A 55,175-nucleotide genomic window follows, 5' to 3' on the forward strand; every position below is an offset into this window, starting at 1 on the left:
GCGGTGGTGCTTGTTTTTTTTTTTTGTTTTATAACACCAAAAAAAAACCACCCCCACCCCCCGCGGCAGGCTGCTGAGCGGGGATAGGTCGGATGTCTCTGCCGCTTTCCGGGTGAACTCCTCTGGTCTTTTGGGCACTACTCTGCAAGTATGGCCGCACGCCGCCGCATGATCTCGCCGAAACGTAGTATGAATTCGGAGGATGCTTCATGGACGCAGTGTCCCGGCGGACGGTGCTCCGCTCGGCCTCGGTCCTGGCCGGGGCGGCGGCTTTCGGGGGTCTGTGGGCCCGGGCTGCCCCGCCCGCGCTCGCCGTCGGCGGCAACCCGCACTCCGACGTCGCCGCCGATGCGCGGATGCTCTGGCGGCGGCTGCCGAAGAACTGGCAGGAAGGCCCGTTCCTCGCCAACGGCTACCTCGGCGCCCTGGTCTACGCCGGCGCCACGCCGCAGGTCCTCAAGGTGATGCTGAGCCACACCCAGGTGCAGGACCAGCGCATCCAGTGGGAAGCCGGCATCGGGTTGTCCCGCCTGCCGATCGGCTACCTCACGCTCACCCTGGCCGGCGCGATCACCGCCGTCGACTGGACGCTCGACCTCTACAACGCCGAACTCGGCGGCACCATCACCACGACGCAGGGCTCGGTCGCCTTCTCCGCCGTCGTGCACAACGACCTCGGCGTGCTGCTCGTCTCGCTGACGCCGAGCGCCGGCGAGACGGGGGCCGCCTGGGCGTTCCAGCCCCTGGAGTCGGCCACCACCCGGACCGTCCGCAAGCCGCCCGAATACGTCGCCAACCCGGCACCCGAGCTGGGCGACGGCTACTGCGCGCAGCCGATGCTCGCCGGGGGCGGGTACACCACGGCGTGGCAGGAACGCGCGATCGGCACGCGACGGCTGTTCGCCGCCGCCGTCGCCTACAGCTTCCCGGGCACCACGCACACCGCGGACGCGCGCAACGCCGTCCGGAAAGCGCTTGCCGTGCGTCCGGACGCGCTGCTCGCCCGGCACCGCCGCTGGTGGAACGACTACCACCGGCGCAGCTTCGTTTCGGTGCCCGACAAGCAGGTCCAGCGGTTCTACTGGATCCAGCTGTACAAGATCGCCGCCGCCACGCGCGCGGACGGGCCGGTCGTGTCCGAATGGGGGCCGTGGTTCCCCGAAGTGGGCAACAGCTGGACCGCCGTCTGGTGGAACCTCAACGTCCAGGTCACCTACCCGATCGTCAACAGCACCAACCATCCCGAACTCGACGCCGTCACCGAGACCTTCCGGCGCGACCACGCGAACCTCGAGGTGTCGGTTCCCCCCGCGTACCGCGACGGTGACACCTACGCCCTTTCGCACCCCGGTGACTGGCGGCTGCGCCCCGGCGGCACGCGCTCGGTGGGCGTCCCCGGGACGACGTCCAAGACCGACCAGACCGGGAACCTGCTGTGGGGCCTGCACAACGTCTGGCTGGCCTACCGGCACCACATGGACCGGCGCGTGCTGCGTGACGTCTTGTACCCGACGCTGGCGAAGGCGCTGAACTTCTACCGGCACTTCCTGTTCACCGGCCCGGACGGGTTGCTGCACCTGCCGCTGACCCGGTCGCCGGAGTACGCCGACGCGCCCGACTGCACCTACGACCTGTCGCTCATCCGCTGGGCGGCGCGCACGCTCGTCGACTCCGCCCGGATCCTGTGCCTGGACGAGCCGCGCGTGCCGGTCTGGCGGGAGATCGGCACGAAACTGGTGCCTTACCACGAGGACCCCGCGAACGGCGTGCTGATCGGCGACGGCGTTCCGCTCGCCGCGTCGCACCGGCACTTCTCGCACCTGCTGTGGCTCTACCCGCTGCGGGAGAAGGTCTGGGACACCCCGGGCGACCGCGGCATCATGACGCGGACGTTCGACCACTGGGCCGCCGACCAGTCCGCCTGGCACGGCTACAGCTACGCGGCCGCGTCCTCGATGAAGTCGGTGATGGACGCGCCCGAGGAAGCGTTGCGGTACCTGAAGTTCTTCCTCGACCGGAACGTCGTGGCCGACACCGAGCTGACCGCGAACACGATGTACCGCGAGGGGTCGAACTTCGCCATCGAGAGCCCGATCACCGCCGCCCAGTCCGTTGTGGACATGGTGATGCAGGGCTCCGGCGGCGTGCTCAAGGTGTTCCCGTCGGTGTCGGCGACCTGGCGGGACGCCTCGATCTCCGGGCTGCGTGCGGAAGGTGCGTTCCTGGTGGACGCCTCCCGCCGCGACGGCCGGACGGAGTTCGTCCGCGTGCACAGCGAAGCCGGCGAGCCCCTGGTCCTCCAGCACGGCGTCACCGGGGACGTCGACGTCCGCGACGAGCACGGACGGCGGCTGCCGTGGCGCGCGGCCGGGCCCGGGCGGATCGCGATCGGGCTGCGGCGCGGCGGCACCGCCGTCGTCACCCCGAGCGGCCGGCGGCCGGACTTCGCCCCGTGGGACGTTCCCGCGCTCGGCCCGGCGCCGGCGTGGGGCCTGCCGAGCTGACTGCCGCTTTCGACAAGGAGGTCGGAATGGACATCACCCGCAGAACCGTGCTCGGCGGGGCCGTCGCCGGGCTGGCCGCGGCCGGCTTGGCCCCCGCGTCCGCCGGAGCGGCACCCGGTGGTGACGACTTCGGCTGGGCCGGGTTCCTGGGCGCCGCGGACCTGTACTGGCGGCGGCTGCCGAAGACCTGGTACGAGGGCCCGTTCCTGGGCAACGGGTTCCTCGGCTCCGGCATCTACGCCGAGCCCGGGCAGAACGCGATCCGGTTCAACGTCCAGCACAGCCAGGTGCAGGACCACCGCCCGGAGTTCGGCTCGCTGTTCGGCCTGGCCCGGCTCCCGATCGGGTACTTCACGCTCGAACCGGCCGGCGCGATCACCGCGATCGACTGGCGGATGGACCTGTGGAACGCCGAGCTGACCGGCACGATCACGACCACGGCGGGGAGCCTGAGCCTGCGCGCGATCGTCCACACCGGACAGCCGCTGCTGGCCGTCGAAATCCGGCCGTCCGAAGGGGAACGCGGGTTCAAGTGGGTGTTCCACCCGGCGGTCGCGATCAGCCCGCGTGCCGATCCGGTGTGGAACAAGCCACCGCCCGCCGGGTACACCGCGAACCCGCCGGTCCAGCTGTCGGCCAGTGGTGACGCGCAGCTGGCCGTGCAGCCGCTGCTGGCCGGTGGCGAGCACGTGACCGCCTGGCGCGAGGTGGCCCGCGGCGGCGCGCGGACGCTGTACACGTCGGTGGCGTGGTCGCACCCCGAAAAGACGTCGGCCGCGCGGGCGCTGGGCACGGTCCGGCGGGCGGGGGAATTCGGCGCGCTCACCCAGGACCACCGGCGCTGGTGGCACGACTACTACCGGCGCAGCTTCCTGTCCATTCCGGACACCCGGCTGCAGAGCTTCTACTGGATCCAGCTGTACAAGGTCGCTTCGGCGGCCCGGCGCGAGGCGCCGGTGATGGCGACGTCCGGGCCGTGGCTGGAGAACACGCCGTGGCCGGCGACCTGGTGGAACCTCAACGTCCAGCTCGAATACTGGCTGATCCACGGCTCGAACCACCTGGAGCTGGACGCGGTCAGCTACGCGCTGGAAAAGTACCGGGGCAATCTGGTCAGCCAGGTCGCGCAGCCGTACCAGGCCGATTCGGCGGGGATCCCGCGCACGACCGACATGACGCTGCTCAACGGCGTCTCGAACACCACCAGCGGGTTCCCCGTCGGGATCCCGGGACAGGACACGCCGACGCCGGAGGTCGGCAACCTGACCTGGGCACTGCACAACGTCTGGCTGTCCTACCGGCACACGATGGATCGTCCACTGCTCCGCGACACGCTGTTCCCCCTGCTGCGCCGGGCGATCAACTACTACCTGCACTTCCTCGCGGCGGGTCCCGACGGCAAGCTGCACCTGCCGCCGACGTTCTCGCCCGAGTACGGCGTCAACGCCCCGGACTGCAACTACGACCTCTCGCTGATCCGCTGGGGCTGCAAGACGTTGCTGCAGACCGCGCCGCGTGATCCGCTGGCGCCTCGCTGGCAGAACGTGCTCGCGAACCTCGTCGGCTACCCGGCCGACGTCAACGGCTACATGATCGGGGCCGGCGTGCCGTTCGCGAAGTCGCACCGGCACTATTCGCACCTGCTGCAGATCTACCCGCTCTACGACGTCACCTGGGAGCAGCCGGAGCACCGGCAGATCATCGAGACGTCGCTGAACCACTGGGTCGGCTTCGAAGGTGCCTTGCAGGGCTACACGTTCACCGGGGCCGCGTCGATTTCGGCGCAGATGCTGCGCGGCGACCAGGCCGCGTTCTACCTCGGCGAGCTGCAGCGGCGGTACATCCAGCCGAACACGATGTACAAGGAGTCCGGGCCGGTCATCGAGACGCCGTTGTCGGCGGCGAAGTCCCTGCAGGACATGCTGGTGCAGAGCTGGGGCGGCGTGCTGCGGCTGTTCCCCGCGGTGCCGGCGGCCTGGGGCGACGTCGCGCTGCGGGACTTCCGGACCGAGGGCGCGTTCCTGCTCAGCGCGTCCCGCGCCGGCGGGCGGACGCGCTGGCTGAAGGTGCACAGCGAGGCCGGGGCGCCGTGCGTGCTGCGGCCGGGCATCGACGGTGAACTCGCGGTGACCGACGCGCGCGGCCGGGCCCGGCGCTGGCAGCGGCTGGCCAACGGGGACGTCCAGGTCGAACTCGGGTGCGGCGAGGACGCGTTCGTGTACCGGAAGGGGGATCGGCCCGACTTCGGCGTCCGGCCGGTGACGCCGGGCGGGGCGAGCGCGCCCTGGGGCCTGCCGTGATCCGCGTTTCCGCCCCGGAGCGGCGGTCCTGACGGCAGTATGGTGCTCTCCGACGAGGGGAGCGTGGATGAGCGAGCCGGACGGCAGACCCGGGCCTGGCCAGCAGCCGTACCAGTATTCGCCGTGGCAGCCGCCGGTGCCGCCGAAGCGGTCGTCGGCGACGGCGACCGGGCTGATCGCCGGGTCGGTGGTGGTCGTCGTGGTGATGACGCTGGCCTTCCTGGCCTGGGGCTACCCCGGGTTCCTGCGCACGCCGGACGTCGACGCCGGCGGCGCGTTCTGGCCGGCGCAGACGTCGTCGCGCCCACCGGCGTCCAGCTCGCCGGCGTCGAGCTCGCCGGTGTCGGCCGCGCCCGGCACCGCTTCGGCGATCCCGGGCGAGCGGGCCCCGATGCCGAAGCGGCCGAGGCCGCTGGCCGACCCGGTGACGTGCGCGTTCACCCCCGACCCGGGCTCGCCGGCGCCGAAGAAGGCCACGCTGCCGCCCGACGGCCCGGCGCCGTCGACCGGCACGGTCGGCGCGCAGCTGGCGACGACCGCGGGGGACATCGGGCTGACTCTGGACCGCTCGCTGGCGCCGTGCACCGTGGTCAACTTCCTGAGCCTGGCTCGGCAGGGCTTCTACGACGGCACGTCGTGCCACCGGCTGTCGGTGCTCACCGGCCTGCAGATGTTCCAGTGCGGCGACCCGGTCGGCGACGGCACCGGCGGCCCGGGCTACACGATCCGCGACGAGGTGTTCCCCGAGCTGACCTACGGCCGCGGCGTCCTCGCGATGGCGAAGACGAACGCCCCGGACTCCGGCGGCTCCCAGTTCTTCCTGGTGTTCGGCGAGACGAACATCCCGCCGGAGTACACGGTCTTCGGCAGCATCGACGACCCCGGCCTCGACGTCCTGGACAAGGTCGCCCGCGGCGGAATCGACCCGGCCAAACCAGGCATCGGCGACGGCAGCGGCCCCCCGAAGGTCCCGGTCACCCTCACCCACGTCACCTCTTGACCGTGCGGCAAGGGGCATCACGGTGCAGGTGAGCGACCGGCGGCTTCGCTCAGAGGTCCAGCACCAGGCGGGGTGACCGGGAACGCGACACGCACGGGTACATGCGGCCCGGGGCGGCGCCGATGTCGTCGCGGTGCTCGGGTTCGCCCGCCACGACCAGCACCTCGCAACTGCCGCACACGCCTTCCCGGCACGCCGACGGCACCGGGCGTCCCGCGTGGTCGAGCGCGTCCAGCAGCGACTCGTCCGCCGGGACCTGGATCGTGCCACCGGAGCGGGCGCACACCACCTCGAACGGCGTGTCCGGCCCGAACGTCCGCCGGGTCGGCTCGAAGCGTTCGGTGTGCACCCGCGGGAACACCGCCTCGGCCGCGTCCACCATGGACGCCGGGCCGCAGCAGTAGACCTCCGCGGCCGGGAACTCGCGGGCGAGCGCCGCGAGGTCCGGGCGGCCGAGCCGCACCCGGTCCCCGTACTCCGAAGCCAGTTTCGCGGCGAACGGACGGCCCGCGTACGCCAGCGTCGCCGCCGCCCCGGCCGCGACGGCGGAACGCAGCATCGGCATGATCGGCGTGATCCCGATCCCGCCCGCGACGAACAGGTACTCCGGCGCCGGAACCAGCGGGAAGTGGTTGCGGGGCAGCGAAACCGACAGCGTCCGGCCCGGCCGCAGGAACAGGTGGACGTACTCGGACCCGCCGCGGCTGAGCGGGTCGTGGCGAACCGCGATCCGGTAGGCCGACAGGTCGCCGGGGTCGCCGCACAGCGAATACTGGCGCGTCAGCCAGTTCGGCAGCTCGAGGTCGATGTGCGCGCCCGGCTCCCACGGCGCCAAGGGCCCTTCGTCGCCGCGCAGGACCAGCGAGACGACGTCGTCGGTCACCCGCGAGATGCGCTCCAGGATCGTCTTCTGCATGTCAGTACAGCTTCCGGTAGCCGTCTTCGAGGAGCTGGTCGAGCAGCGCCGGGTCGATGTTCATCTTCTCGGCGGCGATCTCGCCGGCCGAGGGCAGCTCGGCCGCGAGCGCCTGGCTCGCCGGATCCCACAGGCGCGACCGGATCAGCGCGCGGCCGCAGTGGAAGTACACCTCGGCGACGTCGACGACGATCGCCAGCACCGGCGCCTTCGCCTCGGTGCGCATCCGGGCGAGCACGTCCGGATCGTCGGTGACGTAGGCGCTCCCGTTGACCCGCAACGTTTCCCGCATGCCGGGGACGAAGAACAGCAGGCCGACGCCGTCGTTCTCGCCGATGTTGCGGAAGGAGTCGGCGATCTTGTTGCCGGGCCGGTCGGGCAGCGCGAGCGTGCGTTCGTCGAGGACCTTGACGAAGCCGGGGTAGTCGCCGCGGGGCGAGCAGTCGGCGCGGCCCGCCGCGTCCGCGGTCGCCAGCGTCAGGAACGGCGAGTGCGCGATGAAGCGGCGGGCGTGGGTGTCGATGCGGTCGCCGAGCTTGGCCTTGATCATCGCTTCCGGCTCGCCCACCCGGGCCCGCACCTCGGCCGCGGAGACGCGGTTCAGCGTGTTTGTGCTGGTCATGGCACAATTATGAGCAAATACTCAGATCCTGACTACTCGCTTTCCGGGAGGGTGCCGTGACGCCGGACGAGCGCCGCATCCAGCCACGTAAACAGCCGCGCCAGGTCCGCGCCGAGCTGACCCGGCAGCGGATCCTGACCGCGGCTGCTCACGTTTTCGCCGCCCACGGCTACGCCGCCGGCACCACCAACCGCATCGCCGAGCAGGCCGGCGTCTCGATCGGCTCGCTGTACCAGTACTTCCCGAACAAGGACGCGATCCTCGCCGAGCTGCTGACCCGCCACCTCGACGACGGCGCGGCGGCCGCGGCCAAGATCCGGATCGGGGACCTGCCCGGCCCGATCGAGGACATCCTGCGGCTGCTCGTCCGCAGCGCGATCGACTCCCACCTGGACGACCCGCAGCTGCTGCGGCTGCTCAACGAACAGGCGCCGCGGCCGGCCGAGCTGCTGCAGAACGTCGAACGGCTCAAGCGGTACTGGTACGGCTACCTGCAGGAGATCCTCGACGGGCACCCCGAGGTGCGGCTGACCGACACGGCAACGGCGGCCCGGCTCATCTTCACCACCATCGAGCTGGTCGTCCACCAGCTCGCGGCCGAGCACGAGCCGGTGGACAGCGGCAAGCTGGAGCACGAAATGGTCGCGATGCTGACGCGGTACGTCAAGGGGTGAACCGGTAGGTGCCAGTGCATAAGGCCCGGCTCCGCCTCACTGCACCGCTTGTGTGACCAGCGCGGCGATTCTCTTCTCGGCCGCGGGCGTCACCTCGGTGAGCGCGAAGCCGGCCGCCCACATCGTTCCGTCGTCCAGGTTGCCGTGCACGCGCTCGGCCAGGACCCGGTCCGCGGGTGCCATTTCGGAAATCTTCGCGAGCACGTCCTGCTCGGCCTGGACCGCCTTGTCCGCCTGGGAAGCCCGGCGCGCCGCAGTCTTCAGTTCCTTGGCGTGCTCGCGCTGCTCGACGCGGCGCTCGAGCTCGCCGGTGAGGTCGGCTACGCGGGGTTGAACGTCGAGGCCGTCGCCCGGCGCGCCGGGGTCGGGAAGCACACGATCCACCGGCGCTGGCCGTCCATGGCGGCGCTCCTGCTGGACGCGCTCAACCGCGTCTGGACCACCGGCCTCGACTACCACGACACCGGCGACGTCCGGGCGGACCTGCGCGAGCAGTTCCTGCGCTCGGCCCCCCGCGCTCGCCACCCCGCCGATCGGGCCGGTCTACCGGGCGGTGATCGCCGAGGCGCAGGCCGACGAAACCCTGCGCGCCACGCTGCACGACCGGTTCCTGCGGACCGTCGAGCAGCGCACCCTCGACCGGATCAGCCGCGCCCAGGAGGCGGGCGAGCTCGTCGAGGGCGTCGACCTGACCTTCCCGGCCGAGGTGCTGTGCGGCACCCTCTACTACCGCCACCTGCTCTCGACCCGCGCCGTGGACGAGAAAGTGGTCGACGACCTGCTCGACATGTTCATGGCCGCGTACGGCCGCTAGGAGCCGGCCGGTAAGTCAGCGGAGCCGGCGCACGATGGCGGCGATGGTGAGCTCTGCCCGGAACCAGTCCGCTCAGCGGTCCCTGGCCACGAGCGCCGCCTGGGTGCGGCTGGTCACGCCGAGCTTGGCCAGCACGTTGCCGACGTGCACCTTCACCGTCCGCTCGGCCAGCCGCAGCCGGGTCGCTATGTCCTTGTTGGACAGACCTTCGCCGAGCAGCTCCAGCACGTCCCGCTCCCGCGGAGTGAGCGCACCACCGCCGCTCAGTGCCGAGGCCGCCGCCGGGCTCAACGCCGTCACACCCTGGTGCGCCGCCCGGACGGCCGCCGCGAGCTCGTCGCCCGAAGCGTCCTTCAGCACGAACCCCGCCGCGCCCGAGCCGAGCGCTTCGCGGATCTCCCGCGGCCGGCCGACCGTCGTCAGCACCAGTACCCGAGGCGACGAGGGACCGAGCCGGCGCAGGACTTCGAGGCCGTCCATTCCGGGCAGGTACAGGTCGAGCAGCACGACGTCGGCTTCGACCGCCGAAGAAAGCAGCTCCGGGCCGCTCGCGTACTGCGCGACCACGTCGAGATCCGGCTGGGCGCCCAGGATCAGCGCGATCCCCTCGCGCACCAAGGCGTGGTCGTCGACGACCTGAACCCGGATCATGCCCGCACTCTACTGTCGGCCCATGCGTCAGTCTCTCGGCACGACGGCGGCCGTCGCCGCGGTGTTCTTCGCCAGCGGGGCGTGGACGCCGCAGCAGGGGTGGCCGGCGGCCGTGGTCAGCGCGGCCCAGCTCGTCCCGCTGCTGTGGGCCCGCCGCGCGCCGGCTCTCGTGCTCGTGGTGGTGACCCTCGCGACCGCCTGGCACCTGCTGCTCGCCCAGCCGCGCAACACGATGTACGTGCCGGTGCTGCTCGCCCTCCACAGCACGCCCCAGCGGTGGCTCGCGGCCGCGGCGGCGCTCGCCACCGGCGCGGCGGTGTACCCGGCGAAGGGCCCGGTCGACGGCACCCTCCTCGTCGTCACGGTCAGCGCGGTCGCCTGGCTGCTCGGCGCCGAACGCCGTCGCGCGCTCGCCGAGCGGGCCGAGCGCGCGGCGCGGCGGCTGCACGACACGCTCGCCCAGACCACCGCCGTCATGCTCGTGCAGGCCGAGACGCTGCGCGCGGTCGGCGATCTGACCGATGCCGACCGCGAACGCCTCGACACGCTCCTGGCCGCCGGCCGAGGCGCGCTCACCCTCGTCCGCCGCACGCTGGACGACCTGCGCGACGACGTCGAACGCGCTCCCGGCCTCGCCGAGGTGCTGGCCCGGCTCCGCACCGCGGGCCTGGTCCTCGACCGCGACCCGGTGCTGCCCGCGCTGCCGCGCCCGGTGCGCGAGCTGGCCGAGCGGTTCATCGCCGAAACGGCGGTGAACGCCTTGCGCCACAACGGTCCCGGCGTCCGGCTGCGGCTCGACGTCGAAGCGGGCGACCGGGTGACGATCACCGCGCGGAACACGCTCAAGGGAACGTCGCACGGAAGCGGCGGCTACGGGCTGGCCGGGCTCGCGGAGCAGGCCGCGGCGGCCGGGGGAGTGGTGACCCACGGGCCGCGGGACGGCGAGTGGGTCGCCGCCCTCGAACTGCCGGCCGTCCGGGTCGCGCACTGACCGCGGTCAGGGGATCGTGGCCTCGATGTCGGCGAGGTGGGCGGCGATGATCTCTTCGAACGCCGCGCGGCGGTCGGCCCCGAGCGGGCGGACTTCGCGGGCGAAGTGGGCCAATGCGGGGAAGCGTTCGGGGTCGGCGCCCAGCACCGCGACGCGGAACAGCTCCATGCCCTGCTCGTGTTCCTCCGCGGTGACGGTGCTGACGCCGGCCTCGGACGCGATCAGCGCGGCGAAGAGGATCGCGATCCGGTGGTAGCGCGCCGGAATCCGCTCGTCGGGCAGGCCTGACGAGCGCAGGGCCTGCAGCACCTCCTCCATCACCAGCCGGGACCCCGCGCCGGAGGAGGCGTAGCGCCCCCAGACGACGGCGATCTGCGGCTGCTCGCCGAACGCCTCCCGCAGGCGCAGGGCCAACGCGGTCAGGCGCTGCTGCCAGTCGCCTTCGGGGTGGTACCCGGCCATGGCGCCCACGAGGATCCGGTCGGCGAGCGCGCGCAGCAGCTCGGTCTTGGTGCGGAAGTGCCGGTAGAGGCTCGAAGAGTCGGTCCCCAGCTCCGCGGCGAGCTTGCGCACGCTGAACGACTCCGCGTCGCCGCGGCGCAGCAGCTCCGCCGCCGTGTCCAGGATTTCCTCGGTCGTCCAACGCCTTCGGTTCGCCATCTCGTCCCTTCGCCGACCGTCAGCATAGCTTATGCACTTGCTGTTGCACGCACCGCGTGCATAATGAGGACACTTCGTTCCCCGAGAGGAGTTCCCATGGATTTCGCGCAGCTGGACGCCGCCGTCGACGCCGTCCACCGGGCCGGCGTGCCGGGCGTGTTCGCCGAGGTGCGGGCCGGCGACCGGACTTGGCGCGGCGCCGCCGGGCGGGCCGACATCGACACCGGCCTCCCCGTCGCCGCGAGCATGCGTCACCGCGTCGGCAGTGTCACCAAGACGTTCACCGCCGCGGCAGTGCTGCGCCAGGTCGAGGCCGGTCGCATCGGGCTCGACACTCCGATCGGCCACTACCTGCCGCGGCTCGTGCCGGGCGACCGCGGGCGGGCGATCACGGTCCGGATGCTGCTCGGCCACACCAGCGGGCTCGCCGAGTACCTGCCGTACGCCTACCCGAGCCTCAAGGCGTTCCCGGACCTGGCGAACACCCGGCCGGACAGCCTCGACGACCACCGGTTCACGCGGTTCGACCCGGTCGAGCTGATCGAGCTCGGCGTGGGCGCGCCTCCGGTCGGTACCCCCGGCGGCACGCCCGGCGTGTACTCGAACACCAATTACCTGCTGCTCGGCCGGCTCCTGGCGCACGTGACCGGGGGCAGCGCGGAAGCGTGCATCACCCGGGACGTCGTCGACCGCGCCGAGCTGCGGGACACCGGCTTCCCCACCGGGACGCACGTCGAGGGGCCGCATGCGAAGCTTTACGAGTCCTGGTTCGGGATGATCGACCCGCCGCGCGACTACAGCGTCTTCGACATGTCCTGGGTGGGGCCGTCGGCGTCGCTGATCTCGACGGTCGCGGACCTCAACCGGTTCTTCGGGCTGTTGCTGGCCGGCGAAATCGTCTCACCGGCTTCGCTGGCCGAGATGCAGCGCACGGCCCGGATCATTTCCCAGGAAGGCAAGCCGATCGACTACGGGCTCGGCTTGCACCCGGTGGAATCGACGGGCTTTTGGGGGCACGGCGGCACGGTCTGGGGCGGCGGCACGCTGGCGGCGATCCGCGCGGACGGCGGGCGGCGACTGGCGATCGCGGTGAACCTCCAGCGCTGGAACCGGCTCGACGCATCGGGCCGCCCCCAGCCGCATCCCATCGACCAGGCGCTCGCGGCCTTCACCCGGCTGGCGATGGGCGGCTGAGCAGCTGTGACACGGTCACGAACCGGAAGCCGCGCTGTTTGAGCGTGTCGAGGATCGGCCCGATCGCCCGGCGGCTCTGTTCGCGCGAGGCGTACATCGCGTGCAGCACCACGATCGAGCCCGGCCGGACCTGGTCGACGACGACCCGTTCGACGGTGGCGGCGTCCGGGATGCCGTCGGAATCCGGCGCGACATCCCAGGTGATCGTCGTGCGGTGGTGCTGGGCCAGGTAGTGGGGGAGGGCGAAGAGCTTCTTGCCGTTCGGGGGCCGGAAGAGGATTTCGCCGGTGTAGCCGGTGGTCCGGATCAGCGCGTCGGTGGCTTCGACCTCGTCGGCGACCCATGCCGGGGTCACCCCGATCATCCGGTCGTGGGAGAAGCTGTGGTTGCCGATCTCGTGCCCTGCGGCGGCGATGCCGCGGGCGAGGTCCGGGTGTGCGGCGATCTCCCGGCCGATGAGGAAGAAGGTCGCGGGCACCTGACGGCTCTTCAGCGTGTCCAGGATCGCCTGGGTACCGGCGGGATCGGGCCCGTCGTCGAAGGTGAGGGCGACGATCTTCTCGGTGGTGTCGACGCGGTCCACGAGGGTGCCGAAGAACTGGAAGGTCGGCGACTTCGCCACCTCGAACAGCGTGACCGCGCCGGCGAGCACGACCACCAGCGTGCTCGCCACGACGATCGTCCGCTTCCGGGCGCGGCGGGATTTCAGGATCATGGCCGCCACCCTTGGCGGTGGGGCAGGGGCGGGGGAAGCCGCAAAGGTACTAGTACCCGTCAGCATATGTTGACGACCCCTGTGTGTCAGCATATGCTGACGCGGTGAGCCTGACGACCGATCTCGACCACGCCGTGCGCAGTGCCGACCCGGACGTCGCGCTGCGGGCCGTCGCACGGCTGCGGCGGCTCACCGAGCAGCTCGAGGCCGACCAGGTGGCGGCCGCGCGGCGGGCCGGCTGGTCGTGGCAGGACATCGCCGAGCGGCTCGGCGTCACCAAGCAGACGGTGCACCGCAAGCACCGCAGCCGGGAGGGCTGATGTTCCAGGGAGACCACCCCGCGGTGGGGCGGGCGATGAGCCGGGCGTGCGAGCTGGCGCGGGACTTCGGCCACGCGCGGGTCGGCAGCGAACACCTGCTGCTCGCGCTCACCGAAGGGCCGCTGTCGGGGCTCGGCGACGTCGAGCAGGCCGTGCGCCGGGCCGCCCCGGACGGCGCGGGCGCGGCCGCCGACCGGGAAGCACTGGCGGTGCTCGGCGTCGACCTCGGGCCGCTGCCGGGTGTCCTCGCGGACCGGCCGCCTGCCAAGGAGTTCCTGTTTCCGCTGGGCGCGGGCAACGCCCGGCGGCGGTGTGCGCGGGCGGTGTCACGGATCGGCCTGGACGTCCAGGCCGCCTATGGCGCGTCTCTGCGGCTGGCGCTCGCTCGCCGCGAACGCCGGCACCGCGTCGAACACCTCGCCTTGGCACTCGTCGCGCTCGATCCGGGTGCCGAGTGGGTGCTGCGCGCCGCCGGCGCCGACCGTGGGGAGTGGCTCGCGCGACTCGCTTCGGCCTTCCCACCGCCTCGGCGCAACCGGCTGTTGCGGGCCGAACGGCGGGTGGGGTGCCGGTCCCGGTGCCGCGACATCGTGCGCCGCTACCAGCACACGACGGGCCGGGCACCGGTCGCGCCGTCGGCCTTGGCCACGCTGGTGCGCTGACGGCCGCCCCGGGTCGCCAGCGCACCACGGCGGCTCAGAGCGGGTTGAACACCCCCAGGGGTGCGGTGCAGAACGGGCCGCCGACGTACTCGGCCGCCGCTCCCGTCGGGGCGGGCTTCGAGGCCAGCTGGTCCGCGTACACCTCCGCGTCGTCCAGTGACTTGTAGCCCAGTGCCTCCGCCTCGGTCAGCGAGTAGATCCGGCGCGTGTTGTCCGAGACGCCCCAGATCAGCCGGTAGCCCGGCGAGGGCGCCGAAAGGCACGCCTCGAACAGGCGCGCGCCGTCGTCGGGGGAGAGCCACGTCGTCAGGCCGCGGGGGCCCAGCGGCAACGGCGTCTCGAAGCACGAGCCGATGCGGATCACGATGACGTCCATGCCGAAGCGGGAGTGGTACAGGCTTCCCAGCGCCTCGATCGCCGCCTTCGAGACGCCGTAGTACGTGTCCGGGCGCGGTGACGAGTCCGCCGGGAGGTCGGAGTCGATGCGGCGGAAGCCGACCGCGTGGTTGCTCGAGGCCAGGATCACCCGCCGGATTCCCGCCGTCCGGGCCGCCTCCAGGACCGTCTGCGTCCCGTTGATGTTGACGTCGAGAGTGGCTTCCCACGTGTTCTCGCGGCTGTGCCCGCCCAGGTGGATCAGCGCGTCGACGCCTTCGCACGCTTCCGCCATCGCCGCGGCGTCTGTCACCGACGCCGTCACGATCTCTTCCGAGGCGTCCGACGCCGTCTGCGGGGCGACGTCGAGCAGGCGCAGCACGCGGCCTTCACGCCTCAGGCGGGGGCGCATCAGGGTGCCGACGACACCCGCCGACCCGGTGATGAGCACACGCTGGTCCGTCATGGGTTTCCTTTCACTGAGGGCGGCGGCTAGCGGATGCCGGCCCGGCGCAGCTGCTGCCCGAGCTCGGCGGTGGTTTCGGCGAGCAGCTCGCCGACGCGGCGGGCGTCGTCGTCACTCACCTGGGTGATCGGCATCGAGCAGCTGATCGCGTCGGTGCCCGGGATGCGGTAGGGGATCACCGCGGCGACGCACCGCACGCCCAGCGTGCCTTCCTCGACCTCGGCGGCGTACCCGCGCTCGCGCGTCGCGGCGCACTCGGCGTGCAGGCCTTCGAGCGTGGTGATGGTGTTCGGCGTCAGCGCGGTCAGCGTCGCCGGCAGCATCAGCGCCTCGATCTCGTCGTGCGTCAGCTCGGCCAGCAGCGCCTTGCCCAGCGCCGTCGCGTGCGCGGGCAGCGTGCGCCCGACGCGGGAGACGAGGTGCGTCGACCGCTGCGACTCCCGCGTCTCCAGGTAGACGACCTCGGTGCCGTTGCGCCGCGCGAAGTGCGCGGTGAAGCCGGTCTTCTCCCGGATGCGTTCCAGGGCTTCGGTGGCGAACGGGACGACGGCGTCGCGGTCCAGGTACGCCGTGCCGCAGATCAGCGCGCGGACGCCGAGGCGGTAGCGAGCGGTGTTGGTGTCCGCCTCCAGCCAGCCCGCCTCCAGCAGCGTCCGCAGCAGGCCGTGCAGCGACGAGCGCGGGAAGCCGGTGCGCGCATGCAGGTCCGACAGGGACAACCAGACGTCGTTCGCCGCGAAGGTCTCGATGAGGTCGACGGCCCGGCGCGCGGACTTGACGCCCGAGGACTCGGCGGGAGCCCCGTCGGCCACTGCCGGGTTGTCCACCTTCTGCGGCATTTGTGTGCCTCCGTCCGGCCGTTGACTTGTGACTCCGGCCATATTAGCGTCCCGAACAACGTTCTTATGGATGAACATAATCACTATAACAGACTCCGTTCATAGATGTGAACAGTGGCACCACATCGTCGTGGACGCGGAAAGGAGCCTGCGGTGCACGCACTCGACTGGACGATGGTCTGCGCGTACTTCGCGCTGATGGTCGTGATCGGCTGGTGGTCGCACAAACGGGTCAGCGACGTGAAGGACTTCTTCACGGCCGGCGGCAAGATGCCGTGGTGGCTGGCCGGCATCTCGCACCACATGTCCGGTTACAGCGCCGTGCTCTTCGTCGCCTACGCCGGTGTCGCGTACACCAGCGGCATCACCGTGTACTTCTGGGGCTTCGCCAGCATCGGCATCGGGGTGGGCATCGGCAGCTGGCTGTTCGCCGCCCGCTGGAACCGGTTGCGCTCCAAACTCGGCGTCGCCTCGCCGCTGGAGTACCTCGCGAAGCGGTACAACGTGCCGACGCAGCAGGCGCTCGCCTGGAGCGGCAGCCTGCTGAAGATCTTCGACATCGCGGCCAAGTGGTTCGCCGTCGCGACGCTGCTGCACGTCTTCGCCGGCCTGGACTACAACCTCGGCATCCTCATCACCGGCGCGGTCACCCTGGTCTACTGCACCATCGGCGGCCTGTGGGCCGACGCGCTCACCGACTTCGGCCAGTTCGTCATCCAGGCCATCGCCGCGATCGTGATGATCGTCGTCGTCCTCGGCAAGCTGGGCGGGATCTCCGCGCTCTGGACGATGTGGGACAAGCTGCCCGAAAACCACGTGAACCCGGTGACGGCCAAGTACACCACCATCTTCCTGCTCGTCTACGTGCTGGTGAAGACGCTGGAGTACAACGGAGGCATGTGGAACCTGGCGCAGCGGTACATGGCCGCGCCGAACACCCGAGAGGCCAAGCGGGGTGCGCGGCTTTCTTCGGCGCTGTACCTCGTGTGGCCCCTGGTGCTGATGTTCCCGATGTTCGCGGCGCCGCTGCTCATCCCCGGCATCAAGGACCCGACGCAGTCGTACGCGATCATGACGACGACGTTCCTGCCGCCGGGCCTGGTCGGCCTGGTGCTGGCCGGCATCTTCTCGCACACGATGGCGATGGTTTCCTCCGACGCCAACGCGATCTCCGCGGTCATCACCCGCGACATGATCCCGGCGATGTTCCGCCGCACCCGGCAGTGGACCGACGTCCAGGGCCTCAAGGCCGCGCGGATCACCACGGTGGTCTTCGTCGCGCTGACCATGCTCGTGGCCACCCAGGCGCAGAACCTCGGCGGCGTGCTGCAGATCGTCGTCAACTGGGTCGCCGCGCTGATGGGCCCGATCTCGATCCCGCTGCTGCTGGGCATGCTGCCGTGGTTCCGCAAGTGCGGCCCGCGCGCGGCGCTGGTCTCCTGGGCGGGCGGCCTGATCGACTACGCGCTCTGCTACTACGTCTTCAACGCGAACCAGACGGTGCTGATCGCGACGCCGATCCTGGTCTCGCTCGCCCTGTACGCCGGTCTCGGCGTGCTCGCGCCCGAGCGGAGCGCGGCCGCCGATGAGATCGTCGACACCGTGAACGCCGACGACGACGTCGACCGCAAGAGGGAAGGCACGGCCGTGCCCGCCTGACGTCGGCCACCCCCGGCCGCAACCGAAAAAGGACGAGAGAGCAGAAACTGATGGCACAGAACGAGATCGAGCTGGACGGCCTGCTGGCGTTCCCCCTCACCCCGTTCACCGAGGACCTCGAGGTCAACCTCGACGCGCTCGCGGAGAACGTGGAGAGCCACATCGCGGCGGGCGCCGGTGCGCTGTTCGTCGCGTGCGGCACCGGCGAGTTCAGCTCGCTCTCGCCCGCCGAGCACGCCTCGGTGCTCGCCCGGACCCGGGAGGTGGCCGCCGGCCGCGTCCCGGTCTGGGTGGGCGCCGGGGGCGGCGCGGCGTCGGCGCGGGCCGGCGTCGCGGCGGCCCAGGCCGGGGGCGCCGACGGCGTCCTGCTGCTGCCGCCGTACCTCGTTTCCGGGCCGCAGGCGGGTCTGGTCGACTTCGTCCGCTACGCCGTCGGCGACTCGTCGGTGCCGGTGATCGTCTACCACCGCGGCACCGGCGTGTTCGGCGCGCCGGCCGCGGCGTCGCTGCTCGAGATTCCCTCGATCGTGGGCCTCAAGGACGGCTACGGCGACGTCGAGGTGATGACCCGGATCATCACCACCATCCGGTCGCTGGACACCGAGCGGGCGCGGAACTTCCTGTTCTTCAACGGCTTGCCGACCGCGGAGGTCTCCGCCAAGGCGTACGCGGCGATCGGCGTCGCCCGGTACTCCTCGGCGGTGCACTGCTTCGCGCCCGAGATCGCCCACCGCTTCCACCGCGCGCTCGGCGAAGGCGACACGCAGGTGATGGACGCGCTGCTGACCGGGTTCTACCTGCCGCTGGTGGCGCTGCGGGACGAGACGCCCGGGTTCGCGGTGTCCCTGGTGAAGGCCGCCGCCCGGCTGCGCGGGGACAAGGTCGGCCCGGTCCGGCCACCGCTGGTCGAGCCGGCGCCGGAGCAGATCCACCGGCTGGAGAAGGTCGTGGAGGACGGCTTCGGCGCGCTGAAGGGGCTCGGCTGATGAAGATCCTCGACGTGGTGCTGACCCCGGTCGCGTTCGCCGACCCGCCGCTGCTCAACGTCATGGGCGTGCACGAGCCGTTCGCGCTGCGCAGCGTCGTGCAGGTCAAGTGCGAGGACGGCGTCGTCGGGCTCGGCGAGTCTTACGGCGATTCCGCGTTCCTCGGCGAGGTGCGCAAGGTGCTGCCGCAGCTGCGCGGCCACGACGTGTTCGACCTGCCCGGCCTGCAGCGGCTGGTCGCGCAGGCGCTCTCGGACACGGTGCTGACCGACGCGCACGGGCTGATCGGCGGGTTCTCCATCCGCAAGACCGTGGCGAGCGTGTACTCGCTGTTCGAGGTCGCCTGCCTGGACGCGCAGGGCCACTACCTCGGCCGTCCGGTGACCGACCTGCTCGGCGGCAAGGCGCGTGACGCCGTCGAGTTCTCCGCCTACCTGTTCTACAAGTACGGCCGGCACGTCGACGGCCGCGAGGACTCCTGGGGCGAGATCACCACGCCGGAGACGCTGGTCGGGTCGGCGAAGCGGATGATCGACGAGTACGGCTTCCGCTCGATCAAGCTCAAGGGCGGGGTCTACGAGCCCGCGCAGGAAGTCGACGGCGTCCGCGCGCTGGCCGAAGCGTTTTCCGGGCACCCGCTGCGGATCGACCCGAACGGCGCGTGGACGGTCGAGACGAGCATCCGGGTCGCCGCCGAGCTCGACGGCGTCCTCGAATACCTCGAAGACCCCACCCCGGGCATCGACGGCATGGCGCAGGTCGCCGAGCGCGCGTCGATGCCGCTGGCCACCAACATGTGCGTGGTCGACTTCGGCGACGTCGAGCCGGGCTTCCGGGCGCGGGCCATCGGCGTGCTGCTGTCGGACCACCACTTCTGGGGCGGCTTGCGCGCGACGCAGGCGTTGTCGGTGACGTGCGAAAGCTTCGGCGTCGGCCTGTCGATGCACTCCAACAGCCACCTCGGGATCAGCCTGGCCGCGATGGTGCAGGTCGCGGCCGCGACGCCGCACCTGACCTACGCTTGTGACACGCACTGGCCGTGGAAGGTCGAGGACGTCATCGAACCCGGCGTGCTGGAGTTCCGCGAGGGTGCCGTCGCGGTGCCCACGACGCCGGGGCTCGGGATCACCCTCGACGAGGACGCGCTGGCGAAGCTGCACGAGAACTACGTCCGATGTGGACTGACCAAGCGCGACGACGTGACGTACATGCGCCAGTACGTGCCCGGGTTCGAGCCGAACACGGCGAGGTGGTGAGCCGGTGAAGGTGACGGGATACGCCTACCCCTGGGACGTCCTGGAATCCGGGTTCGTTCCGCGGGTCCAGGCGCTCGGCGTCGACGAGGTGGCCGTGGCGCTGTCGTACCACAGCGCCCGCGCGGCGACGCCGTGGTCGCCGTCCCGGACGGCCGTCGTGGCGCGGCACGCGGCGTTCTACCGCCCGGTTTCCGGCGCGTGGGGCACGCTGCGTCCGTCCACTCCGGACTGGGTGCCGTCGGAGGACTCCGGCGGGGACGCCGTCCGGCTGCTCAACGCGGCCGGCGTCCCGGCCGCCGCGTGGATCGTGCTGACCCACAACTCCCAGCTCGGCTACGAGCACCCGGACGTCGTGGTGCGCAACTGCTTCGGCGAGGCGTACCCGTGGGCGCTGTGCCCGTCGCGGCCCGAGGTGCGCGAGTACGCGGCGAAGGTGACCGCGGAGGCCGTCGCGGGCTTGGAGCTGTCGTCGGTGATCCTCGAGGCGTGCGGTCCGCTCGGCGCAGTGCATCAGCACCAGCACGAGAAGACCGACGGTGTGTGGGCGCCCGCGGTGGCCCGGCTGCTGTCGATCTGCTGCTGCGCCGCCTGCGCCGCTTCGTGGGACGTCGACGCGGACACCGTCCGGGCCCAGCTCGTCGAGGAGGTCCGGCGGCTGATCGCGACCGGCGACCTCGGCACCACCGGCGACCGGCTGCCGCCGGACCTGACCCAGATGCTGCTGCGGGCCCGGCAGCGGGCGACCGACGAGCTGCGGGCCGCGGTGTTGGCGACGCTGCCGCCGGGGGTGCGTGTCGTGCTGCACGGCGCGCTCGACCCGTGGGTCACCGGCGCGTTGCCCGGGCTGACGCCGTCCGCGCCCGATGACGTCGACGCGGTCGTATTGTTCGGGTGGGCCCCCGCCACGGGTGCCGAGGCCGTCGCGGCGGCCCGGGAAGCGCTGCCCGAACGCGTGGCGATCGCGAGTTACATCACCGCGGTCGCCGCCGCGCCGGTGCCGGACATCGCCGCGTACGTCGGCGAGCTGGCCAAGGCGGGAGCCGCCGAGCTGCACCTGTACCACCTCGGCTTGGCCGGTCCGGGTCGCTGGCCCGACCTGGAAACGGCCACCGCCGCCGCCCATGAGAACTGAGGAGCTGCTGCACCGATGAGCCAGGCCACTGACGCCGCCACGCTCGAGAAGATCCTGGCGGGGGCCGCCGCGGCCGCCCGCCCCGCCGCCGAGGCGACCCCGGCCGAACGCGCCCGCTGGCTGACCGCGGCCGCCGACGCCCTCGACGCCGCCGCGGGCGAGCTCGTCCCGCTGGCGCACGCCGAGACGCACCTGCCCGAAGCCCCGCGGCTGGCGGGCGAGCTGAAGCGCACGACGTTCCAGCTGCGCCTGTTCGGCGAGGTCCTCACCGACGGCGAGTACCTCGGCGCCACCGTCGACCACGCCGACCCGGACTGGCCGATGGGCCCGCGTCCGGACATCCGCCGGGTGAAGACCGCGATCGGCCCGGTGCTGGTGTTCGCGGCCAGCAACTTCCCGTTCGCCTTCAGCGTCGCCGGCGGCGACACGGCGTCCGCGCTGGCCGCGGGCTGCCCGGTGGTGCTCAAGGCCCACTCCGGGCACCCGGAGCTGTCCGCGCTGACCGGCCGCATCGTCCGCGAAGCCCTGATCGGCGCGGGCGCGCCCGAGGGCATCTTCGACGTGATCTTCGGCCAGGAGGAAGGCGCCACGGCGCTGAAGGACCCGCGGATCGCGGCGGCGTCGTTCACCGGCTCGATCCCGGGCGGGCGCGCGCTGTTCGACATCGCGAACGCGCGGCCGCGGCCGATCCCGTTCTACGGCGAGCTCGGCAGCGTCAACCCGGTCGTGGTGACCGAGGCCGCGATCGCCGCCCGCGGGGAGGCCGTGGCCAAGGGCTACGCCGGGTCGTTCACCCTCGGCGCCGGCCAGTTCTGCACCAAGCCGGGCCTGCTGTTCCTGCCGGAGGACCACGGCCTGACCGACACCTTGCGCGCGGCGCTTTCCGGGGCGGCCGCCCAGCCGATGCTGAACGACCGGATCGCTTCGGGGTACGCCTCCCAGTTGTCGGCGCTGCGGGAGGTCCCGGGCGTGGAGGTGGTGTCTTCGTCGGATTCGTCCTCGCCGGCGTTCACGCCGACGCTGCTGGCGACGACGGGCAAGCAGTTCCTCGAGGGCGGCGACACGGTGCACGAGGAGTGCTTCGGGCCGGCGTCGCTGATCGTCACCTACGCCGACCAGGCGGAGTTGCTGCGCCTGCTCGAGGTGATCGAACCGGGGCTCACCGCCACGATCCACGGCGAGGAGTCCGATGCGGACTGGCTCCGGCCGGTGCTGCCGTCCCTGGCCCGCATCGCCGGCCGGCTGCTGTGGAACGACTGGCCCACCGGGGTGACGGTGAGCTGGGCCCAGCAGCACGGCGGCCCGTACCCGGCCACAACGGCCCCGACGACGACCTCGGTCGGCACGGCGGCGATCGAGCGGTTCCTGCGCCCGATCGCCTGGCAGGGCTTCCCGGACGCCCTGCTGCCCGAACCCCTGCAGGAGGCCAACCCCTGGCAGCTGCCCCGCCGCACCGACGGCTCCCGCTGACCCCGTCGTGAGTGGTAAGGCGAGTTGGAACTCGCCTTACCACTCACGACCTCTTCCGCCGCCGCACAAGTGAATCCCCGTTCCCCCGTAAGCCGAGGATGTCTTCCTGGGAGGCATTGCCATGCCCGTGAACCGGAGAAATGCCCTGCGCGGTGGTGCCCTGGCGGCCGCCTCCACCGTGCTCCTGACCAGACCGGCCTTCGCCGCGAGTGTCGCGCCCGTGGCGAAGGCCGCCAGTCCGGTGCCCGCCGCGACCGCGCCGATCGTCGCCGCGTACCGGCAGCTGCAGACCGGCATCAACCGGCCGTCCCCGGAACGCACCGAGGCGCTCGCCAACCTGGGCCGCGTCGCCAAGGCCTACAACGCGAGCCTGTCCGTCGCCGGCAGCGGCGCTCCACTGTGGACGGACCTGCCGCTCGGCCCGGGCAGTGACTACACCACGTCGATGTACGCGCGGCTGCGCGCGATCGCCGTCGACTGGGGCACCCCGGGCGGTTCCCTGTCCGGTGACCCGGTCGTGCTCGACCGCATCAAAGCGGCCCTCGAACTGATCTACGCGAGCCAGTACAACGAGAACGTCGGCGAAATCGGCAACTGGTACACCTACGAAATCGGTATCCCGTACTACCTGCTGCACACGCTCTCCGTCGTCGCCGACCAGCTCACCGCCGACCAGCTCGCGCGCTACCTCAAGCCGGTCAAGCGGTTCGTCGGCAACCCGAACCTGCGCGCGAACAACGCGTCGGTGGTCGAAACCGGCGCCAACCGCGCGGACAAGGGGCTCATCTCGATCGTCGCGGGCGCGATGCTCGGCGACACCGCGTGGATCAAGACCGGTATCGACGCCCTCACCGACGTCGCCGGCGGTGGCGCCGCGAGCGTCGTCGCCAAACTGGACCGGGCGGCCGGTGACGGCTTCCACGTCGACGGCTCGTTCATCCAGCACGACACCATCCCGTACCCCGGCCACTACGGCATCGTGCTGCTGACCGCGCTCGCCGGCGCCATCCACGTCACGCAGGGCACCGAATACGCGCTGCCGCAGGCGTTGAAGGACAAGATCTACGCGCTGGTCGCGGACAGCTACGCGCCGTTCGTCTACGCGGGCGCGCTGATGGAGCCGGTGCGCGGACGGATGCTGTCGCGCCAGGGCGAGACCGGACACGACATCGGCCACCAGCTCACCGTCGCGACCCTCGTGCTGGCCCGGACGGCGTCCGGCAAGACGAAGACCGACCTCAATTCCCTCGCCGCGAAGTGGATCCACGAGGGCACGTTCGCGCCGTTCCTGAAGATCCCGGACCCGGAGCGGTTCGCGCCCGGCCCGGATCTGGTGGCGACGCCCGGCATCGAATTCGCGCAGGACATGCTGGCGTCGGGCGCGCGCCCGGCCCGGGTCGTGGCGACGCACCGGATCTTCGGCCAGCAGGACCGGATGGTGCACGTCACCGACGACTGGTCGGCGTCACTGGGCGTCAGCTCGACGCGGATTTCGCGCTACGAAGCCATCAACGGCCAGAACCTCAAGGGCTACCACGTCGGCGACGGCGTGCTCTACACGTTCCTGCCGAACGCCAAGGGGCACTACACCGACGCCTACTGGCCGACGGTGGACCCGCTGCTGCTGCCCGGCACGACCGAGCACGCCGGCCCACCCGACCCCAAGTTCGGCGGCGTGCCGGTCGGCCCGAACCCGCACACCGGCGGCGTCCGGTGGGACGCGCGGCACGGCGCCTACGCGTTCGACTTCAAGAACTGGGACGGCTCGCTGGTCGCGAAGAAGTCGTGGTTCTTCACCCCGGCCGGGGTCGTCTGCCTCGGCGCCGGAATCACCGGCACGTCCGGGTATGCGGTGCGCACGACGATCGAGAACCGCAACCTCGGCGAGGGCGGCCGCGGCGCCCTGCTGGCCGACGGCCGGCGAGTGGCCACCGACCTGGGCCAGGCGACGGCGTTGCGTCGCCCGCGCTGGCTGCACCTGGAGGACGTCGGCGGGTACGTGTTGCTCGACGACGCTTCGGTGACGGCGTTGCGCGAAGACCGGACCGGCGCGTGGCGCGACATCGACACCGGCGCCAACACGAAGGGCACCACGACGCCGAACACGCGCCGGTACCAGAAGCTGGTGCTGGAACACGGCGTCAAGCCGACGGACGCGAAGTACGCGTACGCGGTGCTGCCGGGCGCTTCGGTGATCGGCGCGCTCACGGCGCCATTCGGGTGGCGGGTGGTGGCGAACACCTCGGTGGTGCAGGCGATCCGCACCATCGACGGAACGCTGCTGGCGAACTTCTTCGCCGCCGGGTCGGCCGGCGACGTCAGCGTGTCGGGCCCGGCGTCGGTGGCGGTCGGGCGGTGCGGGTTCCGGACCCAGCTCGCGGTGTCGGACCCGACGCAGCTGCAGGACAGCGTCACCGTGACAGTGCGTGGCAAGGCCGTGGTGGTGCCGCTGAAGGGCACGTTCGGCGCGACGAAGGTGCTGCTGGTGTAAGCAGGCCTCCCCGCCGGGCCGGTGCCCCGACCCGGTCCGGCGGGGTCCCCACCTCGGTTAGGCTGCCGGGCATGACCGAACACGTGGACGTCCTGATCGTGGGCGCCGGCCTGTCCGGGATCGGCGCGGCCTGCCGGCTGCAGGAACGGCTGCCGGGCAAGACGTACGCCGTGCTGGAGGCGCGTGACGCGATCGGCGGAACCTGGGACCTCTTCCGGTACCCGGGCATCCGGTCCGACTCGGACATGTTCACCCTCGGTTACCCGTTCCGGCCGTGGAAGGACCCGAAGGCCATCGCCGACGGGCCGTCGATCCTCAGCTACATCCGGTCGACGGCCGAGGCTTTCGGGGTCACCGCTCACATCCGCTTCGGCCACCGCGTCGAGAAGGCGTCGTGGTCGTCACCGGACGCGCGGTGGACGGTCTCGACCGCGCACGACGCCACGTTCACCTGCCGCTTCCTGTACCTGTGCAGCGGTTACTACTCGTACGACTCGGGTCACGTCGTCGACTTCCCGGGCCGCGCGGAGTTCGACGGCGAGATCGTGCACCCGCAGCACTGGCCCGCGTCCCTGGACTACACGGGCAAGCGGGTCGTGGTGATCGGCAGCGGGGCGACGGCGGTGACGCTGGTCCCGGCGCTGGCCTCGACCGCGTCGAAGGTGACGATGCTGCAGCGGTCGCCGTCGTACGTCGTGGCGCGGCCGGGGCACGACGCGCTGGCCGACCGGATCCGCGCGCTGCTGCCGGAAGGGCTCGCCCACCGGGTGGTCCGCGGCAAGAACGTCGTCATGGGGACGCTGTTCTTCCAGCTGATGCGCCGGCTGCCGGGCCGGGCGGCCGCGGCGCTGCGCAAGCGCGTGGCGGCGCAGCTGCCGGCGTCGATCCCGGTGGACCCGCACTTCGTGCCGTCGTACGACCCGTGGGACCAGCGGCTGTGCCTGGTCCCGGACGCGGACCTGTTCCGGGCGCTGCGGTCGGGCAAGGCGGACATCGTGACGGACCGGATCGCGCGGTTCACGCCGTCGGGAGTGGCGCTGGAGTCGGGCCGCTCGCTTCCGGCGGACATCATCGTCACGGCGACGGGCCTCCGGCTGGTGGCGTTCGGCGGGATCGCGCTGACGGTGGACGGGCGGGCGATCGAGCCGGGGGAGCAGCGAGCGTACAAAGGCACGATGTTCGGCGGCGTGCCGAACCTGGCGTGGTGCGTGGGGTACACGAACAGCTCGTGGACGCTGCGGGCGGACCTGGCGTCGCAGTACGTGTGCCGCCTGCTCGCGTACCTGGACCGCACCGGGTACGCGTTCTGCGTGCCGGACCCGGCGTCGGCGGCGGGGGCGGGCCGTCCGCGGCCGATCGTGGACCTGCAGTCGGGGTACATCAAGCGGGCGGCCCCCGGCCTGCCGAAGCAAGGCGGCCGTCGGCCCTGGATGATGCGGCAGAACTACCTGCTGGACCTGGCCGACATGCGGTTCGCCCGCGTCGACGACGGGGTGCTGCGGTTCGGCCGCGCCGGCTGAGGTCAGCCTTCGTGTTCGCGCAGTAGCCGGCGGACCGCGTCGAGGTCGCCTTCGATCGTCACCCGGCCGTCGTCGATGGCTGCGTCGAGGCGGTCAGGCTGTTCGAGCAGGGCGTTCAGCGTCGGAGGATCGGTCCGGATCGCCGCGTCCGGCGCGTCGGGTTCACCCGGCTCGACCGTCAGCCGGCCCGGCTCGGTGCGGACTGTCCACACGCGAGCGTCCAGTTCGACGCGGTAGCACGCGGTGCCGCACGGATGGGCGGAGCCGCGCAGGAACAGCAGCACCGACGTGACGCCGAGTGACGCGGGCCGGGGAAGCGGGATCCGTGCGCCCCACGCGCCCAGCGCCAGCACGACCGGCTCCAGTTCGCGGCCCCAGCCGGTGAGCTCGTAGACCGTCGAGGCGGCCGGGGGTGGCAGCTGCCGGCGCGTCACGACGCCGCGGCCTTCGAGCTCGCGGAGCCGGTCGGTGACCAGGTTCGAGCTGGCGCCGGGCAGCGCGCGGCGGACGTCGGAGAACCGCTGCGGGCCGAGCAGCAGCTCGCGCACCACGAGCAGGGCCCAGCGTTCCCCCACGACGTCCAGGGCGCGGGCGATCGTGCAGGCGTCCCCGTAGCTGCGGCTCGTCGGCATGGTCTTAAGGTACAACTCGGTGGTTGTTTTTAACAACTGGATGGGCGTACGGTCGGCCGGGTCCGGACGTCGACGGAAGGAACGGTCATGGGCCGGCCAGTCGTGCACTTCGAGATCATCGGAACCGACCCGGCGCGGCTGCGCGGGTACTACGGCGAGCTGTTCGGCTGGGCGTTCGACACGTCTGGCCCGGTGTCGGACCAGGTGTCGGAACCGGGCAGCTACGGGTTCGTGGAAACGGACGGCATCCCGGGCGGCGTCGGCGGCGGCGCGGCTTACGAGAGTCACGTGGTGTTCTACGTGGGCGTCCCGGACGTCGCGGCGGCGCTGGCGGAGGCCGAACGCCTCGGCGGCACCCGCCGGATGGGCCCCGACCGCGCCCCGGGGCGCGACCTGGTGGTCGCCCACTTCACCGACCCGGAGGGCAACCTCATCGGCCTGGCGGGCCCGGCCTGACGCAGCTACCCAGGTGCTGAGCGTGCGCCGAGGGGCATCTCGCGTGATCAGAGAGACATCTCGCGTGATTGGAGGGACATCTCGCGTGATTGGAGGGGCATCACGCGTGATTGGAGGGACATCACCCGTGTTTCGCGGGGCATCTCGCGTGATCGGAGGGGGCATCGGCCTGATGTCCGCTCAATCACGAGTGATGCCCGCTCAATCACGAGTGATGTCCGCTCAATCACGAGTGATGTCCGCTCAATCACGAGTGATGCCCGCTCAATCACGCGAGATGCCTGGCCGGTCACGGGTGATGCCCGGCCAATCACGTGCTGCTTGGGGTGTGGCTGGGCCCCGGAACCTGGTGGTTCCGGGGCCCGGTGGTGGCGTGGCTCGGTGGCGGGCCGGCCTTGGTGCGGTGCGGCTGCGTCAGCCTTGGCGGGCCTTCGAGCGGGGGTTGTCCTTGTTGATCACCAGGATCTTCGTCCCCCGGCGGATGACCTGGGCGCCCGGCTGGCGGGCGAGCGAACGGATCGAGCTGCGGACCTTCATGGTGAGCCGTCCTTCCTGCGGGAGTCATCCCGAACAACCGCCCGGCACTCGGTTTCATTCCGCAACTCAGCTGCTCTCGCGGGCCACCCAGCTCTGGAGGTCGTCGCCGCGGATGGCGGCGGCCATCAGGTCCGGGAACTGGTCCGGGGTGCACGCGAACGCCGGGATGCCCAGCTCCGCCAGGGCCGCCGCGTTTTCGTGGTCGTACGAGGGCGCGCCCGAGTCCGACAGGGCCAGCAGCGTCACCACCTGGACCCCCGCGCCGGTCAGTTCGGCGAGGCGGTGCAGCAGCTCGTCTTCGTCGCCGCCCTCGTAGAGGTCGCTGATCAGCACCAGCAGCGTCCGCTCCGGGCGCTCGACCAGGCCCTGGCAGTACGCGATCGCCCGGTTGATGTCCGTGCCGCCGCCCAGCTGGGTGCCGAACAGGACGTCGACCGGGTCGGCCAGGTGCTCGGTGAGGTCCGCGACCTCCGTGTCGAACGCCACGAACGACGTCTTCAACGCCCGCATCGACGCCAGGACCGCGCCGAACAGCCCCGAGTACACCACCGACTCCGCCATCGACCCCGACTGGTCGACGGCCAGGATCACGTCCCGCTGCACCGCCTGCTGCCGCCGGCCGAAGCCGATCAGCTTCTCCGGGACGATCGTGCGCAGGTCGGGGGAGTAGTGCTTGAGGTTCGCGTGGATCGTGCGCGCCCAGTCGACGTCGCCGGGCCGCGGGCGGTGCGTGCGCGACGCCTTGTCCAGCGCGCCCCGGATCGCCGCGCGGGTGCGCTCGGCGAGCCGCTCCTCCAGCTCCGCGACGACCTTGCGGACGACCTCGCGCGCGGTCTCCTTGGTCTCCTCCGGCAGCACGCTGTTCAGCGACAGCAGCGTGCCGACCAGGTGGACGTCCGGCTCGACCGCCGACAGCAGCTCCTTCTCCAGCAGCATCCGGGTGAGCCCGAGCCGATCGACGGCGTCGCGCTGCATGACCTGCACGACCGTGCTGGGGAAGTACCGCCGGATGTCGCCGAGCCAGCGTGCGACCCGCGGGGCCGACGCGCCCAGGTTCGCGCTGCGCGGGCCGCCCGCGGCCTCCTCGTCCGGCTTGTCGTAGAGGGCCGCCAGCACCGCGTCGACCCCACTGTCCTCTTCGGACAGCTGGGCGTCTTCCAGCCCGGTGCCCGGTCCGGCGCCGTCCCCGCCCAGCACCAGCCGCCAGCGCCGCACCCGGTCGGTGTCGGTGTTCATGCTCCCACCCCCAGGAGTGTCGCGAGGACGGGCAGCACGCGCTCGGCCCGGTCCTCGTCCAGTTCGTCGGCCACCGGCACCGCCCGGGCGGCGCCGGTCAGCCCGGCCGCGCGCTGCCCGATCGCGCGTTTTTCCGGCCCGCTGAAGGCGCCGAAAGTGCGGCGCAGCAACGGAAGCACCTCGGTGAAGACGTCGGCGTGGATCGCCGACAGCCACGCGTCGATCACCCGCAGCAGGCCCTCGTCGTGGACCAGCAGCAGGGCACCGCCGTCGAAGAAGCCTTCGACGTACGCCGCGCCCGCCGACGGGACGACCCCCGGCGTGAGCGCCCGGCCCAGCCGCAGCTCGATGTCGAGCGCGTCGAACAGCCCGGCGTCGTGCAGGATCCGGGTGAGCCGGCCGGCCAGCAGCGGCGGCAGCGACGGCCGTTCCGCCAGCCGGGCCAGCGCCGCCAGCCAGCGTTCCTTCGGGTCCTCGCCCAGCAGGGACGTCGCGTCGTGCACGCCGTCGACGAGCGTGGCCAGGCGGGCCGCGGCGTCGTCGTCGATGCCGTGGGCGGCCGGCGGCAGCCCGGCGCAGATCCGGTCCAGCATCCGGTCGGCGACCGCCCGCAGCGCGCCGGTGTCCGTGCCGCGGACGTTGCCGTACCGGGTCGCCCTGGCCAGCGCGGGCAGGGCCGACATCAGCCGGGCGACGTCCGCGTCCGCCGCCGCCCGGGCGTCGAGCGCCGCGAGCGCTTCGGGCAGCGCCTCCGGCAGGTCGGCGAGCAGGCAGTTCTCGACGGCCGTGGTGACCTCGTCCAGCGGTGGCGTGCCCTCGACGGTGCCCCGGACCGCCGCGGTGGCCGCCGACGGCACGGTCGTCCCGTACACCGCCGCCGCGACCAGGTCGACCTCGAACGACGGTTCCCAGGCCAGCGCCCACGTCTCGCGGAACGTGCCCTTGTTCCGCCGTGCCGACGCCTCCCGGCTGCCCCACTCGATGCCGAGGATCCGTAGCCGGTGCAGCAGCTTCGACCGGTCGAGCCCGCCCGGCGTCCGCAGGTCCAGGTCGAGCTCCTTGACGATCGGGTCTTTCTTGAGCCGCAGGCGTTTCGCGGTCGCCGTCAGGTCCGCGGCCAGCGGCGGCTGCGGGACGCTGTCCGGCACCTCGCCGAGCCGTTCGCCGACCACCAGCCGCCGCGTGACGAAGTCGACCTGCACCTCGTCGCCGCCGCACAGCACGGACCGGGTGGCTTCGGTGACCTCGGCGAGCCCGGCCGACGACCGGCCCCGCAGCGTCGCCAGGGTTTCGGCGAGCCGGACCGCCTCGATGACGTGCGCGGTCGAGACCGGCAGGTCCTCCTCCCGCAGCACGGCGGCGACGCCGGCGAGCCAGCGCGCGGTGACATCGCCGGAGGTCGTGAACAGGTGGTGGTACCAGCCCGGCGAGCGGACGCCCGCGCCGTAGCCGCTGGCCGTGGCGAGCCGGCCGTGCGTCCACGGCACCCAGGTGCACGCGACCTTCCGCTTCGGCAGTCCTTTGAGGACGGCTTGGTCGTGCGACGCCGGCGGCAGCGGATCGGCCAGCGCGGGCACGTGCCAGGCGCCGCAGACGACGGCGATGTTCTCGAAGCCGTCCTTGCGGGTGCGGCGCAGCACCGAGCGCATGTGCGCTTCGCGCCGCGCTTCGTTGCCCTGCGGCGGTTTTTCGTCCTCGCGCACCGCGGTCATCGCCTCGGCGATCACCTCGAACGGGCTTTCGGTGTCCCGCCGCGACTCGACGACGTCGTCCCACCAGCGTTCCGGGTCGTCGTAGCCGCCGGCCGAGGCGAGCAGGGCCAGCGGGTCGACCGGCGGCCCGGTGTGCTCGTCCGGCGGCGCCGCGAAGGTGTGCGCGGCCGGGAGGTCGCAGAACCGCACCGGGATCCCGGCCTCGCGGGCGTAGGTGAGGGCCTGCCACTCCGGGCTGAAGACGGCGAACGGCCAGAACGCGGCCCGCGAGACGTCGTCGGTCGCGTAGGCCAGCAACGCGACCGGCGGCTGCATGGCCGGGTCTTCGGCGAGCTCGACCAGGGCGTCGGCCTCGGGCGGACCTTCGATGAGGACGACGTCGGGTTCGAGTTCGGCGAGCCGCGCCGCCACGGCCCGGGCGGATCCCGGGCCGTGGTGGCGGATGCCGAGCAGGTGGGTCGAGGTCAAGAGATCTCCTGACCGGCCCGGTAGAAGTCGGCCCAGCCGTCGCGCTCGCGGACGACGGTCTCCAGGTACTCGATCCAGATCGCGCGGTCGGCCACCGGGTCCTTGACCACCGCGCCGTGGATGCCGGCGGCGATGTCGTGCGGGCGCAGCACGCCGTCGCCGAAGTGGGTGGCCAGGGCGAGGCCGCCGGTCAGCACGCTGATCGCCTCGGCGGTCGACAGGGTGCCGGACGGCGACTTCACCGCCGTGCGGCCGTCTTCGGTGCGGCCGGAGCGCAGCTCGCGGAACACCGTGACCACGCGCCGGATCTCCGCCAGCTCGGCGGCCTCGGCGGGCAGCTGCAGCGACGTGCCCAGCTCGGCGACGCGCCGGCTGACGATCTCGACCTCCGCCTCGGCGCTGTCCGGCAGCGGCAGCACCACCGTGTTGAACCGCCGCCGCAGCGCGCTGGACAGCTCATTGACGCCCTTGTCCCGGTTGTTCGCCGTCGCGATCAGGTTGAAGCCCGGCCGGGCCTGGATCTCCGTGCCCAGCTCCGGGATCGGCAGCGTCTTCTCGGAGAGGATGGTGATCAGCGAATCCTGGACGTCCGCGGGGATGCGCGTCAGCTCCTCCAGGCGGGCGAGCTTGCCGTCCCGCATCGCGTGCACGAGCGGGCTTTCGACCAGCGCGGCGGGGCTCGGGCCCTCGGCGATCAGCCGGGCGTAGTTCCAGCCGTAGCGGATCGACTCCTCCGACGTGCCCGCGGTGCCCTGCACCAGCAGCGTCGAGTCGCCGCTGATGGCGGCCGAGAGGTGTTCGGACACCCACGTCTTCGCCGTGCCGGGCACGCCGAGCAGCAGGAGCGCGCGGTCGGTGGCCAGGGTCGCGACGGCGACCTCGATCAGCCGCCGCGGGCCGACGTACTTCGGGGTGATCACGGTGCCGTCCGGCAGGGTGCCGCCGAGCAGGTACTCGACGACCGCCCAGGGGGAGAGGTTCCAGTTGGGCGGCTTGGCCCGGTCGTCGGCGGCGGCCAGCGCGGCCAGCTCGGCGGCGTGGTCCTGTTCGGCGTGCGGCCGGAGGACGGTGGGGGCGGTCATGCGAGCTCCTCGTACATTTCGCGGCGGAAGTTCAGCGTTTCGGTGAGCGCCCGGCGCCACGGCCCGGCGTCCATGGTCAGGCGGGTGGTGGCCAGCGGATGGCGCAGGCACTCCGGCGGGACCGCGCGGGCGATCACGACGGCGGCGTGCGAGACCAGGCGGTGGTCGTCCTGGCGGGCGATCCAGTCGAGCAGGGCGGTGCCGAGCTCCTTCGTCCACGGCCGGGGCAGCTCGTGCACCAGCCGCGCGAAGGATTCGACGGGCAGCCGGCCGATCAGGTGCCCGACGGTGGCGGCCTGGCTCGCCGGGCTCAGCACGCCGAGCAGCGGCGGGGTGGTGCGCCCGCCGGGGTCGGCGCCGATGAGGGCCTGCGCCCAGGTTTCGTCGCGCTGGCGCAGGGCGGCGGCGGCCCAGGAGTCCCGCAGCACCCCGGCCGGGCAGCCTTCGACGGTCATCCGCGCGACTTCGGCGGGTGGCCCGAACTCGGCCCAGAAGGACAGCGGAGCGGCGGCGACGAGCGTGCGCAGCCGGACGGTGCCGTCGCCGCGCTCGCCGTGGGGCAGGGTGACGGTGAGCACCCGGTTCCGGCGGTGGACCAGCGGCCGCAGCCGTTCGGCCATGCCTTCGCCGTAGCGCGTGCCGGGAATCCGCCCGAGCAGGTCGGCGGCCTGTTCGCGGACGGCGGCGGCGCGATCGGTGAGCGCGGCTTCGAGGAAGGCTTCGTCCTGCGGCCGCACGTGCCCGGCGAGCACGCCGAGGAAGTCGGCCCGGACATCGGCGGGTTCGCTCTTCCACGAGGTGGTGAGGGCTTCCCGGGCGGCATCGGGGTCATCGGCGAGCTTGGCGGCGAGCCAGCGGCGACGCTGGGCGAGGCTGCCGTACTGCCAGACGTCGGCCTGCTCTTCCGCGGGTGCGGAGAGGAAGGCCCAGTCGGGGTTCCGCTGCCCGAGCCAAGCACCGGTCGGCCCGGCGACGACGACGAGCGGGCCCCGCAGCGCAGCCTTGGTCCGGGCGGCTTCGGCGAGCAGCGGCAGGGTTTCCGGCGGGACGCGGTAGCCGGTCCCGGCGACGATGCCGAGCCATTCGAGCAGGAGATCGGGATGACTGGCGGCCAGCAGCCGGCCGAGCCGATCCCGCGCGAGCGGAGGCACGAACGGCCGGTCGTCGGCCGCGGCGACGGGCAGCGGCCGGACGTCGTGCAGCGCGTGCCGGCCGGCACGCCGGTAGGTGGTGAGCACGGCCGCGGCGGTGAGGAGCTGGTCGGCGGGGTCGCCCCGGTCGGCGATCAGGGTCTGGACGGCCGGTGGCTGGGCGGAGGGGTCGAGGGTGCGGCGCCGGGTGCCGAGAAGGGCGGTGCCGACGAGGTCTTCCCAGGCCTTCACGGGCGGACCTCCGGTTCTCGGTTGCGGGGCGGGAAGAGGACATTCACAGCCGCACCGCCCGGTTCTCGTGCCAGCACGTCAGCGGCCTCAGGCCCGCCGGGCTCCACTCGGCCGCCACCGTCAGGGGGCTGCCCGCCGACAACGCCAGCAGGGACCACGGGAACGCGTACGGGACCAGCGGCAGCGCCGTTCCGTCCTTTTCGGACAGACACCAGCCGCCGGGGTGTTCGGCCGGGGTGACGTTCGACAGCAGGACCGGCCAGCGCTCCAGCCACGGGTCCGCCGCCATCGCTCGCGCGTACGCCGCCAGTGCCTCCGCTATCGAGCCGCCCTCGGCCGTGGGGGCGGCGAGGGGGATTCCGCGCTCGGCCACCAGGGCCCGCAGCGGGGCCGCGCCCGGGTAGAACGCCAGCTGCGCCGTCAGCACGTGGCCCGGTGGCAGGGACGCATCCAGGGGACGGCCCGGTGGCGCGAACGACAGCACCAGCGCGTCCCGGCCCGTGCCGAGGCCGCGCAGCCACGTGCGGCGGGTGAGGAGCCGGTCGTTCTCCTCCTCCGCCGCGCCGGTGATCAGCCAGTCGTCTGCGACGCGCTCGCCGCTCTCCAGCACCCGGGCCGTTTCCACCGAAAACCCGAGCCGCGTGCGGACCGTCTCCGCCAACGCCGGCGGCAGTGACTCCAGGCGGGTGGCCGCGTCCGCCAGCAGGTACAGCTGCGACAGCTCGGCCAGCAGCGCCTCCGGCCAGTCGCGGCGGCCGACGATCGACGCCGCCCGGCGCAGGCCGCCGGCGAGGCCGCCTGCCTGGGCGTCGACCATCCGGGCCGCGACCGTGCGCAGCTCTTCGCCGCCGTTGCGCTCGAAGCCCGCGAAGCCCGCGCCGATCCGGTCGGTGAGCCACACCTTCAGCTCCGCGACGCCGCTTTCGACGCGCGCCGCCCGTTCGGAAGCACGCCGCGCGGCCGCCTCCTCGTCCTTCGGGCCCGCTGCCTCCGCGCGTTTCTCCGCCCGCCGCGCGCGGTCGGCGCGTTCGGCCAGCCACGCGTGCACCCATTCGGGCGCCTCGGCCGGGGAAACCCGCCCGGCCGCCCAGAGCAGCAGCAGACCCAGTGCGTGCTTGCACGGGAACTTCCGGCTCGGGCAGGAACACCGGAACGCGGGCTCGGCCAGCTCGACGCACGTCTGGTACGGCTTCTTGCCACTGCCCTGGCAGAAGCCCCACACAGCGTCTTCGGACGCGCCCGCGCCCGTCCACTTCGCCGGCGTGGCCAGCGCCCGGCCCGCCTTCTCCGAAGCGGGATCCGGCGCCAGCCCGGCCACGCGTTCCGCGGTCCACGGCACCGCCGTCACCACCTGTCCCCCCACTGTTCTCCCTCGGTTTCGGGTACCGCTGAAGCATGCCAGCACCCACCGACAATTTCCGAAGGCGAGTATTCTAGTGCTAGAGTACGGCCGTGCTGACGGACGCGGAACTGACAGTGCTCGGCCTGGTGGTCGAGCGGCCCAGGCACGGCTACGAGCTGGACGAGGTCGTCTCCGAACGCGGCATGCGCGACTGGACCGCGCTCGGCTTCAGCTCGATCTACTACGTGCTGGGCAAACTCCGCGACCGCGGCTTGGTCGCCGAGGTCGCGGGGGAACGCGCGCACGTCAAGGCCAAGAAGACGTTCACGGCCACCGAAGCGGGCCGGCAAGCGTGCGCGGCGGCCGCCGAAGCGGCCATCGCGGAGCTGCGCCCGATGCACCAGCCGGTGCTCGTCGGGCTGGCGAACAGTCCCGTCGTCGCACCCGAGCGGCTCGCCGCGGCACTGGCCCAGCGGGCCGAAGCGGTCGCGGAACGGCTGGCCGAGGTGCGGCAGGCGGCCGCGGCGCAGCGGCACGCCCCGCCGTTCGTCCGGGCGATCTTCGACTACTCCATTGCGCAGCTCGAGGCGGAAGCCCGCTGGCTGGAAGGGATGACCTGATGCCGTACGACATCAAGAAAGAACTGAAGCAGCTCTACGCGCCCAAGAACACCGACTGGGCGCTGCTCGACGTCCCCGAGCAGCGGTTCCTCGCCATCGACGGCCGCGGCAACCCGAACACGGCCGACAGCTACAAGAAGGCCGTCGAAGCGCTCTACGCCTTCGCGTACACGATCAAGTTCGCGGCAAAGGAACGCGGCGAGGACTTCGTCGTCGGGCCGCTGGAAGGGCTGTGGTGGGCGGAGGACTACGCGGCTTTCACCGTGCGCGCCAAGGATTCCTGGCAGTGGACGATGCTGATCGCGCTGCCGCCGTGGATCGGTGAAGACGCCGTCGAGGAGGCCCGGGAAACCGTGCGGCGCAAGAAGAAACTCGACGCGCCCGTCCGCTTCGAGAAGCTGCACGAGGGCCGGTGCGCGCAGGTGCTCCACGTCGGCTCGTACGACGACGAGGGCCCGATCCTGGCCCGCCTGCACGACGAATTCCTGGCGGGGCAAGGGCTGAAGGAAGCCGGGCTGCACCACGAGGTCTACCTCGGCGACCCCAGACGCGTCGAGCCCGCGAAGCTGAAGACGGTGATCCGTCAGCCCGTCGGCTGATCGAGGGCGGCGAGGCCGCTTTCCCACCGCGCCCGGCGCTGGGCGGACGTCTGCTCCCACCACGGCTCGCCGCGTTCACCCAGCGCCACCTTCGCCGTCTGGACGCGCGCGCGGTCCTGGACGCGCCGGGCCGCCATCAGGTGCTTCTGCAGCCGGTCGCGGACGTCGGCCGGGATCTCCGGGTCCGTCGCGCGCCACCGGCGGCCGTTGACGACGATGTACCGGCCGTCCGGCGTGTACTCCGGCATCAGTATTCGCTGGTCGCGGGCCAGGTGTCGTCGTGCAGGAGGCGCTTGAGGATCTTGCCCGTGGCGTTGCGGGGCAGGTCGGGCACGAAGTACACGTCCCGCGGCACCGCGAACCGGGCCAGGCGGTGGTGGATGTACTGCCGGATGTCCTCCGCGTGCAGGGACGCGCCCCGCCGCGGGACGACGTAGGCCGCCAGGCGCTGGCCCCACTCCGGGTCCGCCACCCCGACCACCGCCGCGTCGTGCACGCCCGGGAGCGCCACCAGGGCCTCTTCGACCGGGCGGGGGAACACGTTTTCGCCACCGGAGACGATCATCTCGTCGGCGCGGCCGGTGACGAACAGCCGGCCCGCCGCGTCCAGGTAACCGACGTCGCCGCTGGCCATCATGTCCGCCGCGCGGGCCGGGTCGGTGCCGCTCGTGTAGCCCTCGAACAGCATGTCGTTGCCGACGAAGATCTGGCCCTCGCCACCCGGGGGCACCGGCTTGCGGTCCTCGTCGAGGATCGCCAGGCGCGTGCCAAGCGGGCAGCGGCCGGCCGTCGTCGGGGCCGCGCGCAGGTCGGCCGGGTCGGCGATGCTCGCCCAGGACACCTCCGTCGACCCGTAGAAGTTGTAGAGGACGTCGCCGAAGGTGTCCATGAACTGCGTGACGAACGCCCCGGACATCGCCGAGCCGCTGCTGGCCACGATCCGCAGCGACGACAGGTCGTAGCGCGCGCGGACCCGCTCGGGCAGGTCCATGATCCGCTGCAGCATGATCGGGACGGCGAACAGCGCGTCGCACTTCTGCTCGGCGATCGTCCGCAGCGTCTCTTCGGCGTCGAACTTGCGGATCAGCGCCAGCGACGCCCGCAGCGCCATGCCGATCTGCATCGCGGCGAGGCCCCAGGTGTGGAACAGCGGCGCGGCCACCAGCAGCCGGTCGCCGGCGCGCAGCGGGATCCGGTCGAGGATCGCCGCCGCGGTGCCCAGCCCCTTCGGCGTGGGACGGCGGGCGCCCTTCGGCGTCCCGGTGGTGCCGGAGGTGAGCACGATCAGCCGGCCCGGCCGCTCGACCGGCTTCGGGCGGTCGGCGGGCGCGGCCTGGATCAGCTCGTCGACGGTCGGGTAGCCGGCGTCGGCGTCCGGCCAGGTGCTGATCCGGGCGAAGTCGCCCGGGACGTTGGCGATGGTCTGCGCGAACTCGTCGTCGGCCAGCACGGCGGTGGGCTGGTGCTCGGCGAGCACGTCCTTCACCGAGGCCGCGGACAGGCCGGTGTTGAGCAGGATGACGTCGGCGCCGAGCTTGCTGGCGGCGACGAACGACTCGATCATCGCGGCGTGGTTGCGGCACATCAGCGCGATCCGGTCGCGTTCGACGACGCCGAGTTCGCTCAGCGCGTTCGCGAGCCGGTCACTGCGCTCCTGGACCTGGCGGAAGGTGCGCTGGCTGCGTTCGTCGTGCAGGGCGAGCTCGTCGGGGACGCGGGCCGCGGCGGCCTGGTAGCCGCCGGCGACCGTGGCACCCCACTGCGCAAGGGAGTTCAGCTGCCGCGCCAGCTTGTCGGGCCGCCCGGCGCTGAGCACGCCGGCGCGCAGCAGGATGCTCGTGGTGCGCAGCTTGGTGGCCTTGTTGGTCTCGCTGTCGGTGGCGGGATCGTGTTCCCCGGCCAGGTGCAGGTCGAGGCGCCGGGCGAGGGCGCGGACGTCCTTCTTGATCGACGAAACGAGTTCCAGGTGCGACGGCGGCAGCATCATCCGCACGAACAGCTCGGTCTTCCCGCCGGCCAGCGGTCTGAGCTCCAGGGAGACCCAGGTGCCTTCGTCGGGGACCCCGCACCACACGACGTGCTCGCCCGGCCGGTAGACGACGGCCTGCATCTGCGTTTCGAGCATCGGGCCCCGCGCGGGGACGATCCGGATCGCGCCCTTCGGGCCGCGTCCGCGACCGGCCGGCTCCTGGATCTCGCACCAGCTGATCTCCGGCACGAACCGCGAGTACCACTCCGGCGATCCGACGATCTGCCACACCACGTCCGGCGTGTGCCCGACCACGGCACTCGCTTCGACCACATCGTCACGCATTGTCTGCCCTCACCGATATGTGTCACCGAACGCACGTTCAGGTCACGGAGGCGTCACAATAGCAGCAAACGGGTGATCGCGGATACTCCGAACGGCCAGATACCGGTGGGTAACGGACACTCGTAGTGGGTCCTCCGGATGTCCATTGTAGAGGGATTTACGGCGTTCACCGAGCATAGCGGTGCTGCGGTCCGGTTCGGACGGTCCGCGCCAGACCCCGCGGCCGGATGCGGGCCTCTCGAAGGACTCATCCCGGGCTGTCGTGACGTTCCGGACGTTCCGGGACATAACGGGCCACCAGCTCCGAACCCAGGCGGGCCAGCTCGGCCCGCACGGACTCCGGCTCTTCGACGTCGACCAGCGCTCCCCAGCCCGCGAGCTCCTGCGCGATCATGATCGGCGCCGGTGCGGCGACCCGGGCCCGGACGCGGTCGCCGGGCAGCTCGGCCACCAGTTCGCAGTGCCGGCCGAAGCGGTCGCGGAGCACCCCGAAGTGGCGGCGCGCGAGGACCACGTGCGCGCTCAGGAGAGAACGGCGCTCCTCCACCTCCTCGACGACCTCCTGCCACACCCGGGACAGCTCCAGGTCCGACGGGCGGTCGGCGGGGTCGCCGGTCGGGGTGGCCGCGACGATGCGGTCGACGCGGAACGTGCGGCGGCCCTTCGCGGTCCCGGCGACCAGGTACCAGACGTCGTCCTTGTCGACCAGGCCCCACGGGTCCACCAGACGCTCCGACCGCTCGCGTCCGGCGTATGTCAGGCGGACGCGGCTGCGGGCGATGACCGCGTCCCGCAGCAGCGAGACCATCGGCGGGCGGTCCTTGGGGCGCTCGCCCCAGCCCGCCTGGTCGACGACGACCGCGTCCGCTGCGGCCTCCGCCTCCGCGCGGAACGTGCCCGGCAACGCACCCATCAGCTTCCGCAGCGCCGACTTGACCTCCGGGGACCCGGCCGCCGCCGGTCCGGCCAGGAGGAACAGAGCCTGCGCCTCGCGGGCGCTCAGGCCCGAGAGGTCGGTGCGTGCGCCGCCGACGAGCTGCCAGCCGCCGCCGCGGCCCGGCTGCGGGTAGACCGGCACGCCGGCCGCCGAGAGGGCTTCGAGGTCACGGCGGGCCGTCGCTACGGAGATTTCCAGCTCGGCGGCCAGCTCGGCCGCCGTGACGCGGCCGCGGGTCTGCATCAGCAGCAGGGTGGCCACGAGGCGGTCGGCGCGCATGGGGGAAGTGTCGCAAACAAAGTGGTCACTGGATGAGCACTTTTACCCCGCAGGATGGCGTCACATCGATCGAAGAGGGAGCACGACATGCTGCGAGGAATGGCCACCGTCTCGTACTACGCCGACGACCACGCCGCCGCGAAAGCCTGGTACACGGAGTTCCTGGGCCTCGAACCGTACTTCGACGTCCCCGGGTACGCGGAGTTCCGGATCGGCGACTACCGGCACGAACTCGGCATCATCGACCGCCGGTACGCGCCCGCGGCGCCGGACGGACCGGGCGGCGAGATCGTCTTCTGGCACGTCGACGACCTCGAAGCGACGGTCGCCCGTCTCCTCGAGCTGGGCGCGAAGGAGTACGAGCCGATCACCGAGCGGGGACCCGGGTTCGTGACGGCGTCGGTCGTCGACCCCTTCGGCAACGTCCTCGGCGTCATGACGAACGTGCACTATCTCGCGGTGCTGGCGGAACGCTCATGAGCCGGTACGCCTCCTTGACGCACTTTTCGCACCGCTCGTGCCGGGCGGTCTTGCCCGCGGGATCGGTGCCGTAGAAGGGGAAGCAGCCCGCGCCGCAGCTGGCGAAGTAGATCAGGCCGAGCCGCACCTCGCCCCGGCCGACGTAGTGGGCGAGCCGGCGGCGCGGTTCCGGCCCGCACTCGGGGATCCAGCCGTGCGCGGGCAGCCGGGCGGCGGCGATCTCGTCGAGCACGCCGGCGCGGGTGATCAGGTCCGCGCCGAGGCAGGTGAGGCGCTCGCCGAGGTCGCGCAGGCCGTCCGCGCGCAGGGGCGGGCCGGTCAGCCAGGTGACGTCGCCGGGCAGCGTTTCGGCGAGGTCGCGGAGACGGGTCAGGAGGGCGTGGTCCGGGTCCATGACCAGCAGGGAAACCGACGCGGATCCGCGACACCAGCGGACGGGCGGGCGAGCGGGAATGCCGGACCCCGGTGACACAATGCGGTCATGGCAACACCCTTCGCGACACCCCGGGCGAGAGCGCTCGGGTTCGGGCTGCGCACCTGCCGGGAAGCGCGGAACCTCGGCGTGCGGCAGCTGGCCCGGAAGATCGGCGTGCATGCGCAGGAACTGTCCAACTGGGAGTACGGGAAGCGGATCCCCAAGATCGAGCAGGTGGCGCTGCTGATGGGGGCGCTGGTCGTGGAGCCGGGGGAGCGGGCGAGGTTGCTGGAGCTCGCCCGCACCGCCCACGAGCCGAGCTGGCTGGAGAAAGCGGTGCCCGGTGTGGCGGCCCGCGCCTCCAGTTACGCGGAGAACGAGCGTGCGGCATCGGCGATCTTCGATTGGGAGCCCGCGGTGATCCCGGGGCTTTTCCAGACTCCGGACTACATCAGGGCCCTGCTGAGCGGCCAGGAGCAGCCCGAGCGGATCGAGCGGGTCGTGCATGCGCGGATGGCGCGGCGGGAAGTGCTGACGAGGCACCACCCGCTGGACTACCACGTGCTTGTCGGCGAAGGCGCCCTGCGGGCCGAGGTCGGCGGTGCGCCGGTGATGGCGGAGCAGCTTCGGCACGTGCTGCGGGCTGCGATGCGGCGGAACATCCGGCTTCAGGTGCTTCCGGCGCGAGCCACTGCGCAGGCGGTAACCCACAACTTCGGTGTGCTCGAGTTCGATGCGCTCCCGACCATTGTTTTCGTCGAGCTCTACCGGGCGAGCGCCTACCTCTACGATGACGATCAGGTGGCCAGTTACCGCGCGGCGGCGAAGAGCATGGCGGCCCTGGCGATGGATGAGCGGGAGAGTGGCGAGTTCATCCGGGAGGTGATCGCCGACCTGGGAGAGGCAGCATGATCTGGCGGAAATCCAGCTACAGCGCGACTGAAGACAAGTGCGTCGAAGTGGCGCTGGGACCTGCGGCAAAAATCCGCGACACCAAGGACCGCTCCGGCGGCATCCTAGAAATCTCCACCCGATCGTGGGAAGCCTTACTCTCCGCACTGTGTCGCCCGGCCACACTGGATCTTCCTCAGGTGTAGCCCTTCCGCACATAGCTAGCGACCGGCGTCACGCTTACCGTTCCCGTCCATGACCAGCGATCTGGACGGGCGCACCGCCCTCGTCACCGGCGGGGCCGGTGGCATCGGCCTCGCCTGCGTCCGCGCCCTCGGCGCAGCCGGGGCCAAGGTGCACGTCGTCGACTTGGACGCCGAGCGGGCCGAGGCCGCCGCCACCGAGGTCGGGGGGTGGGCGCACGCCGCCGACCTCGCCGACCCCGCCTCCATCGACGCCCTGCCCGCCGAAGTCGACATCCTGGTCAACAACGCCGGCGTCCAGCACGTTGCGCCGATCCAGGACTTCCCGCCCGACCGGTTCGCCCACATCCAGTCGCTGATGGTGACCGCTCCCTTCCTCCTCATCCGGCACACGCTGCCCGCCATGTACGCCCGCGGGTGGGGCCGGATCGTCAACATGTCGAGCGTCCACGGGCTGCGCGCCTCCGCCTTCAAAGCCGCTTACGTCGCCGCCAAACACGGCCTCGAAGGACTCTCGAAGGTCGCCGCGCTCGAAGGGGCCGAACACGGCGTCACCAGCAACTGCGTCAACCCGGGTTACGTCCGGACCCCGCTGGTCGACGGCCAGATCGACGCCCAGGCCGCCGAGCACGACATCCCGCGGGAAGACGTCGTCGCCGAGGTCCTCCTCAAGCGGGCCGCGATCAAGAAGCTCATCGAACCCGAAGACGTCGCTTCCCTGGTGGTGTGGCTGTGCTCGCCGCACGCCGGTCACATCACCGGGGCCTCGATCCCCCTCGATGGCGGTTGGACCGCCGCTTAACCACCCGCCCGACCCGCCCGCCCGCCCGCACAACCACAAGGAAGTGGAGCCCGCAGTGAGCCAACCCCACCGGTCGGCGATCGCCAAGATCGTCGGCGCGAGCCTGATCGGCACCACCATCGAGTGGTACGACTTCTTCCTGTACACCTCGGCCGCCGCCCTCGTCTTCAACAAGCTGTTCTTCCCGACGGCGAACCCGCTCACCGGCACGCTGCTGGCGTTCCTGACCTACGCCGTCGGCTTCCTCGCCCGCCCGGTCGGCGGCCTGGTCTTCGGTCACTTCGGCGACCGGCTCGGCCGGAAGAAGCTGCTGATCGTCAGCCTCACGCTGATGGGCGGCTCGACCTGCCTGATGGGCGTGCTGCCGACGTACGCCACCGCGGGTGTCTTGGCTCCGTTGCTGCTGACGCTGCTGCGGCTCGTCCAGGGCTTCGCGCTCGGCGGGGAGTGGGGCGGGGCCGTCCTGATCGTCTCCGAACACGGTGACGACCGCCGCCGCGGCTTCTGGGCGAGCTGGCCGCAGTGCGGCGCGCCCGGCGGCAACCTGCTGGCCACCGCCGTCCTGGCGATCCTCTCGGCCACCCAGTCCGATGCGGCGTTCCTGTCGTGGGGCTGGCGCGTCCCGTTCCTGCTCTCCGGCGTCCTGCTGCTGATCGGGCTGTGGATCCGGCTGGCCGTCGCGGAGTCGCCGGTCTTCCTCGCCGCCCAGCGCCAGGCCGAGGCGCGCGCCGAGAAGCACGTTCCCGTCGTGGACGTCTTCCGCAACAGCTGGCGGCAGGTGCTGATCACGATCGGCGCGCGGATGGCCGAGAACGTCTCGTACTACGTGATCACCGCGTTCATCCTGGTGTACGTCACGACCGGGCTGCACCTGCCCAAGGGCGTCGGCCTGACCGCGGTGCTCATCGGCTCGGCCGTGCACTTCGTGACGATCCCGGTGTGGGGCGCGCTTTCCGACCGCGTCGGACGGCGTCCGGTGTACATGTTCGGCGCGATCGGGATGGCCCTGTGGGGCTTCGCGTTCTTCGCGCTGCTGGACACGAAGTCGTCGGCGGTGATCGTGCTGGCCACGACCGTCGGGCTGGTGCTGCACGGCGCGATGTACGGGCCGCAGGCCGCGTTCTTCGCCGAGCAGTTCCCGACCCGGGTGCGCTACACCGGCCTGTCGGTCGGCGGGCAGCTGTCGTCGATCGCCGCCGGGGCTGTCGCGCCGCTGATCGCCGTCGCGCTGTTCTCGGCGTGGGGCAGCACCGTGCCGGTGTCGCTGTACGTCGCGGCGATGTGCCTGATCACCGTGGTCGCGCTGCTCTCGGCCCGCGAAACCCGCGGCGAATCGCTGCACGACGACGTCGAGGCGGAGCCGGCGGCCGTTTCGCCCTAGCATGACCGCCGTGACCGCACCCTCGGACGCGCTGCGCCGGCTGCTCGACCTGCTCGCCTCCGGGGCGAGCACCGAGCAGCTGGCGCACGTCGTCGTGGCCGCCCGCGCCGAGGGCGCCCTCGGCGCGGCCGACCTGGCCGCGCTGGCCAGCGCGGGGGAGCTGGCCCTGCGGATCCGGGAAACCCTGGCCGAGCACCGGCGGCGCGAAGCCCAGCTGACGGCGTTGTTCGAGACGGCGAGCGAGCTCGCCGCGCTGTCCGACCCGGACACCGTGCTGCGCTCGATCGTCCGGCGGGCGCGGGCGCTGCTCGGCGTCGACGTCTCGTACCTGAGCCTGAACAACGAGGCCGAAGGCAAGACCTACATCCGGGTCAGCGACGGTTCGGTGTCGGCGGAGTTCCAGCAGATCGTGCTCGGCATGGGCGAGGGGCTCGGCGGGCTGGTCGCGCAGACCGCGCGGCCGTACGCGACTTCGGACTACTTCAACGACGACCGGTTCAAGCACACCCGGCACATCGACTCCGGCGTCCAGGACGAGGGCCTGACCGCGATCCTCGGCGTGCCGCTGGCCATCGGCCCGAAGGTGCTCGGTGTGCTCTTCGCGTCCGACCGTGCCGCGCGGGAGTTCTCCGCCGACGAGGTGGCGCTGCTGTCGTCGCTCGCCGACCACGCGGCGATCGCCCTGGACAGCGCCAACCTCCTCGACCAGACCCGCCGGGCGGTGGCCGAGCTCAACGAGGCCAACGCGACGATGGAACGCGCCGAGGACGCCCACGACCGGCTCACCGACCTCGTGCTGCGCGGGGGCGACCTGCCGGACGTGGCCGACGCCGTCGCCGGTGTGCTGCACGGCGATCTCACGGTGTACGACGCCGACGGCACGCTCCTGGCGAGCTCATCGGCTCCGGTGGCCCTCGACGCGGACGCGCTGGCCGCGGCCCGCGCCGCCGGGCGGGCAGTGTCCACAAAGGACAACTGGGTGTGCGCGGTGCAGGCCGGCCCGGAACTGCTGGGCAGCCTGGTGCTGGCCGGCCGCGCCGGGCTCGGCGACCCGGACCGGCGGCTGTTCGAACGCGCCGGCGTCGTGACGGCGTTGCTGCTGATGCTGCGGCGGTCGGTGGTGCGCGCCGAAGACGAGGTCCGCGGCGAACTGCTGACCGACCTGCTCACCGCCCCCGGCCGCAACCCCCGCGCGCTGCTGGCCCGCGGCCGGCGGCTGGGCATCGACCTGTCGTCGCCGCACGCGGTCCTGGTCGCGCACGCGGACGGCGGCTCGCGGCGGCGCGTGGCGAGCGCGGCCGCCCGGCACGCGACACTGGTCGGGGTGCACGCGGAGGAGGTCGTGCTGCTCGCCGCGGGCGACCCGGACGAGCTGGCCCGCCGCGTCGCGGCCGACCTCGGCTCGGCCACCGGCCGCCCGGTCACGGTGGGCGCGGCGGGCCCGGCGAGCGGCCCGTCGGCGATCGCGGACGCCCACGCGGAGGCCGCGCGCTGCGTCCGCGCGCTGCTGGCGCTCGGCCGGACCGGCGAGGGCGCGGCGATGGCGGGGCTGGGTTTCCTCGGCCAGCTCCTCGGCGACCGCGCGGACCTGGACGCGTTCGTCCGCCGGACGCTCGGGCCTGTCCTGGACTACGACGAGCGCCGCGGCACCGAGCTGGTCGCGACGCTGCGGGCGTACTTCGCGAACGGTTCGCAGCTGGCGCGCACGAAGGACGTGCTGCACGTCCACGTGAACACGGTGGTGCAGCGGCTGGAGCGGGTGGCGTCGCTGCTGGGGGAGGACTGGCAGGCGCCGGACCGCGCGCTGGAGATCCAGCTGGCCCTGCGGCTGCACCGGCTCGGTACACCGCGCTGACTCCGGTTTTGTCGGTGCTCTCCGGTAGCGTGGAAATCGGGGGCGCCCCCGCGGGCTCGGCCGGGCGCCGGTTCGGCCACTTGGCGACTGGGAACCGTTCGATACAACGAGTGACATCCGCCTGTTCGTGACCGACTGCAGTGTGCATCGGACTGGTTCATCCGAGGCGGTGAGCGACATACGTGAGCCTTCTTGGACTTCGGAGAATGTTCTCGTGATCGCTCCTGTCGCCTGGAGGATGAATGGTGCAGCCTGCGCGGCCCAAACCCTTTGCCGGGGTGGTCGAGGTAGTCGATCTTTTGCAGAGTCTCACCAGGCGGCCGCTTTTCGGTGAGGTTCCCGAGGGCGAGTCGAGCCGGCGGTCCGGTCGGCATCGCGGCATTCCGATGGTGTGTCTGGTGCGCGACCTCGAGCACGCCGAGCTGCTGCCGGCGCTCCGGTGGTATTTGCACGAGGCCCGGCCGACGTGCATTCCGCACGCGTTGTACAGCTTCGGGGAAACCGGACAGCAGGACGACATCGAGTCGATCGGGGAAGCGCTGGTGGAGGTCGCGCGCCAGCTGTCCTCCGGCATCATCATCCGCTAGGGCCGGTTTTCGTTCCGCAGGTTCCACCTCGTCTACTGGCTGATGATCCGACGACGCGAACGACCTTTACAGCTCCACCCTCGACGACGACGTCCGGAGACACGCCCGGGAGCTGGGCATGACGGCGGATGAGGTTTCCAACACCCCGGACGGCACCGACGGTGGAACCAAGGCCAACGACATCGCCAACCACGTCTGCGACCAGGCGAACCAGCAGCGCGACCCGGTCAAGGTCGTGTTCTTCGCCGGGCGCCCGGAAGACTTCGACAAACTCCTGGGCGGCTTGAAGTCGGGCAAGTGCGCCCGGAGATCACCTCTCGTTCGCCATCGGCTCTCCCGGCTGCGCAGGGGACAGCGAACTGAACAAGCGCCTCCCCCTCGTCGTGCCGGGTGCCTGCGACAACGGCAACAACCCCTCTCTCGACGGCCACGCCGCGCTGGCCTACGACGCTCTGGCTCTGTTCGCGCACGCGATGCAAGAACTCAAGCCCGTACCGGTCTCGTCGGGCGCGGTCTGGCACGCGATCAGCAACATGCGTGGCGACAACCTCTTCAGCGGTGAGACCGGCGCCATCGACTTCTCCGGCGGTCGGACACCTCTCAACAAGTTCGCGGCGGTGCTCCGGGTCGAGCAAGGCCGCGCACCGAAGCCGGTGGGAACCTGCGGCGTCGCTCACCACCCCACCCAGGACGAGCCGTGGTGCCCGCGGTAGCTCGGTGCGAGTCTTCCGCTAGCACTGCCCGTCGGCCAGGACCCAGTACCCCGGCGACGTCTCGCGCAGGGCGTGCACAGTGAAGGTGTTCCACAGCCCCATGGCCTGGTTCGAGCCGTTCGCGTACGTCTGCCCTGCGCTCTGGTGCGCGCGCCCGGCCTGCGTGTGGGCGTAGTTGCTGGCGCTCACACACGTACCCGACGGCGTGGTCGTGGTCGTGGTGGTCGTCGGCGGCGGGGTGGCCGTCGTCGTGGTGCCGGTTCCCTTGTCCAGGCCGAAGAACACGCCGGTGTAGTAGCTGGAGCAGATGCCGGCGAGGAAGTACGCGCCCGTGCTGCCGCACTGCGTCGGGCCGGTGCCCGGGTCGACCGCGGTGCCGTGGCCCATGCCCGCGATCGAGTACAGCTGCACCTTGTCGGCGTAGTTCGTCAACGTCGTTCCGCCCGGCAGGGACTGCGTGCTCGTCGGCGTCTGGGACACGCCGTGCACCGCGGTCCACTGGTCGCGCAGCTCGGTGCCGTTGACCGGGTAGACCGTGTAGTCGCCGGTGCCCTGCCAGATCGCGACGCGCGGCCACGGGCCGCCGTAGCCCGGGTACTGCGCCTTGATCTTCGCCGCCCACTGGGCCGGCGTCAGGTGCTGGTCGTTCTGCTGGCAGTTCGTCGCTTCGGTGACGCTCGTGGCGCACTGGGCCGGCAGCCCGGCGTTGATCCCGCCGGCAGCGAAGACATCCGGGTACGCCGCGAGCAGGTCGGCGGTCATGCCGCCGCCCGCGGACAGGCCGGTGACGAACACCCGCGAGCGGTCCGAGCCGTGGTCGGCGACCGCCTTGTCCACCATGGACTTCACGGACGCGGCCTCGCCGTTGCCGCGGGTGTCGTCCGCGGTGGAGAACCAGTTGAAGCACTTCAGCGAGTTGTTCGCGGTCGGCTGCTGCGGGAACACGACCTCGAACCGCCAGCGGTCGGCCAGCTCGGGCCAGCCCGAATGGGCGTAGTAGTCCGCGGCGCTCTGCGTGCAGCCGTGCAGCGCGACGACCACCGGACGGCCGGTCTCCAGCCCGGCGGGGGTGTAGCTGTACATCGCCAGCGCCCCGGGGTTGGCGCCGAAGGACGTGGTCTGCACGAGGGAGGACGGCGGCGGATCGGCGGCGGCCACCCCGACGGTGGTGAGCACGGCGGCGGTGATCGCGGCCAGTCCGGCGAAAGCGAGTTTGCGCATGGTGAGTTCCTTCTCGTCGTTGAGAGGGGGCCCCAGCGACGCTAAGACGGCCTCGCCGTCCGGACCATGTGGCTGCCCACCACATCGGCCCGGTGATTAGTGGTGGCCGGCGGGATGGCTTCCGGCCGGCGCACGCGCTTGGGTTCGGACCATCGGAAGCAGCGGAGGTGAACCGTGCGGGGTTGGCTGGTTTGGGTTCTGGCGGGAGCGCTCGCGGCGGCGCTGCCCGCGTCGGCGTCGGCGTCGGCCGGGCGCTGCTCGGTGCACGTGCCCGGGGCCGAAAAGTCCGTGGCCGCGTGCCTGGACGACCTGACGACGACCGGGACCGTCGCGTCCGGGCACACCGTCGAGGCCGACTGGGCGGGCCTGACGTCGGCGGGGCTGCCGACGTACGGCGCGGTGCCCGGCGTGCAGGTCGACGGGTACTTCCCGGACACGTCGACGGCGAACACGAACAACGGCTGGAACCACGACGCCCAGTTCGTGCTGCGCCTGCCGGACCGGTGGAACGGCGGCCTGGTCGTCTCCGGCGCGCCCGGCGTCCGGCGCCAGTACGCGAACGACCGCGCGATCGGCGACCAGGCACTGGCCGAGGGTTACGCGTTCGCCGCGACCGACAAGGGCAACACCGGCGCGGCCTTCTACACCGACGGCGTCCGGCCGGGCGACGCGCTGGCGGAGTGGAATTCCCGCGTCACGCAGCTGACGCTGGCGGCTCGCGCGGCCGCGGCCCGCCACTACGGCCGTCCGGTGGCGAAGACCCTCGCGGCCGGGCTGTCCAACGGCGGGTACCTCGTGCGGTGGCAGCTGGAGAACCGGCCGTGGCTCTACGACGGCGGTGTCGACTGGGAAGGCACGCTCTGGCGGGCCGACGGGCCGAACCTGCTCACGTTCCTGCCCCCGGCGCTGCGCGCGTACCCGGCGTACGCGGCGGGGTCGTCGTCGGCTCATCAGTCCATTTTGGACGCGGGGTTCGCGCCGGGGTCGGAGTTCCTGTGGGACTACCACTACCGCGTTTACTGGGACCTGACCCAGCGCATCTACCGCGAGGAAGTCGACCCGGCGTTCGACGGCGCTTTGCAGGCGGGGACTCCGTTCTGCGCTTCGGGAACGCCGTCCTGCGACGCGGACTACGCGTATTCCTCGCGGCCGGCGTCGGTGGCGCGGGCGGTGGAGCGGATCTCCCTGACCGGGCGGATCGGCAAGCCGCTGCTGACCCTGCACGGCACCCTCGACACGCTGCTGCCGATCACGCGGGATTCCGACGTCTACGACCGGATGATCACGGACGCGGGGCGCGGGGCGCTGCACCGGTACTACCGCGTCGAAGGCGGCAACCACGTCGACGGGCTCGTCGACGCCTTCCCGGACCGGCTGCGCCCGCTGGGCCCGTGCTTCCGCACGGCGTTCGACGCCCTCGGCGGCTGGCTGCGCGGCGTCCGCCCGCCGGCCTCGGCGACCATCGCCCGCCCCGCCGGGGCGACTCCGGCGGAGCTGGCGAAGGCGTGCGACCTGGGCTGAGCACTGCACGGCCGTGAATGCCGCACCGGGAAACCCCGGTGCGGCATTCGCCGCTTTCGGCGGATGCCGGAAAATGCGGTGAACCGCATCGAACCGCGGTCCGTACTACTCAGTGACGGGCTAGGTCCACCTTGCAGCCAAACCCGTGCTGACCTGCCGTTTTGCCGTCCGGATGGTCGACCCCTTTCGGCCGCTTGCGGGAGCGCCGCCCGTCATTCATGATGGGCGACGGGGTCCGTGAAAATTCGTTAAACCCGAATAACCAGGTGTCGGCCATGCTGCGGAAGAACCGTCCGTCCGGAAGTGAACGTCATGCTGCTACCCGCGCCCGGGGCCCCCTGATGGCCGCCGACCTGCCGGGCCTCGCCATCGTGGCCGGCGTGCTGTTGCCCGCTCTCGCCGCCGCCGCGTGGGCGATCGTCCTCGAACGGCGTCCGCGCCGGCCACCGCCCGAGGCCGAGCCCGAACCGGAGCCGGACTTCACCGTCGCCGGCATCCAGACGCGCCTGCGCCGCGAGCACGCGGCGCGACGGCTGGCCGAGGCGGGCACGGTCGCGTTGCCGACCCTGCCGATCCCCGCGCAGACCCGTCGCAAACCCGTCCTGGACCGGCTGCCGCTGCGCGTGGTCGGAACGCTCCCGCCGCCGCGCCCGGCAACGGCGGGCGCCCCGGCGCCGCGGTTCGCCTTCGCACCGCCGGACACGGACCTGATGCGCCGCATCCTCGACGGCCTGCGCAAACTGGACTGACCTTCACGAGCCCAGCGCGGCGGGGGACTCGGCGTCCGGGATCAGCAGCTTCGGCGCGCCCGACCCGTCGGCCGGGACCGACCAGACGTCGGCGTGCCCCGGGCCGCGGGGAACGCCGTAGCCGATCGTGCGGCCGTCCAGCCAGGCCGGCTGGTCGTCGACGCTGCGCGTCTCCGCCAGCGGCGTCACCCTCGATGCCGCCAGGTCGAGCACCGACAACCGCCACCCGCGAGCCGGGTCACCGTCCACGGCGGACTTGAACGCCACCCGCGTCCCGTCCGGGGACAGCGACGGGCACTCGACGTTCTGGCGCAGCGTGCGCACGGTGTGGGCGGCGAAGTCGCCCGCGACCAGGTAGCGGTGGCCGGCCGTCGACATCGTCGCGTAGAAGTGGCGGTCGTCGCGGGTGAACGTCACACCCCAGAAGTTGAGGTCGGCGGCCTGGTACGGCTTGCCGTCCAGCGTCACCGCGTAGTCCTCCAGCGTGCCCGCGAGGTCGCCGGTGGCGGTGTCGAGGATGCCGGCGCGGGTGGAGAACAGGCCGCCGTTGTACGAATCGCCGGTGACGAACACCGTCCACGCGAGCATCCGGCCGCTCGCCGACACCCGAGCCCGGTTCGGCAGCCCGACCAGCGGGATCTCCCGCTGCACGGCCAGCCCGCGGTCGAGCACCGCCAGCTGGTAGGTGGTCAGGTCGCCGTCCTGGCGCAGGCAGAGCCCGGTGCCCCCGGCGGCGTACACCCGCGTGCACGACAGCGGTGACACCGTCCGCGGGCCACCGGGGTCGCCGGCGGCCACCGTGGCGACGTGCCCGCGGTCGGCGTCGGCGGTGCTGCGGAACAGCAGCCGCGGCCCGGGGGCGAGGCTGACCGCGCCGGTCGCGGCGACGTCGTGGCTGCGCGCGCTCGCGAACCCGACGTAGGCCACCGCCGCTCCGGCCAGCACGAGCACCCCGGCGACGGCGATGAGGACCCGGGTCTTCACGCCGTCACCTTCCGCGGGGAGAGCACCGCGAACGTCACGGCGATCGCGACCACGGCGCCACCCGCCGCGACGACGATCGCGCGGTCCGCGCCCCAGAACTGCCACGCCAGTCCGAAGAGGACGGACGAGGTGAAGTAGGCGAGCGCCTGCGCGGTCTGGACGAGCGAGATTCCCGTGGTGCGCAGCGATTCCGGCAGCAGCGGACCGGCCAGGGCCATCAGCACGCCGTCGGTCGCCGCGTAGAACGCGCCGTACAACGCCAGGGCGAGGGCGAACAGCGGCCAGCCGGACACCGGCCCGGCCAGCAGCAGGTAGACCAGCGCCAGTGCGCCGTAGCCGCCGAGTACCACCGGCAGCCGCCCGACCCGGTCGGCCAGCACGCCCAGCGGCGCGGCGAGCAGCAGGTAGCTGAGGTTCGTCCCGACCGCGAGCAGCGGGAACCACCCGGTGGCGATGTCCTCCTTGTGCTGCAGCAGCAGGTAGACGAACCCGTCGCCGACCGTGGCCAGGCCGAGCACGCACGCGGCCACCAGCAGCCGCCGGACACCGCTGCCGCGCAGCAACGCCGCGGCCGCGCGGGGCGAAACCAGGTTCCCCGGAGCCTTCGGCGTCCGGCGGTCGCGGACGAACAGCACCAGCAGCAGGACGCCCATCGCGGCGACGCAGAAGCTGACGACGAACACCGCGTCGAAAGCCTCGGGATCGGCGGCGCCGACCGCGGCCAGCACGGCGAGCGCGACCAGCGGGCCGGCGAACGCCCCCACGCTGTCCATCGCGCGGTGGATGCCGAACGCGCGCCCGAGCAGCGGTTCGGGCGCCGACAGCGTGATCAGCGCGTCCCGCGGCGCGGTCCGGAGGCCCTTGCCGGTGCGGTCGAGGGTGATCACCGCGCCGATCGCGGCCGCCGACGCCCCGGCCGCGAGCAGGCCGAGCTTGGCCACCGCCGAGAGCGCGTAGCCCACGCCGGCCACGACCTTGCGCCGCCGGATGCGGTCGGCGACGTACCCGCCGACGATCCGCAGCAACGCCGTCGCGCCGGTGTAGAGGCCGTCGACCAGGCCGTACGCGGCCGGGCTCAGGTGCAGGCCGAGCACCAGGTACACCGGCAGCACGGCGGTGACCATCTCCGAGGAGACGTCGGTGACCAGGCTGACGGCACCCAGCGCGAAGACGTTCGCGCCGACCGCCGAGAGCTTGCGCCGGGACATCGCCCCAGCATGCTCTCGGCGGCCGATGGTGGACAGGTACACGCGGTTACTGCCAGACGTCGAGGATCGGCGACTTGCTCGCGGCGTTGCCGATGCCGGGCAGGCCGTAGGACGCCTCGATCGTGCGCAGCACGGTGTAGTGGTTGATCGATTCGCTGTAGCTGCCGACCTTGACGTTCGCGCCGGTGAACGTGGTGAAGATCTGGTTGACCGACGTGCCGCTGTCCTCGTCGAAGGTGGTGATCAGCAGGCTGTTGTGCGTCTTGGCCCACTGGGCGTAGGCGTCGAGGTGGTTCTTCAGCCAGGTGTCGCCGGTGCCGATGGAGCAGTCGTGCATGTCGTTGCACATATCGGGCGTCACGAACGAAACGGTCGGCAGCTGGGTGAAGTCGGACGGGAAGCTCGAGAACCGGACGTTGCTCGCGGCCGGGACGTTCGAGAAGTCCACCCAGCTGTTGTGCTTGCGCCGGTAGGTGCCGCTGGAGCAGCCGGTGTAGCCGTCCGAGGGCATGGCTTCGGAGAAGCCCTTGAAGGACTTGCCCGCGTCGAGCAGCTGCCGGCCGAGGTTGGCCTTCGCGCCGAGGTCGGCCGGGCAGGTGTCGTCGGTGACGCCCTGCGTCGCGCCGGAGAAGAGGGCGACGTAGTTCGGCTGGCTCGGGTGGGTGATGGCGAAGGAGTTCGTGAACTTGGCGCTCTGCGAGGCGAGGGTGTTGAAGTAAGGCGCGCTGGAGCTGCCGTTGATCGAGGAGTACTTCTTGTTCTCGAACATCACCAGGACGATGTGATCGAAGGTGGGCACGGTCGACGCGGTCGGCCGGATCGCGGCGGGCTCGTCCGTTCCGGTGACGACGGCCGCGGTGACGACACCGGCTGTGACCAGGGTGGCGGCGGCGAAGGCGGCGAAGATCCGCTTGCGGATCATGGGTCCTCCAACGGTGGCGGGTGAGGGCGCCTCATGATGTCCACGGCAGGGAGCCGGAACGTGCCGTGCCGTCGTCCGGCTCGTGAACACCAGGAAACCTCCGGCGGACAACGGAAAGAGTGGGTTAATGCCTTTCCGGTGTCAACCCCCTTTGGTAGGTGTCCACAATGGCCGGTCAGGGAGCTGGCAGGTCGCTCCCAGCTCCTTCAAAGGAACGAAGCCGACACTCGGTCCCATGGAACCCCTCAGCACCGGTGGCGCGTGGCGTTGCGCGCGGCCCGGCGCCCCGGCTGGCCTGTCGCCTCCCGCTGCTCACCGGCCGCGGTGCGTGCGCCCACCCGGACGGCGCGGCCCGGCTCGCGGCGAGCGCGTTGCAGGTCTTCGACGCGGACGTCCACGCGCACCAGGCAGGCGGCCGGTGCCGGACCCCGGCGGGTGCGGCATGAAGGTGACGGTGGACCCGATCGGCTGCCGCGGGCACGGGCTGTGCGCGGACCTCCTCCCGGAACTGGTGGGGCTCGACGAGTGGGGCTACCCGGTGGTGGCGCGGAGCCCGGTGCCGGCGGAGCTGGTGGCCGACGCCCGCCGCGCGGCCGCGGCGTGCCCGGCGCTGGCGCTGCGGCTGCGGAAGGAGTGAGCGGTAGCCTGCGGCGGTGGAAGACGAGAGTGCCGCGGGGTGGGACGCGATCGAAGCCGCGGTGGCGGCGTACGTCCCGGCGCAGGAGCCGCTGCACTGGGGGACGGGCGCACTGCCCGGCCAGGGCGTCTACGGGATCAGCGCCTACCGCGTCGACGGGCACTGGCTGCTGGTCACCTTCGGCCTGACCGAGCTGTTCGCCAAGGAGAGCGACGACGCCGGCACCAGCGGGTTCGGCTTCGAGCTCACCCTGCGCGTCCCCGCCACCGGTGAGCAGCCCGCGCCCTGGACGCTGACCCTGCTCGACCGGCTCGGCCGGTACGTGTTCTCCACCGGCCAAGTGTTCGCGGCCGGTCACCGCCTGAGCCCGGGCGGCCCGATCACCGGCTCGGCGGACACGCGGCTCACCGCGGTCGCCTTCGCCGACGACCCGGCACTCGGCCCGATCGGCACCCCGCACGGCGCGGTCCGGTTCCTGACCGTCTTCGGCATCACCGAGGACGAGCTGCGCGCTGCGAAGGAAACGAGTACTGCCGACGTGCTGGCGTCCCTGCGGGCCGGCAATCCGTTGCTGGTCACCGATCCCGCGCGGTAATCCGGTCGTGCCGGCGGCGCCGGCCGATTAGCCTTCGGCGCATGGACGGCAAGCTCATCGACCGGCTCCGCGGCGCCCGGCGGATCGCCGCGCTGACCGGCGCGGGCATCTCCACCGCGTCCGGGATCCCCGACTACCGCGGCCCGGAAGGCGTCTGGACGCGCACCCCGGGTGCCGCGAACGCCTTCACCCGCAAGA

At 72.0% G+C, this 55,175-nt stretch carries 55 protein-coding genes and 2 pseudogenes (1 of these 57 running past the window's edge); 34 read left to right on the top strand and 23 right to left on the bottom strand.

From position 1 onward, the window contains the following. Positions 1-209 precede the first annotated feature (209 nt). The 3 genes from AB0M93_RS45230 to AB0M93_RS45240 all read left to right on the top strand — a co-directional run bounded on the left by AB0M93_RS45230 (position 210) and on the right by AB0M93_RS45240 (position 5,804). A complete protein-coding gene (locus AB0M93_RS45230) occupies positions 210-2,504 on the top strand; it encodes a glycoside hydrolase family 95-like protein (protein ID WP_364286467.1) in 2,295 nt (764 codons plus the stop codon). 26 nt (positions 2,505-2,530) lie between these two features. Beyond that, positions 2,531-4,804, top strand: a complete 2,274-nt coding sequence (locus AB0M93_RS45235; RefSeq protein ID WP_364286470.1) for a Tat pathway signal sequence domain protein — start codon at positions 2,531-2,533, stop codon at positions 4,802-4,804. 67 nt (positions 4,805-4,871) lie between these two features. Next, positions 4,872-5,804: a peptidylprolyl isomerase gene (locus AB0M93_RS45240; RefSeq protein WP_364286473.1), complete on the top strand. Its 933-nt coding sequence runs from the start codon at positions 4,872-4,874 to the stop codon at positions 5,802-5,804. A 49-nt stretch (positions 5,805-5,853) separates the two neighbouring features. On the opposite strand, the gene AB0M93_RS45245 is transcribed toward AB0M93_RS45240, so the two are convergent. After that, on the bottom strand, positions 5,854-6,720 hold the full coding sequence (locus AB0M93_RS45245; RefSeq protein WP_364286476.1) for a PDR/VanB family oxidoreductase: 867 nt from the start codon (positions 6,718-6,720) through the stop codon (positions 5,854-5,856). 1 nt (position 6,721) lies between these two features. Continuing rightward, a complete protein-coding gene (locus AB0M93_RS45250; RefSeq protein ID WP_364286479.1) occupies positions 6,722-7,342 on the bottom strand; it encodes an MSMEG_1061 family FMN-dependent PPOX-type flavoprotein in 621 nt (206 codons plus the stop codon). 56 nt (positions 7,343-7,398) lie between these two features. On the opposite strand from AB0M93_RS45250, the gene AB0M93_RS45255 reads away from it, so the two are divergent. After that, complete coding sequence (locus AB0M93_RS45255; protein WP_364286482.1) at positions 7,399-8,016, top strand: TetR/AcrR family transcriptional regulator; 618 nt, start codon at positions 7,399-7,401, stop codon at positions 8,014-8,016. A gap of 36 nt (positions 8,017-8,052) precedes the next feature. On the opposite strand, the pseudogene AB0M93_RS45260 reads toward AB0M93_RS45255, so the two are convergent. After that, a pseudogene (locus AB0M93_RS45260) lies at positions 8,053-8,298 on the bottom strand (hypothetical protein); the annotation flags it as partial. On the opposite strand from AB0M93_RS45260, the pseudogene AB0M93_RS45265 reads away from it, so the two are divergent. Beyond that, positions 8,290-8,376 (top strand): annotated as a pseudogene (locus tag AB0M93_RS45265) (TetR family transcriptional regulator); the annotation flags it as partial. The pseudogenes AB0M93_RS45260 and AB0M93_RS45265 overlap by 9 nt on opposite strands. Before the next feature lie 193 nt (positions 8,377-8,569). Next, positions 8,570-8,830: a TetR-like C-terminal domain-containing protein gene (locus AB0M93_RS45270; RefSeq protein ID WP_364286485.1), complete on the top strand. Its 261-nt coding sequence runs from the start codon at positions 8,570-8,572 to the stop codon at positions 8,828-8,830. 72 nt (positions 8,831-8,902) lie between these two features. On the opposite strand, the gene AB0M93_RS45275 is transcribed toward AB0M93_RS45270, so the two are convergent. Then, the gene (locus tag AB0M93_RS45275) at positions 8,903-9,481 is read right to left on the bottom strand and encodes a response regulator transcription factor (RefSeq protein ID WP_364286488.1); all 579 of its coding nucleotides are present in this window, start codon (positions 9,479-9,481) and stop codon (positions 8,903-8,905) included. A 22-nt stretch (positions 9,482-9,503) separates the two neighbouring features. On the opposite strand from AB0M93_RS45275, the gene AB0M93_RS45280 reads away from it, so the two are divergent. Further along, on the top strand, positions 9,504-10,472 hold the full coding sequence (locus AB0M93_RS45280) for a histidine kinase (protein ID WP_364286491.1): 969 nt from the start codon (positions 9,504-9,506) through the stop codon (positions 10,470-10,472). 6 nt (positions 10,473-10,478) lie between these two features. Here the strand turns inward: AB0M93_RS45280 and AB0M93_RS45285 are convergent, their stop codons facing one another. Beyond that, positions 10,479-11,132, bottom strand: coding sequence for a TetR/AcrR family transcriptional regulator (locus AB0M93_RS45285; protein WP_364286494.1), 654 nt, complete (start codon positions 11,130-11,132; stop codon positions 10,479-10,481). 96 nt (positions 11,133-11,228) lie between these two features. Between AB0M93_RS45285 and AB0M93_RS45290 the strand changes: the two genes are divergently transcribed. Continuing rightward, positions 11,229-12,326, top strand: a complete 1,098-nt coding sequence (locus AB0M93_RS45290; protein WP_364286496.1) for a serine hydrolase domain-containing protein — start codon at positions 11,229-11,231, stop codon at positions 12,324-12,326. Here the strand turns inward: AB0M93_RS45290 and AB0M93_RS45295 are convergent. After that, entirely contained in the window at positions 12,301-13,041 is a 741-nt protein-coding gene (locus AB0M93_RS45295; protein ID WP_364286499.1) for a polysaccharide deacetylase family protein, read from the bottom strand. The two genes, AB0M93_RS45290 and AB0M93_RS45295, sit on opposite strands and share 26 nt — an antisense overlap. 110 nt (positions 13,042-13,151) lie before the next feature. Here AB0M93_RS45295 and AB0M93_RS45300 point away from each other — a divergent pair, with 110 nt between their 5' ends. Both AB0M93_RS45300 and AB0M93_RS45305 read left to right on the top strand, forming a co-directional pair. Next, positions 13,152-13,361, top strand: a complete 210-nt coding sequence (locus AB0M93_RS45300) for a helix-turn-helix domain-containing protein (RefSeq protein WP_191316067.1) — start codon at positions 13,152-13,154, stop codon at positions 13,359-13,361. Next, entirely contained in the window at positions 13,361-14,023 is a 663-nt protein-coding gene (locus tag AB0M93_RS45305) for a Clp protease N-terminal domain-containing protein (protein ID WP_364286502.1), read from the top strand. Before AB0M93_RS45300 ends, AB0M93_RS45305 begins: the two co-directional genes overlap by 1 nt. Before the next feature lie 34 nt (positions 14,024-14,057). On the opposite strand, the gene AB0M93_RS45310 is transcribed toward AB0M93_RS45305, so the two are convergent. Both AB0M93_RS45310 and AB0M93_RS45315 read right to left on the bottom strand, forming a co-directional pair. Further along, positions 14,058-14,864 carry an NAD(P)-dependent oxidoreductase gene (locus AB0M93_RS45310; protein WP_364286505.1) on the bottom strand — a complete coding sequence of 269 codons (807 nt, stop codon included), beginning with the start codon at positions 14,862-14,864 and terminating at the stop codon, positions 14,058-14,060. A gap of 26 nt (positions 14,865-14,890) precedes the next feature. Continuing rightward, positions 14,891-15,703, bottom strand: a complete 813-nt coding sequence (locus AB0M93_RS45315) for an IclR family transcriptional regulator (protein ID WP_364286508.1) — start codon at positions 15,701-15,703, stop codon at positions 14,891-14,893. Positions 15,704-15,856: 153 nt separating this feature from the next. On the opposite strand from AB0M93_RS45315, the gene AB0M93_RS45320 reads away from it, so the two are divergent. The 7 genes from AB0M93_RS45320 to AB0M93_RS45350 all read left to right on the top strand — a co-directional run bounded on the left by AB0M93_RS45320 (position 15,857) and on the right by AB0M93_RS45350 (position 26,217). After that, the gene (locus AB0M93_RS45320) at positions 15,857-17,362 is read left to right on the top strand and encodes a sodium:solute symporter family protein (protein WP_364286511.1); all 1,506 of its coding nucleotides are present in this window, start codon (positions 15,857-15,859) and stop codon (positions 17,360-17,362) included. Positions 17,363-17,412: 50 nt separating this feature from the next. Further along, positions 17,413-18,348, top strand: a complete 936-nt coding sequence (locus tag AB0M93_RS45325) for a 5-dehydro-4-deoxyglucarate dehydratase (RefSeq protein WP_364286514.1) — start codon at positions 17,413-17,415, stop codon at positions 18,346-18,348. Next, positions 18,348-19,604, top strand: coding sequence for a glucarate dehydratase family protein (locus AB0M93_RS45330; RefSeq protein WP_364286517.1), 1,257 nt, complete (start codon positions 18,348-18,350; stop codon positions 19,602-19,604). Before AB0M93_RS45325 ends, AB0M93_RS45330 begins: the two co-directional genes overlap by 1 nt. A 4-nt stretch (positions 19,605-19,608) precedes the next feature. Next, entirely contained in the window at positions 19,609-20,736 is a 1,128-nt protein-coding gene (locus tag AB0M93_RS45335; protein ID WP_364286520.1) for a hypothetical protein, read from the top strand. A 15-nt stretch (positions 20,737-20,751) separates the two neighbouring features. After that, on the top strand, positions 20,752-22,206 hold the full coding sequence (locus AB0M93_RS45340; RefSeq protein ID WP_364286523.1) for an aldehyde dehydrogenase (NADP(+)): 1,455 nt from the start codon (positions 20,752-20,754) through the stop codon (positions 22,204-22,206). A 121-nt stretch (positions 22,207-22,327) separates the two neighbouring features. Beyond that, positions 22,328-24,697, top strand: a complete 2,370-nt coding sequence (locus AB0M93_RS45345) for a polysaccharide lyase 8 family protein (protein WP_364286526.1) — start codon at positions 22,328-22,330, stop codon at positions 24,695-24,697. A 71-nt stretch (positions 24,698-24,768) separates the two neighbouring features. Further along, complete coding sequence (locus AB0M93_RS45350; protein WP_364286529.1) at positions 24,769-26,217, top strand: NAD(P)/FAD-dependent oxidoreductase; 1,449 nt, start codon at positions 24,769-24,771, stop codon at positions 26,215-26,217. A gap of 2 nt (positions 26,218-26,219) precedes the next feature. Here AB0M93_RS45350 and AB0M93_RS45355 read toward each other — a convergent pair whose 3' ends face one another. After that, positions 26,220-26,849: a winged helix-turn-helix transcriptional regulator gene (locus AB0M93_RS45355; RefSeq protein ID WP_364286532.1), complete on the bottom strand. Its 630-nt coding sequence runs from the start codon at positions 26,847-26,849 to the stop codon at positions 26,220-26,222. 87 nt (positions 26,850-26,936) lie between these two features. Between AB0M93_RS45355 and AB0M93_RS45360 the strand changes: the two genes are divergently transcribed. Further along, positions 26,937-27,305, top strand: coding sequence for a VOC family protein (locus AB0M93_RS45360; RefSeq protein WP_364286535.1), 369 nt, complete (start codon positions 26,937-26,939; stop codon positions 27,303-27,305). Between the two features lie 414 nt (positions 27,306-27,719). On the opposite strand, the gene AB0M93_RS45365 is transcribed toward AB0M93_RS45360, so the two are convergent. From AB0M93_RS45365 to AB0M93_RS45390, 6 genes are all read right to left on the bottom strand, one after another. Beyond that, a complete protein-coding gene (locus tag AB0M93_RS45365; RefSeq protein ID WP_364286538.1) occupies positions 27,720-27,842 on the bottom strand; it encodes a ribosomal protein bL36 in 123 nt (40 codons plus the stop codon). 66 nt (positions 27,843-27,908) lie between these two features. After that, positions 27,909-29,078, bottom strand: a complete 1,170-nt coding sequence (locus AB0M93_RS45370; protein WP_364286541.1) for a VWA domain-containing protein — start codon at positions 29,076-29,078, stop codon at positions 27,909-27,911. Beyond that, positions 29,075-31,258: a DUF5682 family protein gene (locus tag AB0M93_RS45375; protein ID WP_364286544.1), complete on the bottom strand. Its 2,184-nt coding sequence runs from the start codon at positions 31,256-31,258 to the stop codon at positions 29,075-29,077. The genes AB0M93_RS45370 and AB0M93_RS45375 overlap by 4 nt, the downstream gene beginning before the upstream one ends. Then, complete coding sequence (locus tag AB0M93_RS45380; RefSeq protein ID WP_364286547.1) at positions 31,255-32,340, bottom strand: AAA family ATPase; 1,086 nt, start codon at positions 32,338-32,340, stop codon at positions 31,255-31,257. Before AB0M93_RS45380 ends, AB0M93_RS45375 begins: the two co-directional genes overlap by 4 nt. Continuing rightward, a complete protein-coding gene (locus AB0M93_RS45385) occupies positions 32,337-33,722 on the bottom strand; it encodes a DUF5691 domain-containing protein (protein ID WP_364286550.1) in 1,386 nt (461 codons plus the stop codon). The genes AB0M93_RS45380 and AB0M93_RS45385 overlap by 4 nt, the downstream gene beginning before the upstream one ends. Before the next feature lie 43 nt (positions 33,723-33,765). Further along, entirely contained in the window at positions 33,766-35,073 is a 1,308-nt protein-coding gene (locus tag AB0M93_RS45390) for an SWIM zinc finger family protein (RefSeq protein WP_364286696.1), read from the bottom strand. Between the two features lie 101 nt (positions 35,074-35,174). On the opposite strand from AB0M93_RS45390, the gene AB0M93_RS45395 reads away from it, so the two are divergent. Both AB0M93_RS45395 and AB0M93_RS45400 read left to right on the top strand, forming a co-directional pair. Then, positions 35,175-35,684 (top strand): PadR family transcriptional regulator, encoded by a 510-nt coding sequence (locus tag AB0M93_RS45395; protein ID WP_364286553.1) that lies wholly within the window; start codon positions 35,175-35,177, stop codon positions 35,682-35,684. Beyond that, positions 35,684-36,283 carry a GyrI-like domain-containing protein gene (locus tag AB0M93_RS45400; protein WP_364286556.1) on the top strand — a complete coding sequence of 200 codons (600 nt, stop codon included), beginning with the start codon at positions 35,684-35,686 and terminating at the stop codon, positions 36,281-36,283. The genes AB0M93_RS45395 and AB0M93_RS45400 overlap by 1 nt, the downstream gene beginning before the upstream one ends. Here AB0M93_RS45400 and AB0M93_RS45405 read toward each other — a convergent pair. The 3 genes from AB0M93_RS45405 to AB0M93_RS45415 all read right to left on the bottom strand — a co-directional run bounded on the left by AB0M93_RS45405 (position 36,268) and on the right by AB0M93_RS45415 (position 39,813). Next, positions 36,268-36,531 (bottom strand): hypothetical protein, encoded by a 264-nt coding sequence (locus tag AB0M93_RS45405; protein WP_364286559.1) that lies wholly within the window; start codon positions 36,529-36,531, stop codon positions 36,268-36,270. The two genes, AB0M93_RS45400 and AB0M93_RS45405, sit on opposite strands and share 16 nt — an antisense overlap. After that, entirely contained in the window at positions 36,531-38,597 is a 2,067-nt protein-coding gene (locus tag AB0M93_RS45410) for an AMP-binding protein (RefSeq protein WP_364286562.1), read from the bottom strand. Before AB0M93_RS45410 ends, AB0M93_RS45405 begins: the two co-directional genes overlap by 1 nt. A 247-nt stretch (positions 38,598-38,844) precedes the next feature. After that, entirely contained in the window at positions 38,845-39,813 is a 969-nt protein-coding gene (locus tag AB0M93_RS45415) for a WYL domain-containing protein (protein WP_364286564.1), read from the bottom strand. Positions 39,814-39,900: 87 nt separating this feature from the next. Here AB0M93_RS45415 and AB0M93_RS45420 point away from each other — a divergent pair, with 87 nt between their 5' ends. Next, on the top strand, positions 39,901-40,293 hold the full coding sequence (locus tag AB0M93_RS45420) for a VOC family protein (protein ID WP_364286566.1): 393 nt from the start codon (positions 39,901-39,903) through the stop codon (positions 40,291-40,293). On the opposite strand, the gene AB0M93_RS45425 is transcribed toward AB0M93_RS45420, so the two are convergent. Beyond that, positions 40,247-40,687 carry a hypothetical protein gene (locus tag AB0M93_RS45425; protein WP_364286568.1) on the bottom strand — a complete coding sequence of 147 codons (441 nt, stop codon included), beginning with the start codon at positions 40,685-40,687 and terminating at the stop codon, positions 40,247-40,249. The genes AB0M93_RS45420 and AB0M93_RS45425 overlap by 47 nt on opposite strands. Positions 40,688-40,774: 87 nt before the next feature. Here AB0M93_RS45425 and AB0M93_RS45430 point away from each other — a divergent pair, with 87 nt between their 5' ends. The 7 genes from AB0M93_RS45430 to AB0M93_RS45460 all read left to right on the top strand — a co-directional run bounded on the left by AB0M93_RS45430 (position 40,775) and on the right by AB0M93_RS45460 (position 47,140). Next, positions 40,775-41,620 carry a helix-turn-helix transcriptional regulator gene (locus tag AB0M93_RS45430; RefSeq protein WP_364286571.1) on the top strand — a complete coding sequence of 282 codons (846 nt, stop codon included), beginning with the start codon at positions 40,775-40,777 and terminating at the stop codon, positions 41,618-41,620. After that, positions 41,617-41,805 carry a DUF397 domain-containing protein gene (locus AB0M93_RS45435; protein ID WP_364286574.1) on the top strand — a complete coding sequence of 63 codons (189 nt, stop codon included), beginning with the start codon at positions 41,617-41,619 and terminating at the stop codon, positions 41,803-41,805. The genes AB0M93_RS45430 and AB0M93_RS45435 overlap by 4 nt, the downstream gene beginning before the upstream one ends. 49 nt (positions 41,806-41,854) lie before the next feature. Then, positions 41,855-42,604 (top strand): 3-hydroxybutyrate dehydrogenase, encoded by a 750-nt coding sequence (locus AB0M93_RS45440; RefSeq protein WP_364286577.1) that lies wholly within the window; start codon positions 41,855-41,857, stop codon positions 42,602-42,604. Between the two features lie 55 nt (positions 42,605-42,659). Then, positions 42,660-43,985, top strand: coding sequence for an MFS transporter (locus tag AB0M93_RS45445; RefSeq protein WP_364286580.1), 1,326 nt, complete (start codon positions 42,660-42,662; stop codon positions 43,983-43,985). A gap of 1 nt (position 43,986) precedes the next feature. Then, on the top strand, positions 43,987-45,840 hold the full coding sequence (locus tag AB0M93_RS45450) for a GAF domain-containing protein (RefSeq protein ID WP_364286583.1): 1,854 nt from the start codon (positions 43,987-43,989) through the stop codon (positions 45,838-45,840). Positions 45,841-46,082: 242 nt separating this feature from the next. Further along, complete coding sequence (locus AB0M93_RS45455) at positions 46,083-46,427, top strand: hypothetical protein (RefSeq protein WP_364286586.1); 345 nt, start codon at positions 46,083-46,085, stop codon at positions 46,425-46,427. 383 nt (positions 46,428-46,810) lie between these two features. Then, complete coding sequence (locus AB0M93_RS45460; RefSeq protein ID WP_364286589.1) at positions 46,811-47,140, top strand: hypothetical protein; 330 nt, start codon at positions 46,811-46,813, stop codon at positions 47,138-47,140. Positions 47,141-47,158: 18 nt separating this feature from the next. Here the strand turns inward: AB0M93_RS45460 and AB0M93_RS45465 are convergent, their stop codons facing one another. Further along, positions 47,159-48,361, bottom strand: coding sequence for a PHB depolymerase family esterase (locus AB0M93_RS45465; protein ID WP_364286592.1), 1,203 nt, complete (start codon positions 48,359-48,361; stop codon positions 47,159-47,161). Positions 48,362-48,535: 174 nt separating this feature from the next. On the opposite strand from AB0M93_RS45465, the gene AB0M93_RS45470 reads away from it, so the two are divergent. After that, positions 48,536-49,882 carry a tannase/feruloyl esterase family alpha/beta hydrolase gene (locus AB0M93_RS45470; protein WP_364286595.1) on the top strand — a complete coding sequence of 449 codons (1,347 nt, stop codon included), beginning with the start codon at positions 48,536-48,538 and terminating at the stop codon, positions 49,880-49,882. A 341-nt stretch (positions 49,883-50,223) separates the two neighbouring features. Next, the gene (locus tag AB0M93_RS45475; RefSeq protein ID WP_364286597.1) at positions 50,224-50,631 is read left to right on the top strand and encodes a hypothetical protein; all 408 of its coding nucleotides are present in this window, start codon (positions 50,224-50,226) and stop codon (positions 50,629-50,631) included. 3 nt (positions 50,632-50,634) lie between these two features. On the opposite strand, the gene AB0M93_RS45480 is transcribed toward AB0M93_RS45475, so the two are convergent. The 3 genes from AB0M93_RS45480 to AB0M93_RS45490 are packed head-to-tail and all read right to left on the bottom strand — an operon-like array spanning position 50,635 to position 53,745. Next, positions 50,635-51,615, bottom strand: coding sequence for a hypothetical protein (locus AB0M93_RS45480; protein WP_364286600.1), 981 nt, complete (start codon positions 51,613-51,615; stop codon positions 50,635-50,637). Continuing rightward, positions 51,612-52,823: an MFS transporter gene (locus AB0M93_RS45485; RefSeq protein ID WP_364286603.1), complete on the bottom strand. Its 1,212-nt coding sequence runs from the start codon at positions 52,821-52,823 to the stop codon at positions 51,612-51,614. The genes AB0M93_RS45480 and AB0M93_RS45485 overlap by 4 nt, the downstream gene beginning before the upstream one ends. Positions 52,824-52,869: 46 nt before the next feature. Beyond that, positions 52,870-53,745, bottom strand: coding sequence for an alkaline phosphatase family protein (locus AB0M93_RS45490; RefSeq protein ID WP_364286606.1), 876 nt, complete (start codon positions 53,743-53,745; stop codon positions 52,870-52,872). A 254-nt stretch (positions 53,746-53,999) separates the two neighbouring features. On the opposite strand from AB0M93_RS45490, the gene AB0M93_RS45495 reads away from it, so the two are divergent. The 4 genes in view from AB0M93_RS45495 to AB0M93_RS45510 are tightly spaced (at most 41 nt apart) and all read left to right on the top strand, a layout consistent with a single transcriptional unit that may run on beyond the window. Beyond that, a complete protein-coding gene (locus AB0M93_RS45495) occupies positions 54,000-54,191 on the top strand; it encodes a hypothetical protein (protein WP_364286609.1) in 192 nt (63 codons plus the stop codon). After that, positions 54,188-54,382: a ferredoxin gene (locus tag AB0M93_RS45500; protein WP_364286612.1), complete on the top strand. Its 195-nt coding sequence runs from the start codon at positions 54,188-54,190 to the stop codon at positions 54,380-54,382. The genes AB0M93_RS45495 and AB0M93_RS45500 overlap by 4 nt, the downstream gene beginning before the upstream one ends. Before the next feature lie 16 nt (positions 54,383-54,398). Continuing rightward, positions 54,399-54,977 (top strand): suppressor of fused domain protein, encoded by a 579-nt coding sequence (locus AB0M93_RS45505; RefSeq protein ID WP_364286615.1) that lies wholly within the window; start codon positions 54,399-54,401, stop codon positions 54,975-54,977. Positions 54,978-55,018: 41 nt separating this feature from the next. Then, a protein-coding gene (locus AB0M93_RS45510) for a Sir2 family NAD-dependent protein deacetylase (RefSeq protein ID WP_364286618.1) crosses the window boundary here: on the top strand, positions 55,019-55,175 show its beginning. The gene runs 599 nt beyond the window's last position; the window shows 157 of its 756 coding nt (coding positions 1-157); the start codon lies at positions 55,019-55,021; the stop codon falls past the right edge of the window.

This window comes from Amycolatopsis sp. NPDC051102 (assembly GCF_040682815.1).
GTDB lineage: Bacteria > Actinomycetota > Actinomycetes > Mycobacteriales > Pseudonocardiaceae > Amycolatopsis.

Coding starts and splice junctions, on each gene's coding strand:
- AB0M93_RS45405 (WP_364286559.1), bottom strand. CDS start 36,531: ATGCCGGAGTACACGCCGGACGGCCGGTACATCGTCGTCAACGGCCGC.
- AB0M93_RS45360 (WP_364286535.1), top strand. CDS start 26,937: ATGGGCCGGCCAGTCGTGCACTTCGAGATCATCGGAACCGACCCGGCG.
- AB0M93_RS45440 (WP_364286577.1), top strand. CDS start 41,855: ATGACCAGCGATCTGGACGGGCGCACCGCCCTCGTCACCGGCGGGGCC.
- AB0M93_RS45490 (WP_364286606.1), bottom strand. CDS start 53,745: ATGATCCGCAAGCGGATCTTCGCCGCCTTCGCCGCCGCCACCCTGGTC.
- AB0M93_RS45415 (WP_364286564.1), bottom strand. CDS start 39,813: ATGCGCGCCGACCGCCTCGTGGCCACCCTGCTGCTGATGCAGACCCGC.
- AB0M93_RS45410 (WP_364286562.1), bottom strand. CDS start 38,597: ATGCGTGACGATGTGGTCGAAGCGAGTGCCGTGGTCGGGCACACGCCG.
- AB0M93_RS45455 (WP_364286586.1), top strand. CDS start 46,083: ATGGTGCAGCCTGCGCGGCCCAAACCCTTTGCCGGGGTGGTCGAGGTA.
- AB0M93_RS45330 (WP_364286517.1), top strand. CDS start 18,348: ATGAAGATCCTCGACGTGGTGCTGACCCCGGTCGCGTTCGCCGACCCG.
- AB0M93_RS45350 (WP_364286529.1), top strand. CDS start 24,769: ATGACCGAACACGTGGACGTCCTGATCGTGGGCGCCGGCCTGTCCGGG.
- AB0M93_RS45280 (WP_364286491.1), top strand. CDS start 9,504: ATGCGTCAGTCTCTCGGCACGACGGCGGCCGTCGCCGCGGTGTTCTTC.
- AB0M93_RS45420 (WP_364286566.1), top strand. CDS start 39,901: ATGCTGCGAGGAATGGCCACCGTCTCGTACTACGCCGACGACCACGCC.
- AB0M93_RS45345 (WP_364286526.1), top strand. CDS start 22,328: ATGCCCGTGAACCGGAGAAATGCCCTGCGCGGTGGTGCCCTGGCGGCC.
- AB0M93_RS45450 (WP_364286583.1), top strand. CDS start 43,987: ATGACCGCCGTGACCGCACCCTCGGACGCGCTGCGCCGGCTGCTCGAC.
- AB0M93_RS45435 (WP_364286574.1), top strand. CDS start 41,617: ATGATCTGGCGGAAATCCAGCTACAGCGCGACTGAAGACAAGTGCGTC.
- AB0M93_RS45315 (WP_364286508.1), bottom strand. CDS start 15,703: ATGCCGCAGAAGGTGGACAACCCGGCAGTGGCCGACGGGGCTCCCGCC.
- AB0M93_RS45400 (WP_364286556.1), top strand. CDS start 35,684: ATGCCGTACGACATCAAGAAAGAACTGAAGCAGCTCTACGCGCCCAAG.
- AB0M93_RS45250 (WP_364286479.1), bottom strand. CDS start 7,342: ATGACCAGCACAAACACGCTGAACCGCGTCTCCGCGGCCGAGGTGCGG.
- AB0M93_RS45305 (WP_364286502.1), top strand. CDS start 13,361: ATGTTCCAGGGAGACCACCCCGCGGTGGGGCGGGCGATGAGCCGGGCG.
- AB0M93_RS45285 (WP_364286494.1), bottom strand. CDS start 11,132: ATGGCGAACCGAAGGCGTTGGACGACCGAGGAAATCCTGGACACGGCG.
- AB0M93_RS45485 (WP_364286603.1), bottom strand. CDS start 52,823: ATGTCCCGGCGCAAGCTCTCGGCGGTCGGCGCGAACGTCTTCGCGCTG.
- AB0M93_RS45325 (WP_364286514.1), top strand. CDS start 17,413: ATGGCACAGAACGAGATCGAGCTGGACGGCCTGCTGGCGTTCCCCCTC.
- AB0M93_RS45425 (WP_364286568.1), bottom strand. CDS start 40,687: ATGGACCCGGACCACGCCCTCCTGACCCGTCTCCGCGACCTCGCCGAA.
- AB0M93_RS45365 (WP_364286538.1), bottom strand. CDS start 27,842: ATGAAGGTCCGCAGCTCGATCCGTTCGCTCGCCCGCCAGCCGGGCGCC.
- AB0M93_RS45290 (WP_364286496.1), top strand. CDS start 11,229: ATGGATTTCGCGCAGCTGGACGCCGCCGTCGACGCCGTCCACCGGGCC.
- AB0M93_RS45245 (WP_364286476.1), bottom strand. CDS start 6,720: ATGCAGAAGACGATCCTGGAGCGCATCTCGCGGGTGACCGACGACGTC.
- AB0M93_RS45295 (WP_364286499.1), bottom strand. CDS start 13,041: ATGATCCTGAAATCCCGCCGCGCCCGGAAGCGGACGATCGTCGTGGCG.
- AB0M93_RS45380 (WP_364286547.1), bottom strand. CDS start 32,340: ATGACCGCCCCCACCGTCCTCCGGCCGCACGCCGAACAGGACCACGCC.
- AB0M93_RS45500 (WP_364286612.1), top strand. CDS start 54,188: ATGAAGGTGACGGTGGACCCGATCGGCTGCCGCGGGCACGGGCTGTGC.
- AB0M93_RS45240 (WP_364286473.1), top strand. CDS start 4,872: ATGAGCGAGCCGGACGGCAGACCCGGGCCTGGCCAGCAGCCGTACCAG.
- AB0M93_RS45465 (WP_364286592.1), bottom strand. CDS start 48,361: ATGCGCAAACTCGCTTTCGCCGGACTGGCCGCGATCACCGCCGCCGTG.
- AB0M93_RS45230 (WP_364286467.1), top strand. CDS start 210: ATGGACGCAGTGTCCCGGCGGACGGTGCTCCGCTCGGCCTCGGTCCTG.
- AB0M93_RS45275 (WP_364286488.1), bottom strand. CDS start 9,481: ATGATCCGGGTTCAGGTCGTCGACGACCACGCCTTGGTGCGCGAGGGG.
- AB0M93_RS45370 (WP_364286541.1), bottom strand. CDS start 29,078: ATGAACACCGACACCGACCGGGTGCGGCGCTGGCGGCTGGTGCTGGGC.
- AB0M93_RS45235 (WP_364286470.1), top strand. CDS start 2,531: ATGGACATCACCCGCAGAACCGTGCTCGGCGGGGCCGTCGCCGGGCTG.
- AB0M93_RS45340 (WP_364286523.1), top strand. CDS start 20,752: ATGAGCCAGGCCACTGACGCCGCCACGCTCGAGAAGATCCTGGCGGGG.
- AB0M93_RS45430 (WP_364286571.1), top strand. CDS start 40,775: ATGGCAACACCCTTCGCGACACCCCGGGCGAGAGCGCTCGGGTTCGGG.
- AB0M93_RS45475 (WP_364286597.1), top strand. CDS start 50,224: ATGGCCGCCGACCTGCCGGGCCTCGCCATCGTGGCCGGCGTGCTGTTG.
- AB0M93_RS45355 (WP_364286532.1), bottom strand. CDS start 26,849: ATGCCGACGAGCCGCAGCTACGGGGACGCCTGCACGATCGCCCGCGCC.
- AB0M93_RS45310 (WP_364286505.1), bottom strand. CDS start 14,864: ATGACGGACCAGCGTGTGCTCATCACCGGGTCGGCGGGTGTCGTCGGC.